Below are 57,671 nucleotides of genomic sequence, written 5' to 3'. Positions count from 1 at the left end.
TCGGCGTCGAACGCCAGCTCGCCGCCGCCCGCGGCATCCCAGACGCGCATCGACCGATACGGTTGCGCGCGGGCCTCGAGCACGTGACCCCAGACACCCAGATCCTCCAGCAGGGAGGCATTGTCCGGGGCGAAGGCATAGACGCGCAGGTCGGGCGATCCCGGCGACCAGGCGTCCGGTCGCCTGGCCTCGACCAGGGCGACATCGAGCCCGAGCCGCGACAAGGCCAGCGCGCAGGCGGCCCCGACCACCCCGCCACCGACCACGATCGCATCCGCTTGGCGCCGGCTCACGATCCACCCGGACGACACAGCGCCGGAACGTCGCCGCGGTACCCCATCGCGCCACCGGCCAGGAATGCCTGCGCGGACGCAGACCGATCCAGCGCCAGCAACCCCAGGCTGCGCAAGGGGGACAGTGCCGGGGCCTTGCCCGAGGCAAGCCGCGCCAGCCCGTCGGTGAAGGCCAGCGTGCGACGGCGATCCTCCGCGCGGCGCGCGGCATGGGACTCGAGCAGGTCCGGGGCGCCCGGGTCGCCCGGTCGCTCGCCGATCAACTCCGCCAGCGTCAACGCGTCGCGCAAGCCCAGGTTGAAGCCCTGGGCCCCGATCGGATGCATGGTCTGCGCCGCGTTGCCGACCAGCACCGCACGCGGGGCGATCGTGCGACTCGCGGCAACGCGCAGCGCGGGGTAGACGCTGCGTGCGCCCACGGACTGCAGCTTCCCGGCCCGCCATCCGAACGCCTGCTGCACGCGCGCCAGGAACTCCGGATCGCCCATGGCCTGCACCTCCGGGGCATCGGCGCTGGCCACGCCATGCACCAACCCATAGTGGCGATCGCTGCGCGGCAGCAGCGCGGTCGGCCCATCATCGCCCAACCGTTCGTAGGCGGTGCCGTCCGGGGCACGCCCGGTCCGCACCCGGGCCACGAACAGGCTCTGTCCGTAGTCATGCTCGTCGCAGGCGATGGCGAGCGCATCGCGTACGCCGCTCCGGGTCCCGTCCGCCGCCACCAGCAGGCGCGTATGCAACGTCCTCGTTCCATCCGGCGTCTCGACATGGACGCTGCGGTGGTCGTCGTCCGGGGTTGGCTCGCCCAATGCGACGAATCGCGCCGGCCGGTATCGGGTGAGCGAGGCCAGTCCGGCCAGGCGGGTCTCCAAGGCTTCGCCGAAATCGCGCGCCACCACGACCTGGCCAAACGCCTCCCGTCCGTAGTCCGGTGCACGCAGCAGCACGCGCCCGAAATCGCCCTTGCGGCTGACGTGGATGCGGCGGATCGGTTCGCCGGGTTCGCGCAACGCCTGCAGGACGCCGAGCGCATTGAGTGCGTTGACGGTGGCGTCGGCGAAACTCAGGTTGCGCTCGTCGAACACCGCGGGGAGCGAGCCGGGCCGCGTGGCCTCGACCATGCCCACGTCCAGGCCGTGGGCGTCGAGCGCGATCGCCAGGCTCGCGCCGACCAGGCCGCCGCCCACGATCAGCACGTCATGCATGTCACTGGCCGCCGCGTCCATGGCGGCATGATAGCGACAGCACCACCCCTCACGGGCCTCCGCTAGAATGGTCGCCTGTCCGCAAGCAGCACCCACCGGAGCCCTGCATGAATCCCAGCGTCGCCCAGCGCGCCTCCATCCTGACCGCCCTCGCCGTCGCGATGGCCGCCACCCGGCTGCACCATTTCGCGGCCATCCCGGATGCGTCCTGGGCGGTGTTCTTCATCGGTGGCTACTACCTGCGCGACTGGAGCCGCTGGGCGTTCCCGGCGTTGATGGCGCTGGCGGTCGTGGTCGACTGGCTCGTGATCCGCTCGCAGGGCCTGGACTTCTGGCGGCACTACTGCGTCTCGCCGGCGTACTGGGCCCTGGTGCCTGCGTACTTCGCCCTGTGGGGCGGGGGCATGTGGCTGCGGAGGCAGGGCATCGACAGCGGTTGGCGTGCACTGGGCCTGCTGGCTGCCAGCCTGGTCGCGTCCGTGGCCGTGTGCCACCTGCTCGCGCAGGGCAGCTTCTACTGGCTTAGCAGCAGCGTCGCCGCACCGACGCTGGCAGGTTGGTGGAAGAACTACAGCGATTGGCTGCCCCCCTACCTCGGGGTCGCGTCGATGTACACCGGTCTTGTCGCCCTCGCCCATGTCGCGCTGGCGAAGGCCGGGGCCCACGGCCTCGCTCCGCCGCAGCGCCGCTGACCCGGGGACGCGTGGTGGGCGATCGTCTTGCCATCCGCTGCGGCGACTTCATCGACGCATGCAACGGCGATGCTGCCCGGCCCTGCGCTTCCCACCGCGGGGTACGAGTGGCTCCCTGTGGTGCCACGCGGGGTAGTCATGGGTAACCGGCTCTCGAAGATCTATACGAAGACCGGCGACGACGGCACGACCGGCCTCGGCGACGGCACCCGCGTCGCCAAGGACTCGGCGCGGGTCTGCGCCTATGGCACGGTCGACGAAGCCAACTCGTGCATTGGCTTGCTGCTGGCGTGCGAACTGCCCGAAGCCATGGCCGAGCTACTGACCACGATCCAGCACCAGCTGTTCGACCTGGGGGGGGAACTCTGCATCCCCGGACACGCAGCGATCGACGACGGCGACGTGCAGCGCCTGGAACAGCACCTCGACCATTACAACGAGGCATTGCCGGCGTTGAAGGATTTCATCCTGCCCGGGGGCGGCGAGGCCGCCGCGCGCTGCCATGTCGCGCGTACCGTCGTACGCCGGGCCGAGCGCAAGGCCGTCACGTTGTCGCACCACGATGCCGTCCGGCCCGAGGCGATCCGGTACCTCAACCGGCTCTCGGACCTGCTGTTCGTGCTCGCCCGCGTCCTGGCGCGCGAGAGCGGCCACGGCGAGGTGCTGTGGAACCACGAGCGCCGCAAGCGCTGACGGTGCCTGCCTCGGTGCCGCTTCCCGTCTTCACCCATCCTGCCTGCCTCGCGCACGACACCGGCCCGGGGCACGCGGAACGTCCGCAACGCTTGCAAGCGGTGGTCGACGCATTGCGCGCGCAGTTCGACGACCTGGACTGGCGCGAGGCGCCACGCGCCACCCGCGGGCAGTTGCTGCGGGTGCACTCGGGGGAGCTGCTGCATACCGTGCTGGAGACGCGACCGGCCGAGCGTATCCATCTTGATCCGGACACCGTGCTTTCGCCCGAATCGGCCGAATCCGCATTGCGCACCGCGGGTGCGGCCGTCGCGGCGGTGGACTGCGTCCTGGCAGGCGAAACCAGGACCGCCTTTTGCGCCGTGCGGCCGCCCGGGCACCATGCGACCGCGAGCCAGGCGATGGGCTTCTGCCTGTTCAATGGCGTGGCGGTGGCCGCGGCGCATGCACTGGAACACCACGGGTTGGCGCGCGTCTCGATCGTGGATTTCGACGTCCACCACGGCAACGGCACCCAGGCCATCTTCCAGTCGGAGCCCCGCGTGCAGTACCTCAGCTCCCACCAGATGCCCTTGTACCCGGACACCGGCCATCCCGACGAACGCGGGGTGGGCAACATCTTGAACGCCGCGCTCGCCCCCGGCGAAGGCAGCGAGGGCTTCCGCGCCACCTGGCGCGACCGGCTGCTGCCTGCGATCGAGGCCTTCGCCCCGCAATTGCTGCTGGTCTCCGCCGGCTTCGACGCCCATTGGCGCGATCCGCTCGCACAGGTGCAGCTGGTCGCGGATGACTACGCCTGGCTGACCGGGGAGTTGCGCACGCTGGCCGAAACGCATGCGCAGGGGCGCCTGGTCTCGGTGCTGGAAGGGGGCTACGACCTGCAGGCGCTGGGCGAATGCAGCGTCGCCCATGTCGCCGCGCTGCGCACCTGAGGCCGGGGAAGCACGTTCCGGCATTGGTGGCCCGGCCGCACGGCCGGGTCTCGCATCATCGGCAAGCCCGCGGCCCGTCCAATGGGGTCGCCGAGACTGCACCGAACGCCTGGCCCAGGTCCCAACGCCTCGCTGACCGCCGGCTGGACACGAGTCGCATGCCGCCGATGGGCGCATTGCCGCTGCCGGAGGGATGCGGCAAGCTAGCGGACGTTTTCGACGACGGACATCCGCGTGCGCCCAACCCTCCGCCTGCTCCCGCTGCCGCTGTGCATCGCCTGTGCCCTCGCGACCCCGCCGGCCGTTGCCCAGAGCGGCGACAAGCCGCCCGACTACTCGCTTTGCCCGGTCGTGGACGCGGTACCCGCATTCGCCGACGCGCAGCCACCGGTCGGCGACCCCGATGCGCGCGAAGCCCAGCCCACGGATATCGCCGGCGACATGCTCGACGGCATCGACGGCGAGACCCTCAACTACAGCGGCAACGTCACGCTGCGTCGCGGCGACCAGTTCCTGGGCGCCGACAACCTGACCTACGACAGCGAGGCCGGTACCTACGTGGCGGACGGCAGCATTCGCTACCAGGATTCCGCGATGCGGCTGGAGGCCGAACGGCTGGAAGGCGACCAGAACGACGACACCCACCGCGTCGACAACGTCCGCTACCAACTGACCCAGCGCCGCGGCAACGGCGGGGCCGACCGCGTGGAGATCAAGGGCGACCAGGGGTCGTTCCACGGATCGACCTATTCCACCTGCCCCCCCGACGAGCGCCTGTGGGAATTGCGCGCCGGCCGCATCGACATCGACAACGAGAAGGGCATGGGCGTGGCCCGCAACGCGACGCTGCGCGTCGGCAAGGTGCCGGTGCTGTACATCCCGTGGTTCCCCTTCCCCACCGACGACCGCCGCCGCACCGGCCTGTTGTACCCGACCGTGTCGCTTTCGGGGCGCAATGGTTTCGACTGGCGGCAGCCGATCTACCTCAACCTGGCACCGAACTTCGACATGACGCTCGAGCCGCGCCTGATGACCAAGCGCGGGTTCCTGCTGGGCACGGAATTCCGTTACCTGACCGACTCGGGGGCGGGCGAATTCGACATCGAGCTCTTCCCCTCCGACAAGCTTGCCGAGGACGGCCGCCAGCGCGAGATCGAACTCGGCATCCCGGAGGAGAACCGCCGCAAGGACGATCGCGGATCGCTCCGCTTCCGGGGCCACGAGAACCTCGGGGACCAATGGCAGGCGCGCGCGGACCTGAACTGGATCAGCGATCCACGCTACCTCGAGGACATGAGCAGCAACGTCGGCAGCTTCTCCAGCTACCAGTTGCTCAGCAGCGCCGGGGTGTTCGGGCGTGGCCGCAACTGGGAGGCCGGGCTGATGGCCGACCACTGGCAACTCAGCGACTACACGTTGCGCGACTTCCACCTGCCTTACAACCGGCTGCCGCGGCTCTACGGACGCTGGGAGGAGCCGTTCCAGCCTTGGCTGGTCGCGGGCGTCGACGCCGAGCTGGTGCGCTTCGAGCACACCGACTCCGCGACGCGGCCCGGCGGGTCGCGGCTGGACCTGATGCCGTACATCAGCTTCCCGCTGGAGGGCGCCTCCTGGTTCGTGAAGCCGACCTTCGCGTGGCGCTACACCGGTTATGCGCTCGACCAGGACATGGCGGACAGCATCGCCCTCGGCAACGGTTCACCGACCGCGGACACTTCTCCGTCGCGCAGCTTGCCGGTCACCACGGTGGATGCCGGCCTGTTCTTCGACCGGCAGGCCAGTTGGGGCGGCGAATCCTACCTGCAGACACTGGAACCGCGGATCTTCTACCTGAAGTCGCCCTACCGGGACCAGAGCGACCTGCCCCTGTTCGACACCCAGCCGCTGACCTTCAGTTACGGCCAGCTGTTCCGCGACAACCGCTACTCGGGCGCGGATCGACAGGCCGATGCCGACCAGCTGACCCTTGCCCTGAGCACGCGGCTGATCAACGAAGAGGACGGTCGGGAAAAACTGTTCGCCAGCATCGGGCAGATCCGCTACTTCGATGACTCCCGGGTCACGGTGCCCGGCGAAGTGCCGCTGGACCGCAGCAAGTCGGCATGGATCGCCGATGCCAGCTATGCCATCAACGATCGCTGGTCGGTCAGCGCCACCTACCAGTGGGACCCGAAGTTCCGGCGCGAGGACCTCGCGAGCATCCGCACGCGCTACCTGATCGGCGACGATGGTGTCGTCAACTTCAGCTATCGCAACCGCCGCGACCTGTTGCAGCAGGTCGACTTCTCCTTCCTGTATCCGCTCACGCCCGCGTGGAGCCTGGTGGGCCGCTACTACTATTCGCTCCAGGACCACCAGTTGCTCGAAGCCATCGCCGGCGTGCAATGGGACAGCTGCTGCCTGGCGGTCCGCCTGGTCGGCCGACGCTACCTGCGCAATCGCCTGGGCGAGCTGAACGATGCGATCCAGCTGGAGATCGAATTGAAGGGCCTGGGGTCCGCCGGCCCCGACACGGAGCGCCGCCTGCGCCGTGCTATCCTCGGTTATTACCGGGATGACCTCTATCTCGTGCCGCCGTTGCAGGTCCAGGACGGCGATGACCGCGACGCCAACACCCCACTCCCCGACCCGATTCCATGAAGAAACTTCCGTTTTTCGCAAGCGCCCTCGTGCTCGCGCCCTTGCTTGCCGCCTGCCTGCTGCTTGCACCGAATGCGCAGGCGCAATCGGTGGAGCCGCTCGACGGCATCGCCGCCGTCGTCGACGAAGACGTCATCCTGCGCAGCGAGCTCGATCGCGCGGTACGCAACATCCTCACCCAGTACGCGGGCCGTCCCGGCCAACTGCCTCCGCGGGACGTCCTCGAGCGCCAGGTGCTGGAGCGGCTGATCCTGGTGCGCCTGCAGACGGCGCGCGCACAAGCCACCGGCGTGAGCGTCAGCGACGCCGAAGTCGACGCGGCGATCGCGAACATCGCCAGCCAGAACAATTCGACGCCCGAGCAGCTGCGGCAGCAACTGGTCCGCGACGGGCTGTCCTACCCCGAATTCCGCAATTCGCTGCGCGACGAGCTCATGATCCAGCGCCTGCGCCAGCGCTTCGCGCAAAGCCGCATCAGCGTCAGCGACGCGGAAGTCGATGCCGCGCTCGCCACGCAGGGCAATGCAATGCAGTATCGCCTGGCGCACATCCTGGTCGCCCTGCCGGAAGGCGCGACCGCCGAGCAGATCGCGACCGGTGAGCAGAAGATCGAGGGTGTCAAGGGACTGCTCGAGCGCGGCGAGATGGACTTTTCCGCAGCGGCCGTACGCTACTCCGACAGCCAGAACGCCCTGGAGGGCGGCGACCTTGGCTGGCGCACCATCGACGAGATCCCTGCAGCCTTCGCCGGTTCCATCCGCGGCATGCAGCCCGGCCAGATCATCGGGCCGCTGCGCGGTCCCAGCGGTTTCCAGCTGCTGCAACTGGTCGAGACGCGCCAGGGCGCGCAGGCCACGTCCGGCGGGGGCATGGTGACCCAGTACCAGGCGCGCCATATCCTGATCCGCGCCGAGGACGGTGCGGAGGATGGCCAGGCCAAGGCGAAGATCGACACCCTGCGGGCACGCATCGCCGGCGGCGCGGACTTCGTCGAAGTCGCCCGCGCCAACTCCGAGGACACCCGCACCAAGAGCGCCGGCGGTGACTTGGGCTGGTTCAACGCGGACGACTTCGGCCCACTGTTCGGCGCGCAAGTCACCGCGCTGGAGGACGGGCAAGTCTCCGCGCCCTTCCGGACCGATGCGGGCTGGCATGTGGTGCAGCGCATCGGCTCCCGCCAGGTCGACGCAACCGACGAGAACCGCCGGGCCATGGTTCGCGAGACGATCGGCCAGCGCAAGCTCGAGGACGACTGGAACCGCTTCCTGCGGGAGATGCGCGGCGAAGCCTACGTCGACATCCGCACGGGCGCCAACGCCGACGACGCCACCAGCGGCGGCTGAGTGAGGCGCCCCCGGCTCGCGCTGGTCCCGGGCGAACCGGCCGGCGTCGGGCCGGAACTCTGCGTCCGGGCGCTCCAGCGACGCTGGGACGCCGAAATCACCGTGATAGGCGACCGCACCGTGCTGCAGCAGGCCGCGGCACGCCTGGCCCTCCCGCTTCCCCTCCCCCCCTGTGGGGATGATTCCGTGGCTGGGGAAGGATCGGCCGCGGTCGATGGCCTGCCAATCGGGTTCATCGACAGGCCGAACACGGTCGGCGTCGATCCCGGTTCCCCGAATCCGCGAAACGCAAGCGCCGTGGTCGAGGCGTTGCTGTCGGCGGCGCAAGGCTGCATCGATGGCCGATTCGATGGCATGGTCACCGGGCCGGTCCACAAGGCCACGATCAATGCCGGTGGAATCGCCTACACCGGCACCACCGAGCTGCTGGCCGGCCACGCCGGCTGCGAGGTGGTGATGATGCTCGCGAACGACGTCGCGCGCGTGGCGCTCGCAACAACCCACCTTCCGCTGCGGGAGGTTCCCGGGCGGATCACCCCGGCGGTGCTGGCGCGCACGTTGCGCATCGTCGATTCCGCGCTTCGGCGGGACTTCGGCATCGCCGCGCCGGTGATCGCGGTGCTCGGCCTCAACCCGCATGCCGGCGAGGACGGCCTCCTGGGCCAGGAGGAACTCGAAACCATCGGCCCCAGCCTGGAGCGACTGCGCGCCGAGGGACTCCAGCTGGTGGGTCCGCTGCCAGCCGACACCGCCTTCCTGCCCCGAAAGCTCGAAGGCTTCGATGCGGTGCTCGCCATGTACCACGACCAGGGGCTGCCCGTGCTCAAGTACAGCGGCTTCGAGCGCGCGGTGAACCTGACCCTGGGCCTGCCGTACCCGCGCGTCGCGGTCGACCACGGCACCGCGCTCGACATCGCCGGGACCGGCCAGGCCGATCCCTCCAGCCTGTTCGCTGCCATCGAGACCTGCGCCCGCCTGGCCGCGCGGGGCCGGCCACGGCGCGGGGAAGCCTCGTGACGGAACCGCTGATCGACTGGCAGGAGTTCATGCGCGTGGAACTGCGCGTCGGGCGCGTGGTGTCGGTCGAACCCTTTCCGCGCGCGCGCAAGCCCGCCTACGTGCTCAGGATCGACTTCGGTCCTGGGATCGGTCTCCGCAAGTCCAGTGCGCAAGTGACGGCGCGCTACTCACCCGGGGATCTCGTCGGCCGCCTCGTGGTTGCCGTCCTGAATTTCCCGCCGAAGCAGGTCGGACCGATGATGTCCGAATGCCTGGTGACCGGCTTCCACGACGACGCGGGCGACGTCGTGCTGTGCGTCCCCGATGGCGACGTTCCGCTCGGAGCACGCCTGGCATGAACGATGCCTTCAGCGGACGGGCCAAGAAATCGCTCGGCCAGCACTTTCTGCACGAGCGCGGCGTCGTCGACCGCATCCTGCTGGCGCTGGACGCGAAACCGGGCGACTGCGTGGTCGAGATCGGCCCCGGGCAGGGGGCGTTGACCCTTCCCCTCCTCCAACGCCATGGCGCGCTGACCGCGATCGAGTTCGACCGCGACCTGCTCGTCCCGCTGGCCGCCGCAGCCGCGCCCCACGGCGACCTGACCCTGGTCCATGCCGACGTGCTCGATGTCGACTTCACCGAGCTCGCGGCGGGACGCACGCTGCGACTGGTGGGCAACCTGCCGTACAACCTGTCGTCGCCGATCCTGTTCCATGCACTCGACCATGCGGCCGTGGTCCGGGACATGCACTTCATGCTGCAGAAGGAGGTCGTCGACCGCATGGCCGCGCCGCCGGGGAGCAAGGTCTACGGACGGCTCAGCGTGATGCTGCAGGCGTGGTGCGAGGTCACTGCGCTGTTCCCGGTGGGTCCGGGCGCATTCCGGCCGCCGCCGAAGGTCGACTCCGCCGTGGTCCGGCTGGTGCCGCGCGACCCGGTGCAGGTCGGCATCGAAGATGCGCGGCATTTCGCGGCCATCGTCCGGGCCGCGTTCGGCCAACGCCGCAAGACGCTGCGCAATGCCTTGCGGCTGTGCTGCGATGGCGACCGGATCCAGGCCGCCGGCATCGACCCGGCCTTGCGGGCGGAACAAGTGCCGGTCGCGGACTTCATCCGACTCGCCAATGCCACCACGCCCGCATAGTCGGGGCGTTCACGCGTCCGGCTTACACTGTGGGCATGGACGAGACCTCCGATTACACCCTCGAAATCCAGATCGCGACCCGGTTCCTGGACGACGAATCGGCGCCGGAAGACGACCGCTACGTCTTCGCCTACACCATCCGCATCCGCAACCTCGGCCGCTTGCCGGCACAACTGCTGGCGCGGCACTGGCTGATCACCGATGCCAACGGCAAGGTCGACGAAGTCCGCGGCGAAGGCGTGGTTGGCGAGCAACCGCGGCTGGAACCAGGCGAGCAGTTCACCTACACCTCCGGCGCCGTGCTGGAGACCGCCGTGGGAACGATGGAAGGCAGCTACGACATGGTCGGCGACGACGGGACCCGTTTCGATGCCCCGATCCCGCCGTTCACGCTCGCCGTCCCGCGCACCCTGCATTGAGCTTCCCGGGCATCGACAAGGGCGGGCACTGAATGGCTGTCTGGGCGATCGGCGACCTGCAGGGCTGTTACGCACCCACACAGCGGCTGCTGGAGCGCATCGCATTCGACCCCGCGTCCGACCGGCTGTGGTTTTGCGGCGACCTGGTCAACCGCGGTGGCGAATCCCTGCAAACCTTGCGCCTCGTGCATTCGTTGCGCGAGAACGCCGTGTCCGTGCTGGGCAACCACGACCTGTCGCTGCTGGCGATCGCGGAGCGCAGCCATGCCGACCAGCGCCGCGTGAATCCCGACCTGCAGGGCGTCCTGTTCGCCGAGGATCGAGACGTGCTGCTCGACTGGCTGCGCCAGCAACCGCTGGTCCACGTGGACCGTGCCCTGGGCTGGATGATGGTGCATGCGGGACTGGCGCCGAAGTGGACCACCCAGGTCGCGGAACAGCATGCGGGCGAGGTCGAGGCCACGTTGCGGGGCAAAAGCTATCGGAAGCTGCTCAAGAACATGTACGGCGACCGCCCCAACTGGTCCGAGGGCCTCAAGGGGCTCGATCGCCAACGCGCGATCATCAACGTCTTCACCCGGTTGCGCTATTGCACGCCCCGTGGGCGCATCGCATTCGAGGAGAAGGACGCGCCGGGAACGCAGGCGCCCGGCCTGTATCCCTGGTACGAGGTGCCGGGGCGCGCCGAGCGCGACCTGAAGATCGTTTGCGGCCACTGGTCGGCGCTGGGGCTGTTCCTGGGCCTGGGCGTGCATGCGATCGACACCGGCGCCGTCTGGGGCGGCAAGCTCACCGCGCTGAGGCTGGACAGCGAGGCGTTGCACGTCGTGCAGGTGCCTGGGAAAGACGCGTAGCCGCCTTGTTTCGCGAGGTGCCGCTGGGGGGCAGGGCATCGGCGTACTTCAGCGCGAGCGAACGCATCGCGAGCGGCACTTCGCCGCGTCAGGCGCGGACGTAATCCACAAAGTCGAACGCGAACGGGTGCCGCTCATCCGCCACGCGGGATTCCCGGGACACGACCCGCCATGCGTCCGCGTCGAAACGCGGAAAGAACGCATCCGCACCATCCACAACGGTGTCGACATGGGTCAGGTGCATCCGCAGGGCCCGCGGCATCGCGAGCGCGTAGACCTCGCCACCGCCGATGACGCACAGTTCGTCCGCGCCGTCCCCGCGCGCGACCTGCACGGCTTCCTCGAGCGACGAGACCGGCCGCATGTCGTCGAACGGCGCCTGCCCGGAGCGCGTGAGCACCAGGTTGCACCGCCCTGGAAGCGCCCGGCCCAGGGACTCCGCCGTCTTGCGTCCCATCAGCAACGGCTTGCCCAGCGTCAGGGCCTTGAACCGCTTCAGGTCGTCCGGAAGGCGCCAGGGAAGTGCGTTGTCGGCACCGATGCCGCGACACCGGTCCATGGCCGCGACGAGGACGATGTCGGGATGCTCGGAAACCGCCATGGGCCTGTTCAGACCGCGACCGGGGCCTTGATCGCCGGCTGCGGCGCGTAGCCTTCGATGGCGATGTCGTCGTAGCTGAAGGCGAAGACGTCCTGGACCTCGGGATTGAGCCGCAATCGCGGCAGCGGGCCCGGTTCGCGGGACAGCTGTTCCCGTGCCTGCTCGAAATGGTTTCGGTAGAGATGCGCATCGCCGAGCGTATGCACGAAATCGCCCACGCCCAGCCCGGTGGCCTGCGCCACCATGTGGGTCAGCAGGGCGTAGCTGGCGATGTTGAACGGCACGCCCAGGAAGATGTCGCCGCTCCGCTGGTACAGCTGGCAGCTGAGCTTGCCGCCGGCCACGTAGAACTGGAACAGCGTGTGGCACGGCATCAGCGCCATGTCGCCCAGTTCGGCGACGTTCCAGGCGCTGACGATCAGCCGGCGCGAGTCGGGGTTGCGCCCGATCTCGTCGACGATCCACCGGATCTGGTCGATCTCGCGGCCATCGCCTGCCGCCCAGCGCCGCCACTGCTTGCCGTAGACCGGACCGAGTTCGCCATCGGCATCGGCCCATTCATCCCAGATGCTGACCTTGTTTTCCTTGAGGTAGGCGATGTTGGTCTCGCCCTTCAGGAACCACAGCAGCTCGTGGACGATCGAACGCAGGTGCAGTTTCTTGGTGGTGACCAGCGGGAAGCCCTCGCCCAGGTCGAAGCGCATCTGCCAACCGAACACGCTGCGGGTGCCGGTCCCCGTGCGATCGTCCTTGTCGGTGCCGTGCTCCAGGACGTGGCGGAGGAGGTCGAGGTATTGCTTCATCGAACAGGCTTCATCGAACGGGCTTCATCGAACGGGCTTGTGGTGGGCTCCATGGGAGGGGGCTCAGCGCCCCCCACCGGCCGGTTCGGTGGCCTCGGGCTCCGCCGGGTGCGGATGCAGCGTGGGAGCCGAGCGTGAGCGCCACAGCAGGTACAGGCCGAACGCGATCAATGGCAGGCTCAGCAATTGCCCCATCGTCAACCAGCCGAAGGCGAGGTAACCCAGTTGCTGGTCGGGTTCGCGCACGAACTCGACGGCGAACCGGAAGACGCCGTACAGCACCGCGAACATCCCGGAGACCGCGTACCGCGGGCGGGGTTGGGCCGAGAACCACCACAGCACCGCGAACAAAACCAGGCCCTCCAGGAACGCCTGGTAGAGCTGCGAGGGATGCCGGGCGAAGACATCGAGCAGGCCGGCGTCGAAGCGTTCGCGCAAGGCCGGTGTGTCGAGTTGCTGCAGCTCGACCGGCAGCGCACGCGGAAAGACCACGCCCCAGCCGGCGTCGGTCGGCTTGCCCCAGAGTTCGCCGCCGATCCAGTTGCCGAGACGGCCCAGGCCCAGCCCAGGTGGCACCCACGGCGCCACGAAATCCATCACGTCGAAGAAGTGCAGGCCCCGCGAACGGGCCCACCACCAGGCGGCCACGAGGACACCGAGCAGGCCGCCATGGAAGCTCATGCCCCCGTCCCACACCCGCAGCAGCATCAGCGGATCGGCCAGGAAATCGTCGAAGGCGTAGAAGAGCACGTAGCCGACGCGGCCGCCGAGCACCACGCCAAGCATGCCGTAGAACAACAGGTCGCCAAATCCGTTCAGGTCCACGCCCGGGAGCCGGCCTGCCCGGATCCGGCGCTGGCCCAGCCACCAGGCCGTCGCGAATGCGAGCAGGTACATCACCCCGTACCAGTGCACCGCGGGATGGAACTGCCGCCCGAACAGCTCGAAGGCCGGGAACTGGAGCGCGATCGGATCGATCTGGTGCAGGTAGCTCATGGTTCGCGTGGGTCCGGGTCAGACGACGGGAGGCAGTCCGCGCGCGCGGCGCTTGGCCCACAGGTTGAGGATTTCCACCATGGCCGAGAAGCCCATCGCGCCGTAGATGTATCCGCGCGGGATGTGCAGGTCGAAACCCTCGGCCATCAGGTAGGCGCCGATCAGCAGGATGAAGGCCAGCGCGAGCATCTTGATCGTCGGGTTGTTGTCGATGAACCGCCCCATCGGCTGCGCCGCCAGCAGCATGACCGCCACCGCGATCAGGATCGCGGCCACCATCACGGGCACGTAGTCACCGGCCATGCCGACCGCGGCGATCACCGAGTCGAGCGAAAACACGATGTCGATGACCGCGATCTGGACGATGACGAACGCGAACGAACTGGCCGCCTTGCCGGTGCCCGAGTCGTCGCCGTGGCCGCCCAGCACGAGCTGGCGGATTTCCAGGACGCCCTTGACGACCAGGAACAGCCCGCCAAGGATCAGGATCAGGTCGCGCACCGAGATTCCGTGCCCGAACAGCGCGAAAAGATCATCCGTCAGGCCCGCCAGCCATGCCAGGGTCAGCAACAGGAGGATCCGGGTGATGCAGGCCACCGCGATCCCGAACTTGCGGGCGAACTCCCTGCGTTCGGGCGGCAGGCCACTGACCGCGATGGAGATGAAGACCAGGTTGTCGATGCCCAGCACGACCTCGATCGTGCTCAGCGTCAGCAGCAGGATCCAGACCTGCGGGTCGGATAACATCTCGATCATTGCGTCCTCGTCCTAGTTCTCGTCCTAGCGCTCTTCGCCACTTCCGGCAGCGGCAGATCCATCATGTCCACCAGCGGGGGCCCAGGATCGCGCCCCAGACGAGCGCGGCATTGAGCATGGCGACCATCACCGCCGCCGATCCCATGTCCTTCGCACGTCCCGAGAGCACGTGGTGTTCGGCGCCGAAGCGCTCGATCACGGTCTCGATGGCGGAATTGACCAGCTCCACGCACAGTACCAGCAGCAATGCCCCCACCAGCAGCGCACGTTCCACGCCATTGCCGCCCAGCCACCAGCCTGCCGGTGCCATCACGAGGAACAGGCAGACCTCGAGGCGGAACGAGGATTCGTGCAGCCATGCGTCGCGCAACCCCTGGAGCGACCACCGCGTCGCCATCAGGATCCTCGCCGGTCGCCGCGGCAGGTGGCCGCGCTCGTCCGCCATCACGGACGCAACGCGCCCTGAAGTCGGCCCGCGGCACGGCCAGCGCCACCTGAACGAGGACCGTCGTTTCGGGACGTCGCAACAAGAGGGCGTGGAAGCAGCGGCAAGCGCGTCTCGGCGGGCGCGGCGATCGCCGCAGACCGGGATATTTTGCCACAAGCGCCACCGCCGCCGACGACCATTGCGCCCCGGCCTGGGCCGGGGGGCACGGAACAGGCGTCAGTCCGGGTCGCGGAAAATCGCGGTCCCGCGCGAGCCATCGGGCCTCACCCAGGCGCGGTACATCCCGGAGGTGTTGAAGGGCATGGCGATGTTGCCCTCGGCGTCGAGCGCGATCACGCCGCCGTCGCCGCCATGCGCGGGAACCACGTCCATGACCACCACCTCGGCGGCCTCCGCGAGCGTGGCGCCACCGTAGGCCATGCGTGCGCAGATGTCGTGCGCCACGGCATTGCGGATGAAGAATTCGCCCCATCCGGTCCCCGAGACGCCGCAACGCGCGTCCGCCCAGGTCCCCGCGCCGATGATCGGCGAATCCCCGATCCGCGCCCACTTCTTGTTGGTCATCCCGCCGGTCGAGGTCGCCGCGGCGATGTAGCCTTGCGCATCGAGTGCGACGGCGCCAACGGTGCCGAAATACGCGCCGTCGACCGTGGGAATGGCGTTGAGCGCCTGCGCGCTTTCCCGCGCGCGGGCCTGGTCCAGCTGCCGGCGACGGGCGTCGGTGTCGAACCAGGTGTTGCGGACGCGTTCGATGTCCTTGCGGGTATCGGCGAAGGCCTCCGCACCGGGGCCCGCCAGCATCACGTGCGGGGTGTGCTCCATCACCGCCCGCGCCAGCTGCAACGGGTGCCGCACCGTGGTGACGCCGGCCACCGCCCCGGCGCGCCGGGTGTGGCCCTCCATGACCGAGGCGTCGAGTTCATGCCCGCCCTCGGCGTTGAACACGGCGCCCTTTCCGGCATTGAACCGGGGGGAATCCTCGAGCACCGCGACCGCGGCCTGCACCGCGTCCAGTGCGCTCCCGCCCGAGGACAGCACGCCGTGGCCGGCATCGAGCGCGCGATCGAGGTCGGCGCGAATCGCGCGCTCGTCTTCGGCACTGAGCGCAGCGCGCTCGATCACCCCGGCGCCGCCGTGGATCACCAGCGCGGTGCGCGGTTCCTGGGCGCTCACGTCAACGGCGAAGGCGCCCAGCAGCAGCGGGAGGAGGAATCGATGCATGGGCAGGCTCCAGGGGACATGGTCGCAGGATACCGCCTGCGGGCATTGCCGCCAGGCGTTGCCGGCGGACCGACGGCCACGGCGGCCGGCAACCGTGGATTCACGCCAGGTGCTTCGTGAGGTCGATCGTCGCGGTGGTCCCTTCGCCCGGCGCGCTCTGCAAGGCGACCGGCCAGCCGAAGCGCTCCCCGAGCCGGTGCACGATCGACAGGCCCATGCCCTTGCCTCCGGCACCGAACTGGTCGGCGCGGTAGAACGGGTCGTAGACGCGTTGCAGGGTCTCGGCCGACATGCCGATCCCAGTGTCGGTTACCACCAGCCGGTCGGCTTGCACGCGCACTTCGATGCGGCCTTCCTCCGTGAAGTTGCAGGCATTGCTGAGCAGGTTGTCCAGCATCACCGAGAGCACCCGGGGCAGCGCCAGCAGCCGGGGCGACGCGTCGCAGACCACGTCGAGCTCCACCGGCTTGCCGTCCAGCAGCCGCCGGGCCTTCTCGGCGGACTCCCACGCCACCTCGCAGGCGTCGAACTCGTCCAGGGGCGCCGTGGCCTCCGCCTCGCGCGCCAGGATCAGGAAGGCATCGATCACCGCCTCCATGTCCTGTCCGGCCCGCTGCATGCGCTGCAGCGGCTTGCGCAATTTCTCTGGCGTGTCCGGATCGGCGCGCATCATGTCGGTGGCCACCCTGATCACCGTCAGGGGTGTCCGGAGTTCATGGCTGGCGTCGCGGGTGAATTCACGTTCGCGCTGCACGAATTGCCGGGTGCGCTCGGCCAGGTCGCGCAAGGCATTGCCCAGCTGCTGGACCTCGCGTCCCGGGTGTCCCGGCATGTGCCGCGCATCGATCGCATCGGTATCGGGCTCGCGCGGATCCCAGCTCGAGACTTCCTGCGCTAGCCAGTCGACGGGTGCCACCAGCCGCCTGGCGCTGCGGTAGGTCAGCCAACTGACGGCGGCGATCGCCAGCAAGGCCATCGCGATCGCGACCAGCCCGGCCCAGAACACCACCCGGTCCACCAGCGGGAACGACATGCTGACGTACAGCCGGCCTTGGGGCCGCTCGTCGATCAGCAATTTCACCCTGCCGGGCAGGTCGTGCAGGCCGGGTTCCAGCGGCAGGTACTCGGGAGGGACGCCTTCCCCGTTCGGTTCGGCCTCGCTGGGGACGAAGTATCCGTTGACGTTCGGGTTGCGCGGCAAGGGGAACTCCGGATGCCGCTCGATCACCGCCCAGTAACGGTCGGCCTCGTCCTGGACCCGGCCACCGATCAGCGCGTCCTTGACGAACATGCCGACGAAGTAGAAGCCGATGACGATGACAAAGCTCGCCATCACCGCCTGCAGGACAAAGACGTAGCGCAGCTTGCGCGGCAGACCCTCTGACATGGCCAGGCCGGGCCCTCAGGCCGGCGGCTGCTCGATGTCGGCGATCCGGTAGCCCGCGCTCTGCACGGTGTGCAGCAGGGGCTTGTCGAAGGGTTTGTCGATGGTCTTGCGCAGGTTGTACAGATGGCTGCGAAGGGTGTCCGAGTCGGGCAGGCTGTTGCCCCAGATCTCGCGCTCGATCTCCTGCCGGTTGACCACCCGCGGCGATTCCCGCATCAGGATCGTGAGCAGCTTCAAGCCGATCGGGGAGAGCTGCAGTTCCGTGCCGCCCCGCGTCGCGCGCAGGGACGCCGGATCGAGTACCAGGTCGGCGACCTTGAGCACTTCGGAACCGACCTGGCGGCGCTCGCGCCGAATCAGCGCCCGCAGGCGCGCCTCGAGTTCCTGGATCGCGAAGGGCTTGGTCAGGTAGTCGTCGGCACCCGACGACAGGCCTGTCAGCTTCTCGTCGAGCGTGTCGCGCGCCGTCAGCATCAGCACCGGCGTGGACTTGCGGGCCTCCTCGCGCAGGCGCTTGCAGACCTCGATCCCGTCCAGGCGGGGCAACATCAGGTCCAGCACCACCACGTCGTAGTTGTTCTCGGCGGCAAGCCGATAACCGTCGAGCCCGTCGGCGGCGTAATCGACCTCGAATCCCCGGCCCTCCAGGTATTCGCCCACCATTTCCGAAATGTTGCGGTTGTCCTCGACGATCAGGACGAGTCCGCCCGGTTCCTGCGATCCGCGCATGGGTGTTTCCTTCTCATGATGGATAGCGTCCCGGCAGGGACGGCTTCAGCTTTGTGAAAGGTGCCCGGGACGGGGTGGAGATCCCGTGAAGGCTCGGCGGCTCGGCGACCAGGTCGCCGGAAACGGGGCCACGCGTGTCCGGCCCGGTGACGCGCGCTCGAACGCCTGGCCGGTAGGAAAGCCACCCGCCACCCCCCTGCCATGTAGGCAAGGACATCGGGTTTCCGCAGGGCAGGGATCCTTTGCGCGGGCCGGCAAGCCCGTGCCTCGACTCAGAACCTGATCTTCCCCGTCAGCACGTCCTTCAGCATCACCCAGTCGCCGATAAAGGAGTACACCGGGTGCTTGAACGTCGCGGGCCGGTTTTTCTCGAAGAAGAAATGCCCGACCCAAGCAAAGCCGTATCCGCAGGCCAGTGCAGCCAGCAGCCACCAGGCATTGCGCTCGACGATGGCCACGCCGACCAGCGCCAGCACCCCCAGGCTGCCGACCACGTGCAACCGGCGCGACGTGCGATGGCTGTGCTCGGCCAGGTAGAACGGGTAGAACTCCCGGAAACTCGCGAAACGCCGGCTCATGGGGCCTCCCCGGACTTGGCGCGATCCCAGTATCGATCCTGCGCCTCGAGCGGGAGGTCGGCAAGCGAGACGCCGTCGTCCGCCGCCAGCCGCTCCATGGCCCGGAACCGGCGCTCGAACTTGGCGTTGGCCCCGCGCAGGGCGCTGCCGACGTCGATCCGCGCGTGGCGCGACAGGTTGGCCGCCACGAACAGCAGGTCGCCGATCTCGTCCTGCAACCGCCTGCGTACCGAAGGGTCGTCCGGCGACCGCTCCAGCGCGGCGAATTCCTCGCGCACTTCCTCGACCTCCTCGAGCAACTTCCCGAGCACCGGTTCGGGGCCCGGCCAATCGAAGCCGACCTTCGCCGCGCGATCCTGCAGCTTGACCGCGCGCAGCCATTCCGGCAGGCCGCGCGCGACGCCCGCCAGCGCCGAGGCCTCGTCGTCGCCGCCGACCTCCCGTTCCTGGCGCTTGATGGATTCCCAGCTGCGCGCGACCGCCACAGCGTCGTCGCGGTCCGCGTTGCCGAACACATGGGGGTGACGGCGGGTCATCTTCTCGCTGATCGCCTCGGCCACGTCCGCGAATCCGAAGGCCCCTTCCTCCTCGGCCAGGCGCGCATGGAAGACCACCTGGAGCAGCAGGTCTCCCAGCTCGTCGCGCAACGCATCCCGGTCGCCACGCTCGATGGCATCGGCCACCTCGTACGCTTCCTCGATCGTGTAGGGGGCGATCGTCGAGAAGTCCTGCTGCAGGTCCCAGGGGCAACCGCGCTCGGGGTCGCGCAACCGGGCCATGATCTGGAGCAGGCGCTGGAGGGGAGCGATGCTGTCGTCGGGCATGGGAAACCGTAGGCGGGAGACTGGACGAGCCTATCGCGTTTCGCCCGCACCACTGCAATCGCATGGCGCGCGGGATCGACCCGTTGCTCGCCGATGCGGGAATGCCGCGCGGTGTGTGCCTGGCGGCGTCGCCTGCACGCCATGGCCGGCGGCCGCAGGGACCGGCCATCGGCAGCGAGGGAGGCACGATGGACGAACGATGGCGTCTCCGCAAGACGCAGGCCTGCCCGTACGCCGCTCGTCGGCGTGGCGGCCCCTGCTTTTCGCCCGAAGCAGGCGCGCGGGGAGCGTCCGCTAGGCGCGCTCGCCCACCCACTTCCGCCAGGGCAGGGCGGGATCGCCCAGCGCGATGAAGTCGCCGTTCAAGAGCGTCTGACGCTGGTTGTAACGGAAGGGACGGCCCTGCTTGTCGAGCACGCAACCGCCGGCGGCCACCAGGATCGCCTGGCCGGCCGCGGTATCCCATTCGCTGGTCGGGCCGAAGCGCGGATAGACGTCCATGTCGCCCTGGGCCAGGCGGCAGAACTTGAGCGACGAACCCAGCCCGACCGGCTCGGTCTCGCCGATCCGCTGCATGAGCGCGGCCGTGGCCGGATCGAGGTGGGAGCGGCTTGCGGCGACGCGCAGTGGCCGACCCGGATTGGCCCGGGCCTGCAGCGGCACGTCGACATCGGGCGCCTCGCGATCGCGTCGATAGGCGCCCTGCCCGGGCGCGCCATGCCACAACGTGCCCGTGACGGGTGCCTGGATCACCCCGAACACCGGCACGCCGTCCTCGACCAGCGCGATGTTGACGGTGAATTCGCCGTTGCGCTTGACGAATTCGCGGGTGCCGTCGAGCGGATCCACGACCCACAGGCGCGTCCATCCCATGCGGACCTCGGCCGGCACCGTGTGCGCCGACTCCTCCGACAGCACCGGGACATCGGGCGTCAGCCGCCGCAGTCCGCCGATGATGCAATGGTGCGCGGCCAGGTCCGCCTCCGTCAGCGGGCTGGCGTCGTCCTTCCGCACCACGTCGAAGTCCTGCGCGTACACGCCGAGGATGGCGTCCGCGGCTTCGCGCGCAAGCGCGATGACGCCTTCGCGCAACTCAGCGTCGATCGCCATGGTGCGCCATCCAGTCGCGCGCGATGAACAGCGCGGCGATCGAACGCCCTTCGGAGAAGTCCTCGCGCAGGATCAGCTCGTGCAAGGCATCGAGCTTCCAGGGCACCACTTCCAGCTCCTCCGGCTCGTCGCCGGGCAATCGCTCCGGATACAGGTCGCGGGCCAGGACCACGTGGGTCTGGTGGCTCATGTACAGCGGCGCCTGGGTCAAGGAACGCAGGCGAACCAGGGATCGTGCGCCGTATCCCGCCTCTTCCTTCAGCTCCCGGTTCGCTGCCTGCTCGGGCGACTCGCCGGGATCGATGCGGCCCTTGACGAGGCCCAATTCGTAACGGTGCACCCCCGCGGCGTACTCGCGCACCAGCAGCACCGTGGATGCGTCCAGCATCGGCACCACGGCCACCGCCCCGGCGCCCTGCGCGCGCACGCGGTGGAACAGCCTGCGCTCGCCGTTGCCGAATTCCAGGTCGATGTCCTCGACCACCCGGTCCGGCGCCTCGTGTCGCGTATGCACGCCGTGGACGATGGGCAGGCCACGTTTCACCGCGCAGCTCCCACCGGCCTGCAGGCGGCTGGCGTGCAGGCAATAATGTCGGGATGGACGAAGGACATGACGCTGCCATGATAAGCGACGCCCAGCGCTGGCGCGCGCGCGACCTGGCCGTGCTCTGGCACCCGTGCACGCAGATGCGCGAACACGATGCGGACGAGTCGCTCGCGGCGTTGCCGCTGTTGCCCGTGGCGCGCGCGGAAGGCGCCTGGCTGGTCGGCCACGACGGCTCGCGCACCCTGGATGCGGTCAGCAGCTGGTGGACCAACCTGCACGGCCACGCGGAACCGCGCATCGCCGAGGCGATCGCCAGGCAGGCGCGTACGCTCGAGCACGTGATCCTGGCCGGCTGCTCGCATCCGCCCGCGGTGGAACTGGCCGAACGCCTGCTGGCGCTGTCGCCCACCCAGGCCGGCCGGGCGCCGCTGGCCAAGGTGTTCTACGCCGACAACGGCTCGGCGGGCGTCGAAGTGGCGCTGAAGATGGCCTTCCACTGGCACCGCAATCGCGGCGACGAACCACGCCGCACGAGGTTCGTGGCGCTGGAGAACGGGTACCACGGCGAGACCCTCGGCGCCCTCTCGGTGGGCGACATCCCCCTGTACCGGCGCACCTACGCCCCGCTGCTGGCCGAAGCGCTGTTCGCGCCCTCGCCCGATGCCTACCTTGCGCGCGACGGCCAGGACGCGGCCGACTGCGCAGAGGACGCCGCCGACGCGCTGGCGCGGCTGTTCGACGACCATCCGGGCGAAATCTGCGCGCTGATCCTCGAGCCACGCGTCCAGTGCGCCGGTGGCATGCGCATGCACCATCCCGTCTACCTGCGGCGCGCCCGCGAGCTCTGCGACGTCCACGGCGTATTCCTCATCGCCGACGAGATCGCGGTGGGTTTCGGCCGCACCGGCACCCTGTTCGCCTGCGAGCAGGCGCCTGGCGACGCGCGCGCAGGCGGCACCGGTATCCAGCCCGACTTCCTGTGCCTGTCCAAGGGATTGACCGGAGGCTTCCTGCCCCTGGCGGCGGTGCTGACGACGCAAGCGGTGTACGACGGCTTCCTGGACGACTCCCGCGAACGCGCCTTCCTCCATTCGCACAGCTACACCGGGAACCCGCTGGCCTGCGCGGCGGCGCTCGCGTCGCTGGACATCTTCGACACCGACGCGGTCCTGGCCCGCAATCGCGGGACGGCGCGCCGGATGGCGGCGCTCGCGGCGCCAATGGGAGATCTGCCGCACGTCGCCGACGTGCGCCAGGCAGGCATGATCGTCGCGTTCGAGCTCAGCCGCGACGGCGATCGGCGCACGCCGCTTGACCCCGGCCTGCGCGCGGGCTTGCGTGCCTACCGCTGCGCGCTGGAACGCGGCGTGTTGTTGCGACCGCTCGGCGACGTCCTGTACTGGATGCCGCCCTACTGCATCGACGACGCCGAACTCGACCTGCTGGCCGAGACCACGCGCGCAGCGATCCTGGCGGCGACGCGATGCGCGTGACCCGCGTTCACGTCGACTGGCCGCTGGCCGTCGGCGGCGGCATCGTGCTGCCGGAGGACGCCGCCGCCCACCTGCTGCGCGTGCTGCGGCTCGGCGTCGGCGACGCGTGCGTGCTGTTCAACGGCGACGGCCACGATTACGACGCCCGCATCACCGCCACCGGCAAGCGCAGCGCCGAAGCCGAGATCGTCGCCGCGCGAGAGATCCGCAACGAGTCGCCCCTGCGCATCGAGTTGCTGCAAGGCGTGGCCCGGGGCGAGAAGATGGACTGGATCCTGCAGAAGGCGACCGAACTGGGGGCGTCGGCCTTCGTGCCGGTCGACAGCGAGCGCAGCGAGGTGAAGCTCGCCGGGGATCGGGCGGAGAAGCGGCTTGCGCATTGGCGTCGCGTGGTGGTCGCCGCCTGCGAGCAGTCCGGGCGCGCACGCGTCCCGGCGATCGAGGCACCGGCACCACTGGCCGATGCGGTGGCGCGGCTCGATGGCCACGGCTGCCGCCTCATCCTGGATCCCTTGGCGGAGGGCGGCATCGAAGCCCTCGGCCCGCCGCCGGGCGGACGCTGCGTGGTCGCCATCGGACCGGAAGGCGGGTGGTCCCCACGCGACCGCGCCGTCCTGGCGGGGGCCGGCTTCAGGGGCATGCGCCTGGGTCCGCGCATCCTGCGGACCGAGACCGCGGGCATCGCCGCGATCGCGGCATTGCAGGTGCGATTCGGAGACCTTGGCTGAGGCTTCGGGTCCGGCGCCGCCACGGCGGGCGATGCGGCGCCTCCGACCAGGGTCAGGCTGCGGCCGCCATCGCTTCCCGGATGGAATCCTCGATCGCCCCGATATCCGGCACCAGCGCCGGGTCGTCCTTGAGCAGGACTTGCATCTGCACGCCGTCGGGGAGCGGGTCTTGGGATTCCTCCCGCGCCAATGCATCCCGGGACACGGTCACCAGCCGCGGGAATCCCTGGGTCAGCAGGGCGAAGTGCGGCATCTTGTCGTCTCCACCCAGCGCCTTCAGGATCACCACCTTGCTGCCCAGGCCGCCCTGCTCGTCCGCCAGCCCGCTCAGGCGCGCGAACGACACCAACGGCAGCATCCAGCCACGCCAGCGGATGCGGCCAAGCAGCCAGGCCGGCGCATCGGCGATCGGCTCGGGGTCGGCGAACGAAAGGACCTCGGAAATACTGGCGTTGGGCAGCAGCAGGCGCGCGCCCTCGACCTGGATGAGGACGCCACGGATATCCTGGCTGGCGGTGCTGGTTTCGCTACGAGTGGACATGCGGATCCCGATTCGGTGTTTCCCGGAGTGGTGCCGGAGGCATCAGGTCGTCCAGCGCGCGGCGAGCAGCTGCGCCAGGTCGCCCAGGGCGCAGGCGTCGCCACCCCGCTCGACCAGGGCGGCGGCGGCGGTGGGCTCGTAGCAGTCGCTGGCGGGCTGCGCGGCGACCAACGCACCCTGGCCACCGTGCTCCAGGACCCCATCGACCAGGGCGGGGTCGCTGCCGCTGAGCAGGACCAGGGCCGAATCCGCTGCTGCCAGGTGGCGATACAGCTCGGCGGCGGGCGCGGAGGACTCCGCGAACCGCAAGGCCCCCGGCTCGCTTTCCATGCCCATGTTCGGCGCCAGGAAGTAGACGTTCCCCGGTTCCAGCGCCTGGCCTGGTTCGGCAAGCAGGACGGGCATGGAGGAGGCCTTCGCCATCTGCTGGGCAAGCCGGTCGTAGCGTCCACCGTCGAGTTGGAGCCGGACCAGCACCGGGCGCGGGAACCCTTGCGGCAGCGCCGACAGCAGTTGCCGGACGGCATCCGGCCCGCCGATCCCGCCCTCGAGGACGACGGCGCCCCGCGCTGCATCGGCACCAGGGTCCGGCGCGTCCCCGGGCGCATCGTCCTGGTCGTCGACCAGGGAGAGGTTCGCGAACATCGCCTTCAGGTCATCGCCGTCGTCCGCGTCGGCTTGTGCGTCGCCGTCGTTGCCCGGCGAGCCCGCCTCCGGTGCCGCGTCACCGCCAGGCTCGGCATCGTAGGGCCCGAGGTAGTCGTCGTCGCGGGGAACGTCCGCGGCGAGTTCGAGGGCCTCACCCTCGAACAGGGCGGCATCGAGCTCCCCCGGCTCGACCCGCGCCTGCAGCGGACCGGGCGTGGGGTGCATGTCGTCGTCGGCCTCGCCCCCTGGAGGCAGGACGTCGTCTCGTCCGTGCAACTTGGCCGAAAGGTGGCGCGTCCAGCGCGCGGCATCCCAGCCTTCCCGTTGCGCAGCGACGTCGGCCTCGTCGAACAGGACGGTGACGGCCGGATCGGAGAACAGCGCTTCATAGGCATCGAGCGCGTTCTCGATCGCCGGCTCCAGCGCGACCAGCACCACCCTCGGCGCGAGCCCCCGGACTTGTTCGGGATCGGTTTCCGACGGATCGGCGGCAAGTACGACCTCGGCGCCCGCCGCGTCCAGGGCGGAGGCCAGGCGCGTGCGGGCTTCGCCAGGCCGCGCGAGCAGGACGGCGCGGGTGGCGTCAGCCGTCATGCCGTTCCAGCTTCAGCAGGTCGTAGACGTTGCGCACCAGTTCGTTCTCCTGGTAGGGCTTGCCCAGGTAGCGTTCGACGCCGAGCTCGAAGGCACGCTGGCGATGCTTCTCGCCGGTGCGCGACGTGATCATGATGATCGGGACGTTGCGCAGCCTCGCGTCCGCCTTCATGTGTGTCGCCAGCTCGTAGCCATCCATGCGCGGCATCTCGATGTCCAGCAGCATCAGGTCGGGCACGCGCTCGTTCATGTGCTCGAGGGCGTCGATGCCGTCCTTCGCGGTGGCGACCTCGAAGTTGTGGCGCTCGAGCACGCGACCGCTGACCTTGCGCATGGTGACCGAGTCGTCGACCACCATGACCAGCGGCACCGCGCGCTTCTCGGCCACGGGCTCCGGCACGTAGTCGTGCGGGCGAGTCGCCTGGCGGCGCACGAGCGGCGCGACGTCCAGGATCACGACCACGCGGCCGTCGCCCATGATCGTCGCGCCGAAGATGCCGGGGATCGACGCGACCTGCGGCCCCACCGGCTTGACCACGATTTCGCGGTTGCCGAGGATCTGGTCCACGGCCACCGCCGCGCGCAGGTCGCCGGAGCGGATCAGCAGCAGCGGCATCTGCAGCTGGCCCTCGGCGCGTGCCGGGGCGTGGCTGACCAGCCCGCCGAGATCGTGCACGGCGTAGTCCTCGCCGCCGTACTCGTAGCTCGCGCCAGGCGCCTGCCAGGCGTCGCGATCGATGCGGCCGACGCCCCGTACCGATGCGATCGGCACGGCGAAGCTCGTCTCGCCGATCCGCACGAACACGGCCTGGGTGACCGCCAGGGTCTGCGGCAGGCGCAGGGTGAAGGTCGTGCCCTGCCCGCGCTCGGTCGAGATGTCCAGGGTACCGCCGAGCTGGCGGACCTCGCTGGCCACGACGTCCATGCCAACGCCGCGGCCCGCCAGGCGGCTGACCTCCTCGGCGGTCGAGAAGCCCGGCTCGAAGATGAGCATGTCCAGGTCGCTGTCCCCGAGGACGGCGTCCGCGCGGACCAGGCCGCGCTGTTCCGCGCGACGGCGGATCGCGGCACGGTCCAGGCCGGCGCCGTCGTCGCTGACCTCCAGCACGACTTCCGATCCTTCGCGCCGCACCGCGATGCGGACCTCGCCCTCGGCACCCTTGCCTGCCTTGCGGCGTTCGTCCGGCGATTCGAGGCCATGCGCCACCGCATTGCGGAGCATGTGCTCCAGCGGAGCGGTCATGCGTTCGAGCACGTTGCGATCCAGCTCGCCCTGGGCGCCGTCGAGCTTGAGCTGGACATCCTTGCCCGTCTCGGCGGACGCCTGGCGGACGATGCGGCGCAGTCGCGGCACCAGGGCGTCGAAGGGCACCATGCGCGTGCGCATGAGGCCTTCCTGCAGGTCCGAACTCACGCGCGACTGCTGCAGCAGGAGGGTTTCGTACTGCCGGGTCAGGTCGTCCAGCGTTCCCTGCAGGCTGGCCATGTCGGCCGCGGACTCGCCCAGCGCGCGGGAAAGTTGCTGGAGGGTCGAGAAGCGGTCGAGCTCGAGCGGGTCGAACGTGGCGTCTGCCGTCTCCTGCTCGCGCTGGTAACGGGCGATGATCTGCGCTTCGGTCTCGATGTCCAGGCGGCGGAGCTGGTCGCGCAGGCGCGCGTTGGTCTGCTCCATCTCGTCCATGGCTCCGCGGAACGCGCCGAGCTGCTGCTCGAGGCGGGCACGGTAGATCGCGACCTCGCCGGCGTAGTTGACCAGGCGGTCGAGCAGGTCGGCGCGGATGCGAACCTGTTCCTGCGGGGCGCGCACGCCGATGTCGTCCTCGTCCGCGTCGAACTGCTCGCCCATCGGCGCGGACAGCGGCTTGAGTTCGACCTTCGGCGCGGGCATGCGCGTCGGCATGTCCTCCCGGGCGTCGCCGGCGGGAATCGCCTTGCCGCGTGCACGGGCATCGAAGGCATCGACGAGCGCCTGCGAGGCGCTGATCGCCTTCCGTTCCCCGGCGCGCGTGACCATTGCGTGCAGGCGGTCGAAGCCGCGCTCCAGCATGGGGATGCCGTCCCTGCCCAACTCGCCACGCTGTTCGACCACGGACTCGAGCAGCGATTCCATGGCATGCCCGAGCTCGCCGATCGGCAGGATGCCGGCCATGCGGGCGCCGCCCTTGATCGTGTGCAGGTCGCGTTGCAGGCCCACCAGGGCTTCACGGTCGCTAGGCGAGTCGCGCAACTGCGCGAGCAGGCCGTCGGAGTGGTCGAGCAGGTCGCTGCTTTCCTCGACGAAGATGTCGATGAGCTCCGGATCCAGGCCGGTGAGGTCCAGCGCCTCGTCGGGATCCTCGTCGATCGCCCGGGCGAGCAAGGCAGCCACCGCAGGGTCCGGCGGGCTGCGTTCGGCTTCAAGGCGTTCGGCTTCGAGGCGTTGAGCTTCGGCACGCTCGGTTTCGACCCGTTCGGCTTCGACGCGTTCCGCTTCCAGACGCTCGGATTGCGCGCGTTCGGCTTCGGCCCGTTCGGCTTCGGCCCGTTCGGCTTCGGCCCGTTCGGCTTCGGCCCGTTCGGCTTCGGCCCGTTCGGCTTCGGCACGTTCGGCTTCGGCGCGTTCGGCTTCGGCGCGTTCCGCTTCAAGACGTTCGGCTTCTGCCCGTTCGGCTTCGGCGCNCACGTTCGGCTTCGGCACGTTCGGCTTCGGCGCGTTCAACTGCGAGGCGCTCGGCTTCCACGCGATCGGCGTCCGCTTGCTCGGCTTCGGTGCGTTCGGCTTCGGCCCGTTCGGCTTCGGCCCGTTCGGCTTCGGCCCGTTCGGCTTCGGCCCGTTCGGCTTCGGCCCGTTCGGCTTCGGCACGTTCGGCTTCGGCACGTTCGGCTTCGGCACGTTCGGCTTCGGCGCGTTCGGCTTCGGCGCGTTCCGCTTCAAGACGTTCGGCTTCTGCCCGTTCGGCTTCGGCGCGTTCCGCTTCAAGACGTTCGGCTTCGATACGTTCGGCTTCGATACGTTCGGCTTCGATACGTTCGGCTTCGATACGTTCGGCTTCGATACGTTCGGCTTCGATGCGTTCGGCTTCGATACGTTCGGCTTCGATACGCTCGGCGTCAATACGCTCGGCTTCGGCACGCTCGGCTTCGAGGCGGTCCGCCTCAGCAGCTTGGACTTCGGCAGGGTCCACATCGGGGCTGCCGTCCTGGGGCAGATCGACGCTCACCGCCCCCGGCAGTCGTTCCACTGCCGAGGTATCGGCGAACGCCGCCAAATCGAGGTCGGTGATCTCCTCCGGCGCATCGGTTTCCGCGCCTACGGCCTCGTCGATGAAGCCTTGCAGCGGGAATACGGTCACTTCGGGCAGCGTGTCGCGCAGCTCGTTCAGCCGCTCGGCCAGCGCCCCGCACCTCGGGACATGCGGATCCGCCGCCTGCAGGCCGGTCACCGCGCCGCGCACGACCAAGGCAAGCTCGCCCAGCGCGGCGATCCCCTGGGGGGTCGCCGCCGCCTTGGCGGCCATGAGGCGCTTGACGTAGCTCTCCGCGGGCGCGATCACCGCGCCGATCTCCGGCACTTCGGTCATCGCGAACGCGCCGTTCATCGTATGGATCGCACGCACCAGCTCGTCCGTGGCGACGGCCTCGCCACCGGAGGCAGCCTCGCTCGTCCAGGCATCGACCGTCTGCAGGTGGCCGGTGATCTCGACTTCGAGGATTTCCAGCAGCAACGCGTCCACCGATGCCGGCACGGTATCGACGACTGCGTCGGCGCCGTCCTTTTGCGCTGCATCGGCAGCGGGCGCTTCAAGCGCGGCATCGTCCCCGGCCGTCTCGACCGGCTGCGCTGCATCGACGTCCGCGGTGCCGAGCGTCGGGATGGCCTCGGGCATGGTCTCGTCGCCCTGGGCGATCCGATCGGCGCAGGCTTCCATCGCCGCCAGGTCCGCAATGACCTTGCCCTCGCCGCGAAGCGCGGATTCGAGTTGCGGAAGCGTATAGAACGCCTGGTCGACCATCGCCACGACCGCCGGGCTCGCCGCGCGGGAACCATCGAGCACGCGGTTGAGCATGCTTTCGATCTTCCAGCTGAATTCGCCCAGGGTGCGCGCGCCCACCAGGCGGCCGCTGCCCTTCAGCGTATGGAAGACCCGTCGGATCGGCCGCAGGCGCTCGAAGTTGTCCGGCTCGGCGCGCCAGAGCGGAAGCAGCTGGTCGAGGTTGTCGATCTCCTCGGCGAGTTCCTCCAGGAAGACCTCGCGGATTTCGTCGTCGATCTCGTCGCCGGTGACCTCGAAACCACCGGACTGTTCGCCTGCCGCCGCCACCGGCGGTGCAGCCTTCTCCACGGACGCAGTCGACGGCGATTCGTGCTCGGGCCGCTCCGGCTCACCGGCGTGCTCGCGGCCGCGATCGATCAGCGACGCGACCGCCTGCGCGACGTCGGCGTCGACATCGAGGGTGTCTTCCTCGTCGCCTGCCTGCGGCGCCGGCGTGAACGAGCGCGACGCTTCCGGCAAGGGCCAGTAGCCCAGGGACTCGAGGCTGTTGCGGGCGACGTCCAGGATGTCTTCTCGGTTGCCGCGACTGTCGCACAACGCCTCGAGGTAGTATTCGAGGCTGGCCAGGGCATCGGCGAAGGTATCGAGCTGCCGGCCGTTGGGAACGCGCTTGCGGCCGAGCAGTTCGGATTCGGTGTACAGGCGAACGGCGGTGAGGTAGGCCGATGGTTGCTCGAACTCGAGCATCTTCAGCGCGCCACTGACCTCTTCCAGCAACCGGGGCACTTCGGCCAGCTCGCGATGGTCCCAGCTGGTCTCGACGAAGGCCACGAACGCCTGGCGGGCGTCGGCGAAGTTGGCGATCGCCTCCCGGACGATCACCTCGAGGAGCTTCTGCGATTCCGAGGCGGCGAGCGTCGCTTCGTCGGTCTGCGCGTCGTCGCCGCTTCCCAAGTGGGCGACCTGGTCGTCGAGCGTGGCATCCACGTACAGGAGCGCGCCGGCGATGTCGAGCAACGCGCCTTCGTCCGCGGCCACGCTGCCCTCGACGATCCCGTGCAGCGCGTCGCGCTGGGACTGGATCACCGTCCGCGCCACGCCCAGTCCGAGCATGCCCAGCGTGTCCGCCACGCGCTCGAGGGACTCGACCTGCGGCTGGAGCTGGGCGACATCGGTCTCGCTTGTGCGCAGGTGGAGGTCGAGCGAATCCTTGATCCGCAGCAGGTCCTCCTTGATCGCCGCCGCGACCGTGTCCAGCAACGCGCGGTTGCGCCCGGTCAGGCTGCCCTGCGCGTGGACGATTTCCGATTCGCTCGGCTGCTGCTTGTCCAGCTCGAAGGTCTCGCGCAATTCGCGCAGGACGGGGTGCCTGTCCTCGCTGTGCGTGACGTGGTAGAGCAACTGGCGCGTGGGCTCCAGCGTGGCCTCGGCGCGCGACAGCCCGGGGTCCTCGTCGGTGAACATCCGGCGCGCCTCGCGCTCCACGCTGGCGAACGCCTGGCGCAGGCCTTCGCCCGCCACCAGCGCGCCATCGCGCAGCGCTTCGGCCACGGAAGCGGCGACCCAGAGCATGCGGCGCGCCGGCTCGCTCGAGGCATGCGGCAACAAGGACTCGAGCGCGGCGTGCAGCGCGGCTGCGTCCGCCGGGGCGCCGTCTTCGGGCCAGGCGGACATCGCCGACCGGAGGCTGGCGACCGCGCCGGACGGGGCGTCACCTGCTGCCGGCGTGCCGCCCGCCACCGAGTCCGGCAGGGAGCGTTGCAGGTCCGGCGAGAACAGCACGCCCTCGCTGAGGCCGGCGCTGCCCCGGGCGGCGCGCAATTCGTTGAGCAGGGGCAACAGGACGATCGGGATGTCCTTGTGCCCGCTCTGCAGGCGCTCCAGGTAGTCGGGCAACAGCACCACACCCCGCATCAGGGTGGCGCACGCCGTGTCCCGGTCCTGCACTTCGCCTTCCTGCAGCGCCTGCGCCAGCCGCTCCATTTCCTCGGCCACCATCGCCGGCGCGTAGAGCTCGACCATGCGCAGGGTGCCCTGCACCTGGTGCAGGTAGGCGGCGCACAGGCGCATGCGCGCCCCGTCGCCGGGATCCTCGGCGAAGCCCTCGATCTCGATCCGCGCCTGGCGCAGGGTTTCGTCGAGCTCCGGCTTGACCCAGCCCAGCGTGGTGTAGTCGATCGCTTCGCGCAACGCGGTCATCGTCCGCCATCCTCAGGCAAGGCGGATCCGCACGGCGCGGCGTCGCGGTGAAAGTCCATGGTACTCATCGAGCGCGCGTGTCCCCGCCTCAGGCCGGCAGCTTGAAGTCGGCGACCGAGCGTCGCAGGTCGGCGGCCAGCTGCGCGAGGTTTCCGATCGACTCGGCGGTCTGGTTTGCGCCTTGCGAGGTCTGCGCGGTGATCGACTGGATCGTATGCATGGTCTCGGTGATGTTGCTCGCCGCGGTGGACTGCTGCTGCGACGCGCTGGAAATGCCTTCGATGAGCGACGCCAGGTTGGTAGACACGCTTTCGATCTCGCCAAGTGCGGTACCCGCGTCCTCGGCCAGGCGCGCACCGGCCACCACCTCGGACGTCGTCTGCTCCATCGAGCTGACGGCCTCGTTGGTATCGGCCTGGATGGTCTCGACCAGCGTCTCGATGCGCTTGGTCGCGTTCGATGCGCGCTCGGCCAGTCGCTGCACTTCGTCGGCCACGACCGCGAACCCTCGGCCCGCCTCGCCGGCGGACGCCGCCTGGATGGCTGCGTTCAGCGCCAGGATGTTGGTCTGCTCGGAGATGTCGTTGATCAGTTCGACGATCGAGCCGATTTCCTGCGACGACTCGCCCAGGCGCTTGATGCGCTTGGAGGTTTCCTGGATCTGGTCGCGGATCGAGTCCATGCCGGCGATCGTCTGGCGCACAACGCCCGCGCCGCTGGTGGCGATCTGCACCGAGCGCTGCGCCACCTCGGCCGACTCGGCCGAGTTGCGCGACACCTGGTTGATGCTGGCCGCCATCTCGTTGATGCGGTCGGAAGCAGAGTTGATCTCCTGCGCCTGGTGCTCGGCGGCCTCGGCCAGGTGCATCGCGGTGGCCTGGGTTTCCTGCGCGCTGGAGGCGACCTGCACCGAGGTGTCGGTGATCGTCTGCACCAGGGTGCGCAGCTGCTCGACGGCGAAGTTGATGGAGTCCGCGATCGCGCCGGTCATGTCCTCGGTCACGGTCGCCTTCACGGTCAGGTCGCCTTCGGCGAGCGAACCCATCTCGTCCAGCAGGCGCATGATCGCCTCCTGGTTGCGGTTGTTGAGTTCGAGCGTGGTCTCGTAGCGCTCGCGCTGCTGGCGATTGAGGGCCCAGAGCAGGCCGACGATGGCGAGCAACGCCACGAGTCCCGACAGGATGCTGACCCAGATGTTGCCCAGCACGCTGGTGTCCTTGAGCGAACCGAATGCGGTGAACGCCTGGAACAGCGATTCGCTGTCGGCGAGCAGCTTGTCGGACCCGGCGGTCAGCGCGGCCGCTGCGGACTGCGCGCGGAACAGGTTCTGCGAGCTGGCCAGGATGGCGTCGAGGTCCTTCTTCATCTCCACCCAGAGCGCGTTGGCCTGGCCGAGCGCCGAAAGCGCGGCGGCGTTGGTCAGCGGCTGCACGTTCATGGCGTCGTCGCCCGAACGCAGGCCGGTCAGCACCTGCTCGAACACGCGGGCATCGCGCGCCAGCGCGTCGCCTGCCAGCTGGGCGCCTTCGCCGCCGGCCTGGATCTCGGTGACGCGGCGCGCCATGGTCGACGCCAGCACCACTTCGCGCAGCGCGATGTAGATCTGCGAGGACGGAGAACCGCTGGCCGACATCGCGCGCACCACCTCGTCGAGCTGGGCCTGCAGCTGCGGGACGCGCCCGGTGAAGCTGTTGGCGTTGCCGGCGAAGGCCCGCACCGCGGCCTCGCTGGCGATTACCTGCTCTGCGCTCGCGGACAGCGGCACCCAGGTCTCGGTTACGGTATCAATCGGACCGGCGACGCCGGCCGTGTCGCCGAAGTTGTTGTTGAGCTTGATGATGTCTGCATCGATGCGCGCCTTGGTCGCCTTGAAGGCTTCGAACGCCTCGGCATCGCCCGCGACGGCTTCCCGGCCCTGGTTGGCGAGGCGCTGCGAATCCACCTGCAAGCTCGAGGCCGCCGTGCTGGCTCCGCCGAGTCGCGCCCCTTTCCACAACGTGTAGCCGGTGTTCGCGGCGAAGACCAGGAGTGCAATACCCAGGACAATCAGCCAGAAGTTGGTGCCCATGTTGCGGGCCTTGCCGGTAAGGGTCTCGATTTCAGTGCTCATGGTCTTCCTCGGTGCTGCATGTGGCGGCCGTCAGGCCGCGGCTTGTCTGAATTCGGGGGTGCGCGCCAACCGGTCGAGGCTGAAGACGCCCCAGGGGTGGTCGGCCAGGCGGAAGGTGCGGTCGACGAAGTGCGCGTAGCGTCCCTCCGTCAGTGCGGCGCCCGACGGATCGTCCGCCGGCAATTGCTGTTCCTCGACGAAGCTGCGCTGGCCGTAGAGCTCGTCGATGGTCACCGCCACGTCGCCGCCGGGCTGGCGCACGATCAGCACGCGTTGGCTTTCGTGCAGCACCGTGCGCTCGCCTTCAAGGAACTGCTTGAGGTCGACCACGGGCAGCAGGTTGCCGCGGATGTTGGCGACGCCGATCATCCAGGGATGCGCGCCGGGGACGGGCGTGACGGGAGGCATCGGCAGGATCTCGACGACTTCGTCGAACCCCGAGGCCAGCCTCCGGCTGCCGAGGCGGTAACCCACGCCGCGCCACAGGCCCGGCGCGTCGATCTGCTCCGGCAGGCCCGCCACGTGGGCCAGGCTGCGGCGTTCGTAATCGGCCAGGACCTCGAACGGATCCGTCGGCACCGCGCCCGGACGGGAAGCGCCGGCACTCGCCGCCTTCGCCCCGTCCGCGGCGCCCGCCGGGGGGGCACCTGCGTTGGCTGGACCCGGCTTGGCGTGGTGCTTGCGCTTCTTTCCCATCTCAGTCGCCGAGCAGCGCGTTGATGCGCCCGATGAGCTCGCTCTCCACCGGCGGCTTGACGATGTAGTCCTTGGCGCCCTGGCGCAGGCCCCAGGCGCGATCGGTCTCCATGCCCTTGGTGCTCACGATGAGGACCGGGATGGCCTTCGTCGCATCGTCCCGCGACAGGGCACGCGTGGCCTGGAAGCCGTTCATGCCCGGCAGGATGACGTCCATCAGGACCAGGTCGGGCGATTCGCGCTTGCAGACCTCGATGCCGTCCTCCGCGTTCGCCGAGGCCATGACCTCGTGCCCGTTGCGTTCCAGCAACTGCGTCAGGACCGCGGTGTCGGTCGGAGAATCCTCGATCAACAGGATGCGTGCCATTGGTTTGTACTGCCCCCCGGTCAGTTGTTGACGTGCTTGCGGATCGCGTCGAGCAGCTCGTCGCGGGTAAATGGTTTGGTGACGTATTGCTCGGACCCCACGATGCGGCCACGCGCCTTGTCGAACAGGCCGTCCTTGGACGACAGCATGATGACCGGCGTCTGCTTGAACAGCTGGTTGTTCTTGATCAGCGCACAGGTCTGGTAGCCATCCAGGCGCGGCATCATGATGTCGACGAAGATGATCTGCGGTCGCTGGTCGGCGATCTTGGCCAGGGCCTCGAAGCCGTCGGTCGCGGTGGTGACCTCGGCGCCCTCCCGCTTGAGCAGGGTCTCGGCCGTGCGCCGGATCGTCTTGGAATCGTCGATCACCATGACTCGCAGGCCATCCAGGCTGCCGGCGCGGTTTTCGTCTTGCGTCATCTTCTCTCCCCGGTGAGCAACGCCTGTACGCTGCATGCGTCGCTGCAAGCCGTCTTATATCCCAGCCCGCCGCCGCAGTGTCAAGTTTCCATGAAGTGTTCTGTGCAAACCATCGGAATCCATCGAATCTTGCGTGCTTACCAGCTGATAACATTTGTCACTAACTGCCGTGGATGGATCGCATGACGCTCAACGTCGTCGTCGTGATGGACCCGATCGGGTCGATCCGGATTTCCAAGGATTCGACCTTTGCCATGCTCCTGGAGGCCCAGAGGCGCGGCCACCCCCTCCATTACGTGGTTCCGGGTGGACTGTCGATGCGCGACGGCCATGCCTTCGCGAACATCGCCCCGCTCTCGGTCCGGGACGATCCGGCTTGCTGGTACGAACTGGGACAGGCGTCACAGCGTGCGCTAGCCACGGGCGACCTGGTGCTGATGCGGCGGGACCCGCCGGTGGATGCGTCCTACCTGCACGACACCCAGATCCTCGGCGCCGCCCAGCGGGCCGGCGCCCTGGTCGTCAACGACCCTCAGGGCCTGCGCGACCTCAACGAGAAGCTCGCGGCCCTGGAATTCCCGCAGTGCTGCCCGCCGACCCTGGTGAGCCGCGATGCGGCGGCACTCAAGGCTTTCGTCGCCCAGCACGGCGACACGGTGCTCAAGCCGCTGGACGGGATGGGCGGGCGCTCGATCTTCCGCACGCATGCCGGCGATTCGAACCTGAACGTGATCCTGGAAACCCTGACCGGCAACGGCCGCGAGCTGGCGATGGCCCAGCGCTACCTCCCGGAGATCGCCACGGGCGACAAGCGCATCCTGCTGGTCGACGGCGTGCCGGTGGACTATTGCCTGGCCCGGGTCCCGCAGGGCGACGACTTCCGCGGCAACCTCGCCGTCGGCGGGCGTGGCGAAGGGCGGCCGCTGACCGAGCGCGACCGCTGGATCGCCGCGCAGGTCGGGCCGGAAATGCGGCGGCGTGGCATGCGTTTCGTCGGCCTGGACGTCATCGGCGACTGGCTGACCGAAGTCAACGTCACCAGCCCGACCTGCATCCGCGAACTGGACGCGCAATTCGGCCTCAACATCGCCGGCATGCTGTTCGACGCGATCGAATCGTCGCAGGGATGATCGCCCCCGCGGCCCGTCCGCCAGCGCGCTGCCCCGGCACGAAGCCGCGCGCGGATCGAACGTCGCGCCGGCGCGCGGACCGGACGGCCGCCCCGGTGCCGCCCCCCGGATATCGCGCGCCATGAACGCGCTGGCCGCCCTCCCCCGGAAGCACTCAGGGCCGACCATCGGCGACAACGACCGGCTCGGCGCCACGTTCGCCCTGTCGTTGCTGCTGCACGGCATGCTGGTGCTGGGGGTCGGGTTCGCGATCGAGGACGCCGCACCGGTGCTGCCGACGCTGGACGTGATCCTGACCCGGACGCAGAGCCCACTGACGCAAGGGCAGGCGGATTTCCTCGCGCAGGCCAGCAACCAGGGCGGCGGCGAGCACGACAAGACCAGCCGCCCGAGCGACCCCTTGTCGGGGCAGTCCGCGCAAGCCGAGGGGGGGGTGGCGCCGCGGCCGCTGCGCGCGCAATCGCCTGCGCCGCAAGCGCCGCCGCAGGCACGCGTGGTCAGCAGCCCGCGCGCGCAGGTGCAGGCGCCGATCCCGGAGGCCACGACGCAACCCGAGCCAATTCCGCGTCCGCCCGGGCCGGAAAAAATCGAGCGCGACCTGGCCATGGCGCGGCTGGCGGCGGAGATCCACCTGCGCTCCGAGCGCTACGCCAAGCGCCCGAAGCGCAAGTTCGTCTCGGCCAGCACGCAGGAATACGCCTACGCCGGCTACCTCCGCGAGTGGGTGGACCGGGTCGAGCGGGTCGGCAACCTCAACTATCCTGACGAGGCCCGCCGTCGGCGGCTGGCCGGCACGCTGGTGATCAGCGTCGCCATCCGCCGCGACGGCACCGTGGAACGCGCCGAAGTCATCCAGCCCAGCGGCATCCGCCTGCTGGACGACGCCGCCCTGCGCATCGCCAGGCTCGCCGAACCCTATCCGCCCCTGCCGCGGACGGGGGACGACATCGACATCCTGCATGTCACCCGGACCTGGAACTTCCTGCCCGGCGGCGAGCTGGTGGACGACTGAGCCCCACGGGGCAGTTCTGGCCGCGGAAAGGCGCGTTGGCGAAGGCAATCGCTGCGCGGGCGACGGAGGTTCCGGCTAGCTGCGCTCGCGCTGCTGCCGCTGTTCCCTGAGGGTCAAGGCGACGTTGTCGCGCAGGTAGGCCGGCTCCGCGCGCTCGGGCGCGACCGCTTCGCCGCGCGCGTGGGCCGCGACCGCGAGTCGCGCCACGGCGGAGGCATGCGGCAGCGCGCCGGCATCGACCGATCCCAGCCGCCCCGCGAGCCGCGCCTGCAACGCGGCGTCCTGCGCGGCGAACCCGGTGCCCACGCCGAGCCAGCCATCGCCGTCGGGCAATTCCGCTTCCGCCGGCACGACCACGCATTCGCGGCCGAGCGACTCGACGCCGCCGCCAGCGGCACGGAACGCGCCCAGGTAGACCTCCCCCATGCGCGCGTCGATGGCGGCGAGGATGCGGCTGCCCGATTCCGCCGGCGCGGCGTGCATCGCCAGGGCCGCCAGCGTCGACACGGGCACCACGGGGCGGTCCAGCGCGAGTGCGATGCCCTGCGCGATCGAGATGCCCAGGCGCACGCCGGTGAACGCGCCCGGGCCCCGGCCGACGGCGACTGCATCGAGCGCCGAGCGGGCCAGCCCCGCGTCGGCCAGCAAGTCTTCCGCCCAGGGCAGGGCCAGTTCGGCGTGCCGGCGCGGCGCGACGTCGAAGCGCTCGCGCACCTCGCCATCCACCCACAAGGCGACGGAACAGGCTTCGGTCGCCGTTTCGAACGCGAGCAGTTTCATCGCGACAGTCTATCCATTGCCGGCAGCCGGCTGGCGGCGGAAGAATCCTTCCACGTCGGCCACGTCGCGGGTGACGGGCAGCGGCGGCAAGGAGTCCAGGAACAGCTTGCCGTAGGACTTGCCGAGCAGGCGCGGATCGCACAGCACCAGCACGCCGCGGTCGGTCTCGCTGCGGATCAGCCGGCCGACGCCCTGCTTGAGCGCGATCACCGCCTGCGGCAGCTGCTCGTCGCGGAAGGGGTTGCCGCCCGAGCGGCGGATGGCGTCGAGGCGGGCTTCGAACACCGGGTCGTCCGGGGCGGCGAACGGCAGTTTGTCGATGACGACCACGCTCAGCGCATCGCCGGCGACATCGACGCCTTCGCGGAAGCTGGCCGCGCCGAGCAGGACCCCGTTCCCCGACTCGCGGAACTGCTGCAACAGCAGGTGGCGCGGTGCCTCGCCCTGCACGAACAGGGGCCAGGGGCCGTCGCGCAACAGCGCAGCCGCCTCGCGCAACGCGCGATGCGAGGCGAACAGCACGAAGGCGCGCCCACCCGAGGCGTGCAGCACCGGCAGCAGCGCTTCGGTCACCGCCGCCGTGTAGTCGCCGGCACCGGGCTGGGGCAGGCCCCTGGGCAGATAGCACAGCGCTTGGTGCGGCCAGCGGAAGGGACTGGGCACCAGCAGCGTTTGCGGATCGTCCAGGCCCAGGCGTTGGCTTAGGTGGCCGAAGCGCCCGTCCACCGCCAGCGTCGCGGAGGTGAAGATCCAAGCCGCCCGCGAACGCTCGCGGTGCGCGCGCAGCGGCGCGGACACGTCCAGCGGCGTGCGCTGCAGGCGGAAACCGCGCGGCGAGAGCTCGTACCAGGACACGTCGTCGGCGTGGACGTGGCTGGAAACGGGGTCAGGGTCAGTTTCCGACCAAGGGCCATCGGAGGGCGATGGATCCGGATCGGAAACTGACCCTGACCCTTTTTCCTGCTCCAACCTGTCCGACCCCAGCCAACGCCCCAGCCGGGCATGCTGGTCGCGCGCTCGCGCCACGCAGGCCTCGAAGCCGGGCGAGGCCTCGCGCAGCGGTGCAAGCGCCTGGATGAATCGCGACAGCGCTTCCGACAACCCGTCGATCGCGTCGCAAGCGCCCGCATCCTGCAGCAACCGGAACCGGGTGCCCCGCGCGGGCAGCCCTTCCAGCGCAGCGCGCAGCGCGCGCGTTGCGTGCTCCAGCCGGCGCGCCGGCTCCTGCACCACCGCCAGCGCGCCATCGACGTCCTTGCATTCGCCCAGGGCGTCGCGCCCGAGCTCGGCGAGCGGGCGCGCGGACAGCCCTTCCCCGAAGAATTGCGCGGCAAGCTCGGGCAGCTGGTGCGCCTCGTCGACCACGAAGGCCTGCGCGCCGGGCAGGATCTCCCCGAATCCCTCCTCCTTCAGCGCCAGGTCGGCGAGCAGCAGGTGGTGGTTGACGACGACGATGTCGGCCCCTTGCGCCCGCTGCCGGGCCTGCACCACGAAGCAGTCGTCCCAGAACGGGCACTCGCTGCCCAGGCAGTTCTCGGCGGTGGAGGTGACCATCGGCAGCAGCGGCGAATCCTCGGGCAGGGCCTCGAGTTCGGCCATGTCGCCCATGCGCGTGCGGCCGCCCCACGCGACCACGCGCTGGAACTGCTCGGCCTGCGCGGGCGAAGCGAACGCCGTTTCGCCCCGGGCACGCTCCAGCCGATAGCGGCACAGGTAGTTGGCGCGTCCCTTGAGCAGCGCGGTCCTGACCCCGGTGCCCAGCGCGTCGCGCACCCGGGGCAGGTCGCGATGGTAGAGCTGGTCCTGCAGCGCCCGGGTGCCGGTGGAGATGATCGTCTTCAGCCCCGACAGCAGCGCCGGTACCAGGTACGCGAAGGTCTTCCCCGTGCCGGTCCCTGCTTCGGCCAGCAGGACGCTGCCTGCATCGAACGCCCCGGCCACGGCCGCTGTGAATGCCTGCTGCGACGGTCGCGGCGTGAACCCCGGCACCTGCCGGGCGAGCGCGCCGCCATCAGCCAGCGCCGCACGGCTGCGCGCGGCGAGGTCGCCTTCCTCCAGGGGCACGTCGGCGGCGCCGCGCTCGATCAATAGCGCGGCGGCGGAGCGAGCTTGCAGGCTTCGATCCTCGCCTTGGCGTCGGCCGCGCCGGCCGCATCGGCGGCCAGCAGCCGGACCTTCTCGATCGTCGCCCAATGGCGGCGGCACAGCGGTCCGACCTGCGCGCCCAGCGAGTGGGCGCGTTCGGCCAAGGCGCCCGCGATCGCCGGGTCGCCTTCGAGCAGGGCGACTTCGGCGCGTTCCTGCAGCAAGGCAGGATCGTCCGGCACGATTTCGATCGCGCGGTCGAGCGCGGCACCGGCGTCGGCATGGCGGCGCTGGGCCTCCAGGCGCTGGGCCTCCTCGCGCAGGTCCTCGACCATCGGATCGCGCAACGGCTGGACCGCCAGCTCGCCTTCGCCGTCGCCCGCGCTGGCGCGGATGGAGGCGACCATCTGCTCCGGCGTCTCCGTGGCCAGGGACGGGCGCTGCGGCGACGCAGGCTCGGGCGCGCTGGCGCACGCGGCAAGACCGGCGAGCACCAGGACACAGATCGATCGCGACATGGCGGGCATGGCGGGCATGGCTCAGGGCTCTGGGGGCGGCGGCACATCGTCCGCGGGGCGCTCGATCCGCTTGGCGGGGTCGAGCTCCTGGCCCCGATCGCCGATGCCGAACCATTCGCGCCAGCCACCGCGATCCTCGTCCGGGTCGGTGGCGTAGGGATCCATCGCGTAGGGATCAGGGTCGCCGTAGTGGCAGGGCTGGTAAGGGGGCGCGAAGCCGGCGGCGAAGGCAAAACGGGTCGCGCCCGGACACCCGGCATCGGTGCTGGAACCCTGCGCCACCCATTGCCAGTCCAGCCCCTTGCCGCCGACTTCCAGGGGCGCGCTGGGAAGCCGCTTGAACAGGCCCGACCACACGCGCATCGCACCCGTCGCGCCGTACAGGCCCGTGGTCTTGTTCTCGTCGTTGCCGACCCAGACCACGGCAAGGTGGTCGCCGGTGTAACCCGCGAACCAGCTGTCGCGGCCGTCGTTGCTGGTCCCGGTCTTGCCGGCGGCCTTGAGCCTGCCCAGGCCGTCGTTGAGCAGCTGGCGCGCGGTCCCGGACGTCACGGTGTGCTGCAGGGCCGTGGTGACCAGGCGCGCCGCCGTCCGGTCGCCGTCATCGGGGGTCGGCGGTGCCTTGTCGTAGCGCTTGAGCACGCGACCGTCGGGGTCGAGCACGCCGCGCACGGCGTACAGGGGCTGGATTTCGCCGTCGGACGCAAGGAACTGGTACAGCTGCGCCATGGCGTAGGGGCTCTGGTCGACGGAGCCCAGGATCAGCGACGGATTCGCCGTCGACTTGATCCCCGCGAGCTGCTCCATGAGCCGGGACAACCGCTCCGGGCGCACGACCATCCCGACGCGAACCGTGGCCTGGTTGTAGGACCGCGCCAGCGCATCGATCAGGCGCACGCTGCCATGGCTGCGGCCGTCCGAGTTGCCCGGGTTCCACCGCCGGCCGTTGTCCAGGGTCACCGTGATCGGGCTGTCGTCCACCCAGGTCGCCAGCGAATACTGCTGCGGCGTGGCCAGCGCGAGCAGGTAGACGAACGGCTTGAGCAGCGAACCGACCGGGCGCTGCGCCTCGACCGCGCGATTGAACCCGGGCGTGGCGACATCCCGGCTGCCCACCACCGCGATCACCTCGCCGCGATGGACATCGGTCACCACCACCCCCGCCTCCAGCGGCGGGCGCTTCTTGCCCTCGAGCGCCTTGAGGGTGCGCGTCACCGCGCCTTCCGCGTACGCCTGCGCCGAAGGCGACATGGCGGTCATCACGCTCAGGCCGGCGCCCTGCAAGGCGTCGGCCGGGTAGTCGCGGGCAAGCTGCCGGCGGACCAGGTCGACATAGGCGGGGAAGCGGTTGGCCGACGTGGTGCCGGGGGACTCGGTGATGCCCAGGGGCGCCTTGAGCGCCCGGTCGTGCTCGGCCTGCTCGATGAGGCCGGTTTCCAGCATCTGCCCGATCACCAGGTCGCGCCGCGCCTTGGCGCGCTCCGGATGGCGTCGCGGATCGTAGTGCGAGGGCCCGCGGATGATGCCGACCATCAAAGCGATCTGCTCGGTGGTCAGGTCGTCGAGCGCCCGCCCAAACCAGAACTCCGCGCCCGCGGAAACCCCGTGGATCGCCTGCGCGCCTCGCTGGCCGAGGTAGACCTGGTTGAGGTAGGCCTCCAGGATCGTTCCCTTGTCGTAACGCGCCTCGATCAGCATCGCGTACAGGATTTCGTTGAACTTGCGGGTCAGCGTCTGCTCGCGGCCGATGCCCAGCAGGCCGGAGCGGGCCAGCTGCTGCGTCAGGGTGCTTGCGCCCTGCCTGGCCTCGCCGGACTTCACGTTGACGAAGGCCGCGCGCAGGATTCCGCCCAGGTCGATGCCGTGGTGGTGCGCGAAGTTGCGGTCCTCGACCGCCTGCAGCGTGTCGGTCAACCGTTGCGGCACTTCCTCGATGCGGACCAGCCGGCGCTCTTCCTGCTTCTGGCCGTACAGTGTGGCGATGCGCGCCGGATCCAGCCGCGCCGACTTCACCTTGCGCTTGCCGGCCAGGTCGCGGACGGCGGTCACGCGGCCGCCCGACACCTGCGCCTCGACCCTGCTGGGCCCGACCGGGCCGTCGATGTCCTGGAAACCGCGGCTGGCGATGGTCCAGCGGCTGCCGTCGCGCTTCCAGGTCCCCGACCTGACGCCGTCGCCCTCCCGATAGGAGGCTGCGGCGAGTTCGGTGGCCAAGGTCTGCCGGTCCATCGCCAGGCCCGGCTGGAGCTGCAAGGGACGGGCGTAGACGCGGGTCGGCAGCTGCCAGCGCAGCTGGCCGAACCGCTCGCCGACCTGGTGGTTCAGGTACAGGGTGTAAGGGATCAGGAAACCCAGCCCGAGGCCGACTGCGGCCAACCCCCAGGTCAACAACCGCCGGCGCCAGTCGGGCGCCAGGTCGTCGTCGTAATCGTGGTCGTCTTCGTCGTAGTCGATGCGGGCCATGGAGCGTGGGCACCCTTTGCGTCGATGGATGCCCCGGCGGGCGGGACAGGCTGGGGGAATGCGACAATGCGCTGAATGCGGAGTCTAACGTAGCGATCGCTCGCCGAACCCTGCCGCAAGTCCCCTGGTCAGCAAGAGTTTTGCGATAGATGGCTTATTCCCTGGCCGATGCGCGCTTCCTGGTCGACCGCGCGATGGGTTTGCTGCGCCGCACGCTCGCCAGCCTGCGCACCCGCGGCTGGCGCGAGAGCCTGGCGCGCGCCAAGGCTCACCTGGGACGCGCCAGGCCGACCGCCGCGAGAGGACTGTACGTGCCCGCGCCCGGGCCGTTTGCTCCTTTCGCCCTCCCCACCAGCGGCCATCCGCGCGCCAGTGTCGTCATCCCGGTCTTCGACCAGTTCCCGCATACGCTGGCCTGCCTGCGGGCGATCGCGGAACACCCGCCGCGGACCGCGTTCGAGGTCATCGTCGTGGATGATGGCTGCTCCGACGAGACGGTCGCAGCGCTACCGCAGGTCGCGGGACTGCGCTACCACCGCCGCGCGCGCAATGGCGGTTTCATCGCTGCCTGCAACGACGGTGCGGCCCTGGCGCAGGGCGACCTGCTGGTCTTCCTCAATAACGACACGGTGCCGCAACCCGGCTGGCTGGATGCGATGGTCGATACCTTCGCCGCCCACCCCGACGCCGGCCTGGTGGGCGCGCAGCTGCTGTATCCGGACGGACGACTGCAGGAAGCCGGTGGCGTCGTCTTCGCCGACGGCAACGCATGGAACTATGGGCGCTTCGAGTCGCCGGACGATCCGCGCTTCGGGTACCTGCGCGACACCGACTATGCCAGCGCCGCGGCCATCGCGATCCCGCGCTCCTTGTTCGAGTCGCTCGGCGGATTCGACGCGCGTTACGCCCCGGCATACTACGAGGACACCGACCTGGCCTTCGCGGTCCGCGCCGCCGGCAGGCGCGTGCTTTACCAACCGGCCGCTCGCGTGGTCCACGACGAGGGCGCCACGGCGGGCACCGATCCGACGCGGGGCATCAAGGCGTCGCAGGAGAGGAACAAGGCCATCTTCCGCGCCAAATGGGCGGAGGAACTCAAGGCGATGGCGGACGGCGGCGCGCGGCCGTCCCCGGGTCGACTGCATGCAGCGCAGCGCCAGGTCCTGGTCATCGACGAGTGGACGCCCCGCGCGGACAACGACTCCGCCTCGTTGCGTCTGGTCAACCTGATGAAGATGCTGTCGGACCAGGGCGCGCACGTGGTCTTCCTGCCAGCCAACGGCAAGCATTGCGGGGCCCACACCGTGGCGCTGCAACGGCTCGGGGTCGAGGCCTGGCATGCCCCGTACAGTTCGGGAATATCGAAATGGTTCGCCGAGCACGGCGAGCGCTTCGATGTCGCGCTCGTCTGCCGGCACTACGTCGCCCGCGAATTCCTGCCGCTGCTGCGCAAGCACGCGCCGCAGGCCCGCGTGGTGTTCGACACGGTCGACCTGCACTACGTGCGCGAGCAACGCGCCGCGGCGCTGGCGGGCGACGCGGCATTGGCGAGGCAGGCCGCCACGACCCGCGGCCTCGAACTGGAGGTGATCGCCCGCAGCGACATGACCCTCGTGGTCAGCCAGGCCGAGCGCGTCCTGCTGTCGCACGACGCCCCCGACGCCCACGTCGAAGTGTTGTCGAACCTGCATGAAGTCGCCGGCCCGGGCCTGCCCTACGCCGAGCGCCGGGACCTCGTGTTCGTCGGCGGCTTCCGGCATCCGCCGAACGTCGATGCGATCGGCTGGTTCGTCGATGAAGTATTCCCGCTGATCCGCCAGGACCTGCCCGAGGTGCGCTTCCACTGCATCGGGGGCAACGTGCCGACCGCGATCCGCGCACGGGGCGAGATCGACGGCGTCGTCGTGCACGACCACGTCCCCGACATCCGCCCGTGGATGGACGGGTGCCGGGTCGCCGTGGCGCCGCTGCGCTACGGCGCGGGGGTCAAGGGAAAGGTCAACCTGAGCATGGCCCACGGCCAGCCCGTGGTGGCCACCACCTGCGCGGTCGAGGGTATGCACCTGCGCGATGGTTTCGACGTGCTGGTCGCCGACGATGCCGCAGCGTTCGCCCGGGCCGTGGTCCGCCTGCACGACGACCCGGACCTCTGGTCGTCCCTGAGCCGCCACGGCCTGGAGAACGTTTCCAGGCATTTCTCGATGGACGCGGCGCAAGAAACGGTTCGCCAGGTCTTCCTGCAGCCCTGATCCAGGCGGCGTCAGTCGTTGGACGCCGTCGCGGCGCGCATGCGCTGGTCGAATTCGGCCAGGCCGGGCGTCGACCGGTCGAGGGCACGCGCCTGCGCCAACGCGGCGGCGGCGGCCTGCAGTTCGTCCGCGCCGAGGCGCTCGTTGCCGACCGCCAGCCATCGCTCCGCCAGCCGTCGCCTTGCTGCGGCGATCCCGGCATCGTCGTCCGATAGCGCGCTGCGCGCGTCCAGGCAGGCACGCGCCCTCCCGAGGCTGTTGCCGCGCAACTCGCGTTCGAAGCAGGCATTCGCCGCCCCCAGCAGGCGCGCGGCAGCTTCCCGTACGGCCCTGGAATCCGGCGCCAGTGCGCGCGCCGCGCGCACCTTGTCGAATGCGCTTTCGCCGGGAGGCGCCAGCAGGTCGCCACGTGCCTCGGCCGCGGCGGCGTCCGCCAGCAGGCTGCGGACGCGCTGGTCACGGTCGCGCGAGGAAACGCCGGGCGACAGGCGCGCGCTCGACTGTCGGGCGCGTGCGAGCCGGCGTGTCGCGTCACGCACCTCGGCGGCATCCGGCGCCAGCGCACGCGCGGCCTCCAGCTCGGCTTGCGCCTCGCCGAACCGGAAGTCCGCGGCGAAGCGTTGCGCGCGCGCGGCATGCGCACCGGCGACGGCCAACAGCCCTCGCACGGCGGCCTCGTCGGTGGCCGACAGCGCCAGCAGGCTGCGGTAGGCCCGGGTCGCCTCCGGCAGCCGGCCCCACTTGAGGTCGCGGTCCGCGCGACGGCGCAGCGCCTCGGTCTCCTCGGTCAGTCGCGCCTGGCTGTCGGGCAGGTCCACGTGGCCCGGGTCGTACTTGCGGGCCAGCGCGATCCGTCGCGCCGCGACGTCGAGGTCGCCTTCGCGCAAGGCGGCGCGCGCCGAATCCAGCAGCTCGGTCAAGGCGTCCTCGCGGCCGCGCAGGGCGTCGGCGCGCTCCGGCTGCAGTTCCAGCACGCGGCGATACAGCGGCAAGGCCGCCTGCGGATCGCCATCGAGCCGCCCAGCCAGGTGCGCCGCCTCCGCCCGGGCCATGAGCTGGTCGATCCCCGCATGCGCGGCCTCCCGTCGTCGCAAGGCGTCGGCGACGGCATCGGCGTGGGCGGCGGGCACCGACAATTCGCGCGCCAGGCGCAGGTGGCCGTGGGCCGTTTCGAAGTCGTTCCGGCGCAGCGCCGCCACCGACGCCACCAGCGCGGCCGAGGCGACGTTCGCCAGACCCGTCAGGGCTTCACCGCGATCGGGGTCGATCGCCAGGGCCGCCTCGTACAGCTCGCGGGCGCCGCTGCCGTCGGCGGCGGTCAGCCGGTTGGACGCCAGCGCCCGGGCGGCGGCGGACTGCAGGGCCTGGGCCCGCGTTTCCGGCCAGATCCAGTCCGCGATCGGCTGCCGGAACACCAGCACCGCCAGCAACAACACCCCGACGACGGCTGCCGCACGCCATGCCCACCGCCGGATGCTGGCGGGCGGCGACCGGCGCCACGGACGGCGGCGCGGTGCCGGCGTCGGCGTGTCGATCCCCTCGAGGCTGCCTAGCGTGGGTTCGCGGCGGACCTGCGGCCGGCTCGCCTCCAGCGCCTGATCGGCGGTCCACGTCGGGTCTTTGCGCATCACTGCGCCAGCATAGAAGCGCAAGGGTGAACACCGCCGTGATCGTGGCGGGCGCGTCGCCTGCGCAGGCTCATGTCCGGCGCGCGGCCTCGATCCCGGGCAAGGCCTCGATCCTGCCCAGCAGCCGCGACAACTGGCCGAAATCGCTGACGCGGAGGCGCAGCTTCAAGCGCATGCGCGCCCCCCGTGCCGGGCCGCTGCTGATCGCGAGCACGTGCGCGTCCTGCTGCGCGATCAGGTTGGTCACGTCCTTGAGCAGGTGCTTGCGGTCGACGGCGTCGATCGTGACCTCGGCCTCGTGTCCACCCTCGGCCTTGCCCCACTCCACGGGCATCACCCGCTGCGGCTGCCTGGCCGACAGCCGCAGGAAGGCCGCGCAATCGCTGCGATGGACGCTGACCCCGCGGTTGCGGGTGAGGTAGCCCGACACCGCCTCGCCCGGCAGCGGCTGGCAGCAGCGCGCGACCTGCACCAGCAGGTTGCCGACGCCGACCACGGTGAACGCCGAGGTCGCCGCCTTGGGCGCCCGCCTCGGCGTCCGCAGCGCCAACGCCTCCCCGGCTTCGTCGTCGTCGCGGTCCTCGGCGCGCTCATGCTCCAGCAGCGCCCGGCCCACCTGGTGCGGACCGACGTCGCCCAGGGCGACCTGCACGCACAGGTCGTCGTAGCTGTCGACGTTGAAGCGGCGCAGGATCGGCGCGGGATCAACCTGGTGCACGCCCAGGCGCTTGAGTTCCTTTTCCAGCAGTTCCCGGCCGTCGTGCACGTTGCGCTCTCGGTCGAGCTTGTGGAACCACTGGCGCACCTTCTCGCGCGAGCGCGCACTGGCGAGGAAGCCGTTGGCGGCCACCAGCCAGTCGCGGCGCGGCTCGGCATGCTTGCCGGTGAGGATTTCCACGCGATCCCCGCTGGCGAGCACGTGATCCAGCGGCACGATCCGACCATCGACCTTGGCGCCGCGGCAGCGGTGGCCGACCATGGTGTGCACTCGGTAGGCGAAGTCCAGCGGTGTTGCGCCGGCAGGCAGGTCGATCACCTCCCCCTTCGGCGTCAGCGCGTAGATGCGGTCCTCGGTCAGTTCGGACGCCAGCCCGCCCGCCAGCGATCCCTCCTCGTTCCCCGGCTCGCCACGCGCCTGGCCCTGGTCGTGCCCTTCCAGCAGGCGGCGCATCCATTCCACCTTGCGATCCCAGGCCGCATCGCCGGCGCCGGAACGGTGCGAACCACCCTTTTCCTTGTAGCGCCAGTGCGCGGCGACGCCCAGCTCCGCCTGGGCGTGCATCTCTCGGGTGCGGATCTGCACTTCGACGGTCTTGCCTTCCGGCCCCACCACGGCGGTATGCAGCGAGCGGTAGTCGTTGTGCTTGGGCCGGGCGATGTAGTCGTCGAATTCGCTCGGGATCGGCGCCCACAGCGCGTGCACCACGCCGAGCGCGGCGTAGCAGGCGGGGACGTCCGCCACGAGCACGCGGACGGCACGCAGGTCGTACAGCTCGCCGAAGGGGACATCCTTCTTCTGCATCTTCTTCCAGATGCTGTAGATGTGCTTCGGGCGGCCGGCGACCTCGCCATCGATGCCCTGTGCCGCCAGGGCACCGGCGAGTGCATCGACCACCCCGGCCACGTAGCGCTCCCGGCCGGTGCGCTTGTCGTCGAGCAGCCGGGCGATGCGCTGGTAGGTTTCCGGCTGCAGGTAGCGGAACGCCAGGTCCTCGAGTTCCCACTTGAGCTGCCAGATGCCAAGCCGGTTCGCCAGCGGCGCGTGGATATCGCGGGTGAGACGGGCCAGCGCCTCCCGCTCCGGCACCCCCAGCGAGGGGGCCGCGCGCATCCGGGCGAGTTGCCGCGCCAGCAGGATCGGGACGACGCGCAGGTCGCGCACCATCGCCAGCAGCAACCGGCGCAGGCCTTCCTGGCCGCGGACGCGATCGTCCTGCTCGGCATGGAGCGCCCCGACCTGCTGCGCGGCCTGCTGGCCTTCGAGCAGCGACAGGATCGCCGGGTAATCCCTCGCCAAGGTCGCCTCGCAAGCGCGCTGCCACTCGGGCAGGTCGTGCAGCAGCGCCGCGGTCACCACGTCGGCGTCGGCCGAGAGCAGCGAGAGCGATCCAAGGGTGTCGAACAGCACGTCATGCGAACGACCCGCGGCGAGGGGCGCGGCCGCGGCCGCTTCGCGCAGCATGCGCTTCAGGGTGCCGGGCAACGCATCGACCCCGGGTGCCGCGAACACGCGCTCTGCGCTGACTGGGTCTTGCGTCGCCACGGCGCTTCATGTTTCCTGCGGGGGAGCGACTACACTAGCGGCCTCACGCCATGAGGAACAGGCCATGACGATGCGATCCGGATTCATCCAACCCCTGCTCGCCTGCATGCTGCTGGCGTTCTCGCTGCCGGCGATGGCGCAGGACGCGGCCGCCCAGGGCATCGAGCGGCAGATGACCACGGAGGAGTTCAAGGCCGCCGGCCTGGACAAGCTCAGCCCTGCCGAACTCGCCCGGCTCAATGCCTGGTTGAACCGCACGGTCGAGACCGCCGCCGCCGAGGCCAAGAAGCGGGTCGAGGACGACAACCGCGGCTTCTTCAGCTTCGGCTCCAGCGAACCCGTGGTGGCCACCATCGCCGGCGAGTTCCGCGGCTTCGCGCGTGGCCGCGAATACACGCTGGACAACGGCAACGTGTGGAAGCAGGTGGACGAGGCATCGCTGGTGGGGGCCCGCCTCACCAACCCCGAGGTGAAGATCACTCCGAGCATGGTCGGCAACAGCTGGTACATGCAGGTCGGCCGTTACAACACCCGGGCCAAGGTGCAGCGGATCAAGTAAGGCCCCCGACTCCGATTCCATCCAGCACGGGATCCACTCCATGCGCGTTCTTGCCTGGTGCACCCTCCTTGCCGGGGCAGCGTTCCTGCCGCCGGCCTTCGCCGAAGAGCCCTACGTACCGCTCGAACAGCGGCTGACGCCCGAACAGCTCCGCGAGACCGGCCTCGACGGCCTGTCCGCGGCCCAGCTCGAACGCCTCAATGCCATCCTCCGCGCGGACACGGCGGCCGTCGTGGCGCGCGAGCAGGCACGCCCCCGGCCGGACGGCGGCGGATTGTTCGGCCCGGCCCGCGAGCCAGTCACGACCCGGCTCGTCGGCGAGTTCCGCGGCTGGAGCAATGGCACCCGGTTCACCCTCGAGAACGGCCAGACCTGGCGGGTCATCGATACGCCCGAGTACTACGTGTCCAAGTCGAAGTTCAAGGCCTCGCCGGCCATCCTCCTCTCGCCCGGCCTGCTCGGCGGCTGGTACCTGCAGGTCGACGGTGACTCGATGCGCGCCAAGGTCACGCAGGTCAACTAGGCTCGCCGCGCAGCGCCGCGACGCGTGCCGCCAGCTTCTTCGGCGACACCGCCACCTGCGTGCCCAGCTCCTGGGCATGGATCGACACGCGTAGTTCCTCGAGTTCATGGCGCAAGGCGCGCCATCCCGCCTCGCCGCCGGCACCGGCCGCCTCGGCGGCACGCAAGGCGTCCACGAAGGGCTTGAGCTCCAGCATGCGCTGCTGGTCGCGCAGCGGGTCGCGCAGCGCCCGTTCCGCGCGCAAGGCCAGTGCCTTGAGGTAGCGCGGGTAGTGTTCGAGCAACCCGCCCGGCGTCTCCCGGAGGAAGCCCGGCGGCGTCAGCGCCGCGAGGTGTGCGCGCATGTCGTCGAGGTTGCCGCTGGCCCAGCCGACCAGCGGGGACTCCAGGCGCGCGCGGACCTCGGCGACCTGGTCGAGGATCGCTTCGGCCAGCCGCAGGCGCCGCGTGGCTTCGGCGAAGAGCGCCTTGCCGGTCCGGTCCACGAGTGACGCGAACGCATCGGCGTCGCGGACGTCTTCCAGCCCCTCCCGGGCGACTGCCTCGAAGGCGCCGTCGACCAGGTCTTCGCGCAGGTGGTCGACCGGCTTGCCGCCGGTATCCCGCGGGGCGGCCGATTCGATCGCCGCGTACAGCAGCGCGGTCTTCGGCCTGACCGGCAACTGCTTCCGGGCCTGCCGGAGGGTGGCCGCCAGCGCGATCGCCAGCAGCCGCCGGACACCACGCGGGTGGTGGCGCAGGGCCTCGTCGCGGTCGGCATGCACCGCGAGCGAGACGCTGCCGCCGTCGTCGTGCAACGCGGGGTACGCAGGCACGCCGCCCGCACCGGGCACCGACTCGGGGATAGAGTCCGCCGGAAACGCGGTCATGCCGTCGCGCGCCATGCCTTCGGCGGCACGCGCCGCGAACGCCGCTGCCGCACGTTGCCCGAACCGGTCCCGCAAGTCGCCGAGATCCCGGGTTTCGGCCAGCACTTCGCGCCCCTCTGCGTCGACCAGCCGCAGGTTCGCACGCAGGTGCGGCTCCAGGGCCGCTTCGTCGAAGTCCGTCGGCGGGACATCGACACCGGTCATGCGCCGGAGGAAGCGCGCCAGCGCGCCTGCGAAGGCATCGGGCTCCGCCGGACCATGCGCGGCCGCGAAAGCCTGCGCGAAATCCGGCGCCGGCACGAAGTTGCGCCGTAGCGACTTGGGCAGCGACTTGATCATCGCCACGGCCTTGTCATGCACCAGCCCCGGTGCCAGCCACGACAGGCGCGCCGGGTCGAGCGCGTTGATCAGGTGCAGCGGGACGACCACGGTCATGCCGTCGTCCACCGCGGCGGGCTCGAACCGGTAGCTGACCGCGAGGCGCGCGTCGCCCAGCGCGAGGTAGTCCGGGAACGCCCCGGCATCGCTGGCATCGGCGACCATCAGGTCGTCGTGCGACCACTCCAGTGCGCGGCGCTTGTCCTTCGGCAGCTTCGCGTACCACGCGTCCAGGGCCTGGGCACTGACGATCTCCGCCGGGATGCGCGCGCGGTACCACTGCGTCATCCACGACTCGTCGACCACCAGGCCGACCCGCCGCTGCTTGGCCTCCTCCTGCTCCGCTTGCGCCAGGACGCGCCGGTTGCGGGCGACGAATGCGCTGCGGGTGTTGATTTCCCCGGCCACCAACCCGTCGCGGAGGAAGAAGTCGCGCGATCCCTCCGGGTACAGCCCGCCGTAATGGATCGGCTTCTTCGGCGCCAACACCAGTCCGAACAGCGAGATCTGTTCGCTTCCAACCACTCGCCCCTGGCTCCGCGACCAGCGCGGATCGAAGTGGCGGCGGGCGAGCAGGTGCGGCAACTCGGCGATGGCCCATTCCGGCTCGATGGCCGCGTTGGTCAACGACCAGACCTTCTCGGTGTCGAGCAGGGTCGCCGACAGCACCCACGGGGGTGGCTTGGCGGCGAGCGTCGAGCCCGGGAACAACTGGAACCGGCGGCCGCGGGGCCCTTCGTAAAGCACGGCGGACTTGCCGGCCTTGTCCGTGGCCACGCGGTGGCCGACCTGGGTGGGCAAGCCGGCGATCAGTGCGCGATGCAGCTGCTCGTACGCGGCGCGGTGCTTGCCATCGGTACGCGAGGGAAGGCGATCGCGCTTGCCCGGATCCTCGGTCTCACCCTCGGTGAATCCCTCGAGCCCTGCGTCACGGCGCACCTCCCAACCCAGCGCCTCGCACTGCAGCTTCAGTTGCCGGTGCAGCTCGCGCCACTCGCGCATGCGCAGGAATCCGAGGAAGTGCGTCGCGCACCAGCGCCGGAGTTGCGACTGAGTCATGTCCTCGTGCGCGGCCTGGTAGGCAGTCCAGAGCTTGAGGATGGCGACGAACTCGGACCTCGGATCGCTGAACCGCGCGTGCGCGGCATCGGCCGCGGCGCGCTGGTCGGCCGGGCGCTCGCGGGGATTCTGGATGCCCAGGAAGGCAGCGATCGCCAGCATGTCGTGCAGGCAGCCGCGGTCGTTGGCCGCGACCAGCATCCGCGCCAGTTTCACGTCGACCGGCAGCCGGGACATGGTGCGGCCGATGGCGGTGAGCGCGCGCTGGTCGTCGACCGCACCCAGCTCCTGCAGCTGCTGCCAGCCGTCGGCGATCGCACGTGGATCGGGTGGATCGAGGAAAGGGAAGTCCTCGACCAGCGTCGCGTTGCCGGACTTCGACGTCGACGTCGCACCCCCGCCGCGACGCCTGGGCTTGCCACGGCCGCCGTCGCCGCCGGACAAGCCCAGCGACAGCATCCGCAGGATCACGCCCGCCAGCGCGGCGCGTCGGATTTCCGGATCGGTGAAGGCAGGCCGCGCGTCATAGTCGGCTTCCGAATACAGGCGGTAGCAGGCCCCCGGCGCCACGCGCCCGCAACGGCCCTTGCGCTGGTCGGCGCTGGCCTGGCTGACCGGTTCGATGTGGAGCCGGTCGAGCTTCAGCCTCGGGCTGTAGCGCTTGACCCGCGCCAGCCCGGGATCGACCACGTGGTGGATCCGCGGCACGGTCAGCGAGGTTTCCGCGACATTGGTCGCCAGCACGATGCGGCGCTGGGTGCCGGGATGGAATACGCGGTCCTGGTCGCGCGCCGACAGTCGTGCGTACAGCGGCAGCACTTCAGTATGGCGGTAGTTGCGGCCTTCCAGCGCACGATGCGCATCGCGGATCTCGCGCTCGCCGGGTAGGAACACCAGGGTGTCGCCGGTGGGCCGGCCGCGCGCGATCTCGTCGCAGGCCGCGACGATGCCGTCGAGCACGGATCGCTCGCCTTCGTCCGCGCCCTCGCCTTCCAGCGGGCGCCAGCGCACTTCGACCGGATGGCCGCGGCCCTCGACGTCGACCACCGGCGCACCGCCGAAGTGTCGTGCGAAACGCTCGGTGTCGATGGTCGCCGAGGTCACGATCAGCTTGAGGTCGCGGCGCTTGCGCAACAGCTGCCTGAGGTAGCCGAGCAGGAAATCGATGTTGAGGCTGCGCTCATGGGCCTCGTCGATGATCAGCGTGTCGTAGGCCGACAGCCAGCGATCCGACGCGATCTCGGCCAGCAGGATGCCGTCGGTCATGAACTTGACCGCGGTGTCGGCCGTGACCTGGTCGTTGAAGCGCACCTGGAACCCGACCGCGCCGCCCAGCGGCACCTGCAGCTCCTCCGCCACCCGCCGCGCGACCGCGCGTGCGGCGATCCGGCGCGGCTGGGTGCATCCGATCATGCCCGCCGCCCCGCGCCCCGCCGCCAGGCACAGCTTGGGCAGCTGGGTGGTCTTGCCGGAGCCTGTTTCGCCGGCGACCACCAGCACCTGGTGCGACTGCAGCAGCGCGACGATTCGCGCGGCCTGGCTGGCGATCGGCAACGTGGGGTCGACGTCCGCCTGCGGCAGACTGGCCGCCCGCGCTTCACGGCGTGCCACGGACCGGGCAAGCGCATCCTCGAACGCGGCACGCGCCTTGTCGTCGCCGGGCGCAGCCTGCCAGCGCCGCCACAGGCCTTGCAGGCGCGCCGCGTCGCGGCTGCAGGCACGCTCGATCGGCGCGTGATGTCGCGGGCCACCAGGCTCCCTTGACGCTGCGCTTGCATTGCGGTCGATAGGCTTCACAGGTCGGCTCGACGGCAACACTGCATTTCATTCTCTCGCCGCATCCGCCTATTGTGGCGTCATCCCCCGAACGGAGAAACCCGATGGCCAAGCAAGACAAGTCCAAACCCACGCCCAAGACCTCCAAGGCCCAGCCCGCCGCATCGCCGGGAAGCAGCGACAAGGGCCCGGCCATCGACATCGGCATCGGCAGCGGCGACCGCAAGAAGATCGCGCAAGGCCTGTCCGCCTTCCTCGCCGACAGCTTCACGCTCTACCTCAAGACCCACAACTTCCACTGGAACGTGACCGGGCCGATGTTCAATTCCCTGCACAACATGTTCGAAGGCCAGTACACCGAACAATGGGGGGCGCTGGACGAGATCGCCGAACGCATCCGCGCGCTGGGCTTCAACGCGCCGGGTTCGTATGCCGAATACACGTCCCTGTCGTCGATCCCGGAAGAGCCCGGCCTCAAGGACGCCGCCGACTGGCAGGAGATGGTGCGCCAGCTCACCAAGGGCAACGAGGCCGTCTGCCGCACCGCCCGAAACGTCCTGGCCACCGCCGACGAGGCCGGCGACGACCCCTCTGTCGACCTGCTGACGCAACGCCTGCAGGTGCACGAGAAGAACGCCTGGATGCTGCGCTCGCTGCTGCAATAGGCATGCGGTGGGGGAACCGGGATCCTCTGAAGAGCGAGCGTCCCCCGCGCTGCGCCGGCATTCACTGACCTGCGGGACGACCTGTTCGTTCAATCCGGCGCGCACCTCATGCCGACACTCCGGGAAGGAACTGGTGCCGGTCCCCACGCGCCGGATGCCAACCCCACGTACTTGACGCATCCCCCACGTACTTGACGCAAACCCCAGGTACTTGATGCACCCAACGCAGCAGATTCCGCACCCCGTGCACACCTGACGCAAACCCCCCGCGCACCGAATCCCAATCCCCTCCCCCGCTTGCGGGCGAGGGCCAGGGTGGTGGCAACGCCACCAAGGCGCCGGGCGTCTGGCAATGCGTCGAGCGGGGCGCTTCTGGTCGATGCTTCCTCATCGAGCCACGAGCGTGCCCCGGCACGCGGAGTTGCCTGACCTTTCCCCACACCCACGACTGACGTCGCTCGGCCTACGGCTTGTTACCCTAGCCGCATGCCAGATGCCTCCCTGCACCAGCTCCGCCAGGTCTTCGGATTCGAGGCCTTCCGCGGCGAGCAGGCCGCCATCGTGGCCCACGTCACCGCCGGCAACGACGCCCTGGTGCTGATGCCCACCGGTGGCGGCAAGTCCCTGTGCTACCAGCTACCGGCACTGCTGCGCGAGGGCTGCGGCATCGTGGTCTCGCCGCTGATCGCGCTGATGCAGGACCAGGTGGAGGCGCTGCGCCTGCTGGGCGTGCGCGCAGCCTTCCTCAACTCCACGCTGGATGGCGCGACCGCGGCGAGCATCGAGCAGGAGCTGCTCGCGGGCGAGCTGGACTTGCTCTACGTCGCACCGGAACGGCTGCTGACGCCCCGCTTCCTGTCACTGCTGGACCGCGCGCGCATCGCGCTGTTCGCCATCGACGAAGCCCATTGCGTCTCGCAGTGGGGACACGACTTCCGCCGCGAATACCGTGAACTGACCGTCCTGCACGAACGCTGGCCGGACGTGCCGCGGATCGCGCTCACCGCCACCGCCGACCCACCCACCCAGGTCGAGATCGCCGAACGACTGCAACTGGAGGAGGCCCGTCGCTTCGTCAGCTCCTTCGACCGGCCGAACATCAGGTACGCGGTGGTCCAGAAGGACAATGCCATCCGCCAGCTGCGCGACTTCCTCGCCGGGCACGCGGGCGAGGCGGGGATCGTGTATTGCCTGTCGCGACGCAAGGTCGAGAAGACTGCCGCCGCGCTCGTCGACCTGGGCATCGACGCCCTGCCCTACCACGCCGGACTGGACGCCGAGACCCGCGCGACCCACCAGCGGCGCTTCCTGCGCGAGGACGGCGTGGTGATCGTGGCGACGATCGCCTTCGGCATGGGCATCGACAAGCCCGACGTGCGCTTCGTCGCGCACCTGGACCTGCCGAAGTCGCTGGAAGGCTATTACCAGGAGACCGGACGCGCCGGCCGCGACGGCGAACCCGCCGACGCCTGGATGTGCCAGGGGCTGGGCGATGTGGTGCTGCTGCGGCAGATGATCGAGCAGTCCGATTCCGGCGAAGAGCGCAAACGGCTGGAACGCCGCAAGCTCGACGCGCTGGTGGCCTATTGCGAAACGATGCGCTGTCGCCGCCAGGTCCTGCTATCGAGCTTCGGCGAGGACTACCCCCGGCCCTGCGGCAACTGCGACAACTGCCTGGAGCCGGCCGAGACCTGGGACGCCACCGTCGCCGCGCAGAAGGCGCTCAGCTGCGTCTACCGCAGCGGGCAGCGCTTCGGCGCCGCGCATGTAATCGACGTCCTGCGCGGCAGCGACAACGAACGCATCCGCCAGTTCGGCCACGACCGGTTGAGCACGCACGGGATCGGAAGCGAACTGGACGCCCGCGCGTGGCGCAGCGTATTCCGGCAACTGGTCGCCTCAGGCCTGCTGGAAGTCGACGCGGAAGGTTATGGAAGCCTGCGCCTCACCGACGCGAGTCGAGAAGTCCTCACCGGTGGCCGGCAGGTAATGCTGCGCAAGGAAGCCCCGCGCCGCAGCGGGCGCGAGCGGCCATCCCGCGGCAAGCCTCCAGTCGCCGACCTCGACCCTGCCGACCAGCCCCTGTTCGACGCCCTGCGCGAACTGCGGGCCAACCTGGCGCGGGAGCAGAACGTCCCCGCCTACGTCATCTTCCACGACACTACCTTGCGCGGCATCGCCGCGCGAAAGCCGGAGAATGCCGATGAACTTGCTCACGTCGACGGCATCGGCAGCACCAAGCTGGAGCGATACGGCGACCTGGTGCTGGAAACAGTCGCCAACACCACCCAAGCCTGAAACCACGGATCCGTACAAGCCACGCCGGGAGCCTCCGGCCCCGTCCTCCGGATGCGGACACCATGAATCGCATCGGGGCGGCCCGGAAACTGTTGGAACCGAGGGACAGCGGCAAGAAGGAGTGGCCGGTTGTGATGTGCTCCAGTCCGCCTAGACAGTCCCACCTCCGCAGCATCACCCATGCCGCGCGCGGCTGTCGAAAAAGAAACGCCCGCGACACTGCGCTGGACGTCGAGGGGTTCTGAATGAAAATGGTGGGTCGTGATGGATTCGAACCCGCCCAGGCAGCCCCCTCCGCCCCCGCATCACCCATGCCGCGCGCGCGGCTGACGAAAAAGAAACGCCCGCGACACCGCGCTGGATGTCCAAGGGCTCCGAATTAAAGATGGTGGGTCGTGATGGATTCGAACCCGCCCAGGCAGCCCCCT

46 protein-coding genes and 1 pseudogene (1 of these 47 running past the window's edge) are annotated in these 57,671 nt (G+C 69.9%); 19 read left to right on the top strand and 28 right to left on the bottom strand.

The features are described 5' to 3' along the window. Together ABD970_RS12015 and ubiH are read right to left on the bottom strand one after the other, a co-directional pair. Positions 1-293, bottom strand: partial view of an FAD-dependent oxidoreductase gene (locus ABD970_RS12015; RefSeq protein ID WP_345295766.1) — the 5' portion only. 883 nt of this gene lie to the left of the window's left edge; the window shows 293 of its 1,176 coding nt (coding positions 1-293); it begins with the start codon at positions 291-293; its stop codon lies beyond the left edge, outside the window. Continuing rightward, positions 290-1,519 carry a 2-octaprenyl-6-methoxyphenyl hydroxylase gene (ubiH, locus tag ABD970_RS12010; protein WP_345295765.1) on the bottom strand — a complete coding sequence of 410 codons (1,230 nt, stop codon included), beginning with the start codon at positions 1,517-1,519 and terminating at the stop codon, positions 290-292. The genes ABD970_RS12015 and ubiH overlap by 4 nt, the downstream gene beginning before the upstream one ends. 86 nt (positions 1,520-1,605) lie before the next feature. Between ubiH and ABD970_RS12005 the strand changes: the two genes are divergently transcribed. The 10 genes from ABD970_RS12005 (at position 1,606) to ABD970_RS11960 (ending at position 11,217) form a co-directional block, all read left to right on the top strand. Further along, positions 1,606-2,190, top strand: a complete 585-nt coding sequence (locus ABD970_RS12005) for a hypothetical protein (RefSeq protein ID WP_345295764.1) — start codon at positions 1,606-1,608, stop codon at positions 2,188-2,190. A gap of 138 nt (positions 2,191-2,328) precedes the next feature. Next, positions 2,329-2,883 carry a cob(I)yrinic acid a,c-diamide adenosyltransferase gene (locus ABD970_RS12000; protein WP_345295763.1) on the top strand — a complete coding sequence of 185 codons (555 nt, stop codon included), beginning with the start codon at positions 2,329-2,331 and terminating at the stop codon, positions 2,881-2,883. 14 nt (positions 2,884-2,897) lie between these two features. Beyond that, positions 2,898-3,815 carry a histone deacetylase family protein gene (locus ABD970_RS11995; protein ID WP_345295762.1) on the top strand — a complete coding sequence of 306 codons (918 nt, stop codon included), beginning with the start codon at positions 2,898-2,900 and terminating at the stop codon, positions 3,813-3,815. A 234-nt stretch (positions 3,816-4,049) separates the two neighbouring features. Then, positions 4,050-6,455, top strand: coding sequence for an LPS assembly protein LptD (lptD, locus tag ABD970_RS11990; RefSeq protein WP_345295761.1), 2,406 nt, complete (start codon positions 4,050-4,052; stop codon positions 6,453-6,455). Continuing rightward, entirely contained in the window at positions 6,452-7,798 is a 1,347-nt protein-coding gene (locus ABD970_RS11985; protein WP_345295760.1) for a peptidylprolyl isomerase, read from the top strand. The genes lptD and ABD970_RS11985 overlap by 4 nt, the downstream gene beginning before the upstream one ends. Continuing rightward, the gene (pdxA, locus tag ABD970_RS11980; protein WP_345295759.1) at positions 7,799-8,815 is read left to right on the top strand and encodes a 4-hydroxythreonine-4-phosphate dehydrogenase PdxA; all 1,017 of its coding nucleotides are present in this window, start codon (positions 7,799-7,801) and stop codon (positions 8,813-8,815) included. Beyond that, the gene (locus tag ABD970_RS11975; protein WP_345295758.1) at positions 8,812-9,156 is read left to right on the top strand and encodes a tRNA-binding protein; all 345 of its coding nucleotides are present in this window, start codon (positions 8,812-8,814) and stop codon (positions 9,154-9,156) included. The genes pdxA and ABD970_RS11975 overlap by 4 nt, the downstream gene beginning before the upstream one ends. Beyond that, on the top strand, positions 9,153-9,944 hold the full coding sequence (gene rsmA / locus ABD970_RS11970) for a 16S rRNA (adenine(1518)-N(6)/adenine(1519)-N(6))-dimethyltransferase RsmA (RefSeq protein ID WP_345295757.1): 792 nt from the start codon (positions 9,153-9,155) through the stop codon (positions 9,942-9,944). Before ABD970_RS11975 ends, rsmA begins: the two co-directional genes overlap by 4 nt. 35 nt (positions 9,945-9,979) lie before the next feature. After that, positions 9,980-10,363 carry a Co2+/Mg2+ efflux protein ApaG gene (gene apaG, locus ABD970_RS11965; protein ID WP_345295756.1) on the top strand — a complete coding sequence of 128 codons (384 nt, stop codon included), beginning with the start codon at positions 9,980-9,982 and terminating at the stop codon, positions 10,361-10,363. Positions 10,364-10,395: 32 nt separating this feature from the next. Next, on the top strand, positions 10,396-11,217 hold the full coding sequence (locus ABD970_RS11960; RefSeq protein WP_345295755.1) for a symmetrical bis(5'-nucleosyl)-tetraphosphatase: 822 nt from the start codon (positions 10,396-10,398) through the stop codon (positions 11,215-11,217). An 88-nt stretch (positions 11,218-11,305) separates the two neighbouring features. On the opposite strand, the gene ABD970_RS11955 is transcribed toward ABD970_RS11960, so the two are convergent. From ABD970_RS11955 to nudE, 12 genes are all read right to left on the bottom strand, one after another. Further along, positions 11,306-11,818, bottom strand: coding sequence for a dihydrofolate reductase (locus ABD970_RS11955; RefSeq protein WP_345295754.1), 513 nt, complete (start codon positions 11,816-11,818; stop codon positions 11,306-11,308). 8 nt (positions 11,819-11,826) lie between these two features. Next, on the bottom strand, positions 11,827-12,621 hold the full coding sequence (locus tag ABD970_RS11950) for a thymidylate synthase (RefSeq protein WP_345295753.1): 795 nt from the start codon (positions 12,619-12,621) through the stop codon (positions 11,827-11,829). Between the two features lie 63 nt (positions 12,622-12,684). Then, the gene (gene lgt / locus ABD970_RS11945) at positions 12,685-13,617 is read right to left on the bottom strand and encodes a prolipoprotein diacylglyceryl transferase (RefSeq protein ID WP_345295752.1); all 933 of its coding nucleotides are present in this window, start codon (positions 13,615-13,617) and stop codon (positions 12,685-12,687) included. Positions 13,618-13,635: 18 nt separating this feature from the next. Then, the gene (locus ABD970_RS11940) at positions 13,636-14,373 is read right to left on the bottom strand and encodes a TerC family protein (RefSeq protein ID WP_345295751.1); all 738 of its coding nucleotides are present in this window, start codon (positions 14,371-14,373) and stop codon (positions 13,636-13,638) included. 61 nt (positions 14,374-14,434) lie between these two features. Further along, a complete protein-coding gene (locus ABD970_RS11935; protein ID WP_345295750.1) occupies positions 14,435-14,818 on the bottom strand; it encodes a diacylglycerol kinase in 384 nt (127 codons plus the stop codon). A 219-nt stretch (positions 14,819-15,037) separates the two neighbouring features. Beyond that, the gene (locus ABD970_RS11930) at positions 15,038-16,042 is read right to left on the bottom strand and encodes an isoaspartyl peptidase/L-asparaginase family protein (protein ID WP_345295749.1); all 1,005 of its coding nucleotides are present in this window, start codon (positions 16,040-16,042) and stop codon (positions 15,038-15,040) included. 100 nt (positions 16,043-16,142) lie between these two features. Then, entirely contained in the window at positions 16,143-17,429 is a 1,287-nt protein-coding gene (locus tag ABD970_RS11925; protein ID WP_345295748.1) for a sensor histidine kinase, read from the bottom strand. A 15-nt stretch (positions 17,430-17,444) separates the two neighbouring features. Next, a complete protein-coding gene (locus ABD970_RS11920) occupies positions 17,445-18,158 on the bottom strand; it encodes a response regulator transcription factor (RefSeq protein WP_345295747.1) in 714 nt (237 codons plus the stop codon). A gap of 272 nt (positions 18,159-18,430) precedes the next feature. Next, entirely contained in the window at positions 18,431-18,736 is a 306-nt protein-coding gene (locus ABD970_RS11915; RefSeq protein ID WP_345295746.1) for an Mpo1-like protein, read from the bottom strand. Next, on the bottom strand, positions 18,733-19,560 hold the full coding sequence (mazG, locus tag ABD970_RS11910) for a nucleoside triphosphate pyrophosphohydrolase (RefSeq protein ID WP_345295745.1): 828 nt from the start codon (positions 19,558-19,560) through the stop codon (positions 18,733-18,735). The genes ABD970_RS11915 and mazG overlap by 4 nt, the downstream gene beginning before the upstream one ends. A gap of 294 nt (positions 19,561-19,854) precedes the next feature. Further along, on the bottom strand, positions 19,855-20,670 hold the full coding sequence (gene cysQ / locus ABD970_RS11905; protein WP_345295744.1) for a 3'(2'),5'-bisphosphate nucleotidase CysQ: 816 nt from the start codon (positions 20,668-20,670) through the stop codon (positions 19,855-19,857). Beyond that, entirely contained in the window at positions 20,654-21,214 is a 561-nt protein-coding gene (gene nudE / locus ABD970_RS11900) for an ADP compounds hydrolase NudE (protein WP_425563109.1), read from the bottom strand. The genes cysQ and nudE overlap by 17 nt, the downstream gene beginning before the upstream one ends. Before the next feature lie 53 nt (positions 21,215-21,267). Here nudE and bioA point away from each other — a divergent pair, with 53 nt between their 5' ends. Both bioA and ABD970_RS11890 read left to right on the top strand, forming a co-directional pair. Beyond that, positions 21,268-22,710 (top strand): adenosylmethionine--8-amino-7-oxononanoate transaminase, encoded by a 1,443-nt coding sequence (gene bioA / locus ABD970_RS11895; RefSeq protein WP_425563108.1) that lies wholly within the window; start codon positions 21,268-21,270, stop codon positions 22,708-22,710. Continuing rightward, entirely contained in the window at positions 22,701-23,438 is a 738-nt protein-coding gene (locus ABD970_RS11890) for a 16S rRNA (uracil(1498)-N(3))-methyltransferase (RefSeq protein WP_345295742.1), read from the top strand. The genes bioA and ABD970_RS11890 overlap by 10 nt, the downstream gene beginning before the upstream one ends. A gap of 52 nt (positions 23,439-23,490) precedes the next feature. On the opposite strand, the gene ABD970_RS11885 is transcribed toward ABD970_RS11890, so the two are convergent. From ABD970_RS11885 to pilG, 7 genes and pseudogenes are all read right to left on the bottom strand, one after another. After that, on the bottom strand, positions 23,491-23,979 hold the full coding sequence (locus ABD970_RS11885; RefSeq protein ID WP_345295741.1) for a chemotaxis protein CheW: 489 nt from the start codon (positions 23,977-23,979) through the stop codon (positions 23,491-23,493). A gap of 42 nt (positions 23,980-24,021) precedes the next feature. Next, a complete protein-coding gene (locus ABD970_RS11880) occupies positions 24,022-25,221 on the bottom strand; it encodes a chemotaxis protein CheB (protein ID WP_345295740.1) in 1,200 nt (399 codons plus the stop codon). Continuing rightward, positions 25,211-31,394 (bottom strand): annotated as a pseudogene (locus ABD970_RS11875) (Hpt domain-containing protein). Before ABD970_RS11875 ends, ABD970_RS11880 begins: the two are co-directional and overlap by 11 nt. An 88-nt stretch (positions 31,395-31,482) precedes the next feature. After that, positions 31,483-33,504, bottom strand: coding sequence for a methyl-accepting chemotaxis protein (locus ABD970_RS11870; protein ID WP_345295739.1), 2,022 nt, complete (start codon positions 33,502-33,504; stop codon positions 31,483-31,485). Positions 33,505-33,534: 30 nt separating this feature from the next. After that, positions 33,535-34,083 carry a chemotaxis protein CheW gene (locus tag ABD970_RS11865; RefSeq protein ID WP_345295817.1) on the bottom strand — a complete coding sequence of 183 codons (549 nt, stop codon included), beginning with the start codon at positions 34,081-34,083 and terminating at the stop codon, positions 33,535-33,537. A 118-nt stretch (positions 34,084-34,201) separates the two neighbouring features. Next, entirely contained in the window at positions 34,202-34,567 is a 366-nt protein-coding gene (locus ABD970_RS11860) for a response regulator (protein WP_345295738.1), read from the bottom strand. A 20-nt stretch (positions 34,568-34,587) separates the two neighbouring features. After that, entirely contained in the window at positions 34,588-34,989 is a 402-nt protein-coding gene (pilG, locus tag ABD970_RS11855; RefSeq protein ID WP_345295737.1) for a twitching motility response regulator PilG, read from the bottom strand. A gap of 182 nt (positions 34,990-35,171) precedes the next feature. Here pilG and gshB point away from each other — a divergent pair, with 182 nt between their 5' ends. Together gshB and ABD970_RS11845 are read left to right on the top strand one after the other, a co-directional pair. Beyond that, positions 35,172-36,119: a glutathione synthase gene (gene gshB, locus ABD970_RS11850; protein WP_345295736.1), complete on the top strand. Its 948-nt coding sequence runs from the start codon at positions 35,172-35,174 to the stop codon at positions 36,117-36,119. A 121-nt stretch (positions 36,120-36,240) separates the two neighbouring features. Next, on the top strand, positions 36,241-37,131 hold the full coding sequence (locus ABD970_RS11845) for an energy transducer TonB (protein WP_425563107.1): 891 nt from the start codon (positions 36,241-36,243) through the stop codon (positions 37,129-37,131). Between the two features lie 75 nt (positions 37,132-37,206). Here ABD970_RS11845 and tsaB read toward each other — a convergent pair whose 3' ends face one another. Genes tsaB through mrcB form a run of 4 tightly spaced genes read right to left on the bottom strand, consistent with a single transcriptional unit; the run spans position 37,207 to position 42,977 of the window. Further along, positions 37,207-37,911: a tRNA (adenosine(37)-N6)-threonylcarbamoyltransferase complex dimerization subunit type 1 TsaB gene (gene tsaB / locus ABD970_RS11840; protein ID WP_345295735.1), complete on the bottom strand. Its 705-nt coding sequence runs from the start codon at positions 37,909-37,911 to the stop codon at positions 37,207-37,209. Between the two features lie 9 nt (positions 37,912-37,920). Next, positions 37,921-39,999, bottom strand: coding sequence for a DNA repair helicase YoaA (gene yoaA, locus ABD970_RS11835; RefSeq protein WP_425563106.1), 2,079 nt, complete (start codon positions 39,997-39,999; stop codon positions 37,921-37,923). Next, complete coding sequence (locus tag ABD970_RS11830) at positions 39,996-40,514, bottom strand: hypothetical protein (protein WP_345295734.1); 519 nt, start codon at positions 40,512-40,514, stop codon at positions 39,996-39,998. The genes yoaA and ABD970_RS11830 overlap by 4 nt, the downstream gene beginning before the upstream one ends. A gap of 21 nt (positions 40,515-40,535) precedes the next feature. Continuing rightward, entirely contained in the window at positions 40,536-42,977 is a 2,442-nt protein-coding gene (gene mrcB, locus ABD970_RS11825) for a penicillin-binding protein 1B (protein WP_345295733.1), read from the bottom strand. 149 nt (positions 42,978-43,126) lie between these two features. On the opposite strand from mrcB, the gene ABD970_RS11820 reads away from it, so the two are divergent. Continuing rightward, positions 43,127-45,226 (top strand): glycosyltransferase, encoded by a 2,100-nt coding sequence (locus ABD970_RS11820; protein WP_345295732.1) that lies wholly within the window; start codon positions 43,127-43,129, stop codon positions 45,224-45,226. Between the two features lie 11 nt (positions 45,227-45,237). Here ABD970_RS11820 and ABD970_RS11815 read toward each other — a convergent pair whose 3' ends face one another. After that, positions 45,238-46,857 (bottom strand): tetratricopeptide repeat protein, encoded by a 1,620-nt coding sequence (locus tag ABD970_RS11815; protein ID WP_345295731.1) that lies wholly within the window; start codon positions 46,855-46,857, stop codon positions 45,238-45,240. 67 nt (positions 46,858-46,924) lie between these two features. Continuing rightward, positions 46,925-49,036, bottom strand: coding sequence for a RelA/SpoT family protein (locus ABD970_RS11810; RefSeq protein ID WP_345295814.1), 2,112 nt, complete (start codon positions 49,034-49,036; stop codon positions 46,925-46,927). Between the two features lie 151 nt (positions 49,037-49,187). On the opposite strand from ABD970_RS11810, the gene ABD970_RS11805 reads away from it, so the two are divergent. Both ABD970_RS11805 and ABD970_RS11800 read left to right on the top strand, forming a co-directional pair. Further along, positions 49,188-49,676: a hypothetical protein gene (locus tag ABD970_RS11805; RefSeq protein WP_345295813.1), complete on the top strand. Its 489-nt coding sequence runs from the start codon at positions 49,188-49,190 to the stop codon at positions 49,674-49,676. Between the two features lie 40 nt (positions 49,677-49,716). Next, on the top strand, positions 49,717-50,199 hold the full coding sequence (locus tag ABD970_RS11800) for a hypothetical protein (RefSeq protein ID WP_345295730.1): 483 nt from the start codon (positions 49,717-49,719) through the stop codon (positions 50,197-50,199). On the opposite strand, the gene ABD970_RS11795 is transcribed toward ABD970_RS11800, so the two are convergent. Then, positions 50,192-54,301, bottom strand: a complete 4,110-nt coding sequence (locus tag ABD970_RS11795) for a DUF3418 domain-containing protein (RefSeq protein ID WP_425563105.1) — start codon at positions 54,299-54,301, stop codon at positions 50,192-50,194. The genes ABD970_RS11800 and ABD970_RS11795 overlap by 8 nt on opposite strands. Before the next feature lie 83 nt (positions 54,302-54,384). On the opposite strand from ABD970_RS11795, the gene ABD970_RS11790 reads away from it, so the two are divergent. Beyond that, on the top strand, positions 54,385-54,945 hold the full coding sequence (locus tag ABD970_RS11790) for a Dps family protein (protein ID WP_345295729.1): 561 nt from the start codon (positions 54,385-54,387) through the stop codon (positions 54,943-54,945). A 486-nt stretch (positions 54,946-55,431) separates the two neighbouring features. Next, entirely contained in the window at positions 55,432-57,243 is a 1,812-nt protein-coding gene (gene recQ, locus ABD970_RS11785; RefSeq protein ID WP_345295728.1) for a DNA helicase RecQ, read from the top strand. Positions 57,244-57,671: the final 428 nt, after the last annotated feature.

The sequence above is a fragment of the Luteimonas vadosa genome (assembly GCF_039543545.1).
GTDB classification, from domain to species: domain Bacteria; phylum Pseudomonadota; class Gammaproteobacteria; order Xanthomonadales; family Xanthomonadaceae; genus Luteimonas; species Luteimonas vadosa.
The sequence above is the reverse complement of the archived record's forward strand: the minus strand, read 5'-3'. Positions and strand labels throughout refer to the sequence as shown.

Bases quoted from the DNA above. Each gene is read 5' to 3' on its own strand.
- ABD970_RS11925 (WP_345295748.1), bottom strand. From the start codon at position 17,429: ATGTCAGAGGGTCTGCCGCGCAAGCTGCGCTACGTCTTTGTCCTGCAG.
- ABD970_RS11930 (WP_345295749.1), bottom strand. From the start codon at position 16,042: ATGCATCGATTCCTCCTCCCGCTGCTGCTGGGCGCCTTCGCCGTTGAC.
- ABD970_RS11860 (WP_345295738.1), bottom strand. From the start codon at position 34,567: ATGGCACGCATCCTGTTGATCGAGGATTCTCCGACCGACACCGCGGTC.
- mazG (WP_345295745.1), bottom strand. From the start codon at position 19,560: ATGCCCGACGACAGCATCGCTCCCCTCCAGCGCCTGCTCCAGATCATG.
- ubiH (WP_345295765.1), bottom strand. From the start codon at position 1,519: ATGGACGCGGCGGCCAGTGACATGCATGACGTGCTGATCGTGGGCGGC.
- recQ (WP_345295728.1), top strand. From the start codon at position 55,432: ATGCCAGATGCCTCCCTGCACCAGCTCCGCCAGGTCTTCGGATTCGAG.
- rsmA (WP_345295757.1), top strand. From the start codon at position 9,153: ATGAACGATGCCTTCAGCGGACGGGCCAAGAAATCGCTCGGCCAGCAC.
- ABD970_RS11935 (WP_345295750.1), bottom strand. From the start codon at position 14,818: ATGGCGGACGAGCGCGGCCACCTGCCGCGGCGACCGGCGAGGATCCTG.
- ABD970_RS11960 (WP_345295755.1), top strand. From the start codon at position 10,396: ATGGCTGTCTGGGCGATCGGCGACCTGCAGGGCTGTTACGCACCCACA.
- ABD970_RS11870 (WP_345295739.1), bottom strand. From the start codon at position 33,504: ATGAGCACTGAAATCGAGACCCTTACCGGCAAGGCCCGCAACATGGGC.
- ABD970_RS11790 (WP_345295729.1), top strand. From the start codon at position 54,385: ATGGCCAAGCAAGACAAGTCCAAACCCACGCCCAAGACCTCCAAGGCC.
- ABD970_RS11830 (WP_345295734.1), bottom strand. From the start codon at position 40,514: ATGTCGCGATCGATCTGTGTCCTGGTGCTCGCCGGTCTTGCCGCGTGC.
- ABD970_RS11805 (WP_345295813.1), top strand. From the start codon at position 49,188: ATGCGATCCGGATTCATCCAACCCCTGCTCGCCTGCATGCTGCTGGCG.
- ABD970_RS11915 (WP_345295746.1), bottom strand. From the start codon at position 18,736: ATGAGCCGGCGTTTCGCGAGTTTCCGGGAGTTCTACCCGTTCTACCTG.
- bioA (WP_425563108.1), top strand. From the start codon at position 21,268: ATGGACGAAGGACATGACGCTGCCATGATAAGCGACGCCCAGCGCTGG.
- ABD970_RS12005 (WP_345295764.1), top strand. From the start codon at position 1,606: ATGAATCCCAGCGTCGCCCAGCGCGCCTCCATCCTGACCGCCCTCGCC.
- apaG (WP_345295756.1), top strand. From the start codon at position 9,980: ATGGACGAGACCTCCGATTACACCCTCGAAATCCAGATCGCGACCCGG.
- ABD970_RS11880 (WP_345295740.1), bottom strand. From the start codon at position 25,221: ATGACGGCTGACGCCACCCGCGCCGTCCTGCTCGCGCGGCCTGGCGAA.
- lgt (WP_345295752.1), bottom strand. From the start codon at position 13,617: ATGAGCTACCTGCACCAGATCGATCCGATCGCGCTCCAGTTCCCGGCC.
- ABD970_RS11985 (WP_345295760.1), top strand. From the start codon at position 6,452: ATGAAGAAACTTCCGTTTTTCGCAAGCGCCCTCGTGCTCGCGCCCTTG.
- ABD970_RS11800 (WP_345295730.1), top strand. From the start codon at position 49,717: ATGCGCGTTCTTGCCTGGTGCACCCTCCTTGCCGGGGCAGCGTTCCTG.
- ABD970_RS11810 (WP_345295814.1), bottom strand. From the start codon at position 49,036: ATGCTGCGCGAAGCGGCCGCGGCCGCGCCCCTCGCCGCGGGTCGTTCG.
- ABD970_RS11885 (WP_345295741.1), bottom strand. From the start codon at position 23,979: ATGTCCACTCGTAGCGAAACCAGCACCGCCAGCCAGGATATCCGTGGC.
- tsaB (WP_345295735.1), bottom strand. From the start codon at position 37,911: ATGAAACTGCTCGCGTTCGAAACGGCGACCGAAGCCTGTTCCGTCGCC.
- ABD970_RS12000 (WP_345295763.1), top strand. From the start codon at position 2,329: ATGGGTAACCGGCTCTCGAAGATCTATACGAAGACCGGCGACGACGGC.
- ABD970_RS11890 (WP_345295742.1), top strand. From the start codon at position 22,701: ATGCGCGTGACCCGCGTTCACGTCGACTGGCCGCTGGCCGTCGGCGGC.
- mrcB (WP_345295733.1), bottom strand. From the start codon at position 42,977: ATGGCCCGCATCGACTACGACGAAGACGACCACGATTACGACGACGAC.
- cysQ (WP_345295744.1), bottom strand. From the start codon at position 20,670: ATGGCGATCGACGCTGAGTTGCGCGAAGGCGTCATCGCGCTTGCGCGC.
- ABD970_RS11820 (WP_345295732.1), top strand. From the start codon at position 43,127: ATGGCTTATTCCCTGGCCGATGCGCGCTTCCTGGTCGACCGCGCGATG.
- ABD970_RS11950 (WP_345295753.1), bottom strand. From the start codon at position 12,621: ATGAAGCAATACCTCGACCTCCTCCGCCACGTCCTGGAGCACGGCACC.
- pilG (WP_345295737.1), bottom strand. From the start codon at position 34,989: ATGACGCAAGACGAAAACCGCGCCGGCAGCCTGGATGGCCTGCGAGTC.
- ABD970_RS11920 (WP_345295747.1), bottom strand. From the start codon at position 18,158: ATGCGCGGATCGCAGGAACCGGGCGGACTCGTCCTGATCGTCGAGGAC.
- gshB (WP_345295736.1), top strand. From the start codon at position 35,172: ATGACGCTCAACGTCGTCGTCGTGATGGACCCGATCGGGTCGATCCGG.
- ABD970_RS11955 (WP_345295754.1), bottom strand. From the start codon at position 11,818: ATGGCGGTTTCCGAGCATCCCGACATCGTCCTCGTCGCGGCCATGGAC.
- ABD970_RS11940 (WP_345295751.1), bottom strand. From the start codon at position 14,373: ATGATCGAGATGTTATCCGACCCGCAGGTCTGGATCCTGCTGCTGACG.
- ABD970_RS11845 (WP_425563107.1), top strand. From the start codon at position 36,241: ATGAACGCGCTGGCCGCCCTCCCCCGGAAGCACTCAGGGCCGACCATC.